This is a genomic window from Rhodococcus koreensis (assembly GCF_017068375.1).
In the GTDB taxonomy this organism is placed as follows: domain Bacteria; phylum Actinomycetota; class Actinomycetes; order Mycobacteriales; family Mycobacteriaceae; genus Rhodococcus_F; species Rhodococcus_F koreensis.
This window is the reverse complement of sequence record NZ_CP070609.1, coordinates 6,830,873-6,887,625: the sequence shown is the minus strand read 5'-3', so window position 1 is coordinate 6,887,625 and position 56,753 is coordinate 6,830,873. Positions and strand designations below refer to the sequence as shown.

54 protein-coding genes and 1 pseudogene (2 of these 55 running past the window's edge) are annotated in these 56,753 nt (G+C 68.2%); 24 read left to right on the top strand and 31 right to left on the bottom strand.

Annotated features, from left to right (window positions below; translation table 11 throughout):
* Both JWS14_RS31265 and JWS14_RS31260 read left to right on the top strand, forming a co-directional pair.
* Positions 1-771, top strand: the 3' end of a protein-coding gene (locus tag JWS14_RS31265) for a thiamine pyrophosphate-binding protein (RefSeq protein WP_095861194.1). Its footprint begins 831 nt before the window's first position; only the last 771 of its 1,602 coding nucleotides appear in the window; its start codon lies off the left edge, out of view; it ends in the stop codon at positions 769-771.
* A gap of 77 nt (positions 772-848) precedes the next feature.
* Positions 849-1,484, top strand: a complete 636-nt coding sequence (locus JWS14_RS31260; protein WP_072941028.1) for a TetR/AcrR family transcriptional regulator — start codon at positions 849-851, stop codon at positions 1,482-1,484.
* Between the two features lie 507 nt (positions 1,485-1,991).
* On the opposite strand, the gene JWS14_RS31255 is transcribed toward JWS14_RS31260, so the two are convergent.
* Both JWS14_RS31255 and JWS14_RS31250 read right to left on the bottom strand, forming a co-directional pair.
* Positions 1,992-3,473 (bottom strand): cytosine permease, encoded by a 1,482-nt coding sequence (locus JWS14_RS31255; protein ID WP_095861428.1) that lies wholly within the window; start codon positions 3,471-3,473, stop codon positions 1,992-1,994.
* Positions 3,473-3,634 (bottom strand): hypothetical protein, encoded by a 162-nt coding sequence (locus JWS14_RS31250; protein ID WP_179377545.1) that lies wholly within the window; start codon positions 3,632-3,634, stop codon positions 3,473-3,475. Before JWS14_RS31250 ends, JWS14_RS31255 begins: the two co-directional genes overlap by 1 nt.
* A 129-nt stretch (positions 3,635-3,763) precedes the next feature.
* On the opposite strand from JWS14_RS31250, the gene JWS14_RS31245 reads away from it, so the two are divergent.
* The gene (locus JWS14_RS31245) at positions 3,764-5,164 is read left to right on the top strand and encodes a flavin monoamine oxidase family protein (RefSeq protein WP_095861195.1); all 1,401 of its coding nucleotides are present in this window, start codon (positions 3,764-3,766) and stop codon (positions 5,162-5,164) included.
* A 102-nt stretch (positions 5,165-5,266) separates the two neighbouring features.
* Here the strand turns inward: JWS14_RS31245 and JWS14_RS31240 are convergent.
* From JWS14_RS31240 to egtA, 5 genes and pseudogenes are all read right to left on the bottom strand, one after another.
* Positions 5,267-6,330, bottom strand: a pseudogene (locus JWS14_RS31240) (PQQ-dependent sugar dehydrogenase); the annotation flags it as partial.
* Positions 6,331-6,382: 52 nt separating this feature from the next.
* Positions 6,383-7,357 (bottom strand): L-histidine N(alpha)-methyltransferase, encoded by a 975-nt coding sequence (gene egtD, locus JWS14_RS31235; RefSeq protein WP_095861196.1) that lies wholly within the window; start codon positions 7,355-7,357, stop codon positions 6,383-6,385.
* Positions 7,354-8,100, bottom strand: coding sequence for an ergothioneine biosynthesis protein EgtC (gene egtC / locus JWS14_RS31230; protein WP_095861197.1), 747 nt, complete (start codon positions 8,098-8,100; stop codon positions 7,354-7,356). The genes egtD and egtC overlap by 4 nt, the downstream gene beginning before the upstream one ends.
* Before the next feature lies 1 nt (position 8,101).
* The gene (gene egtB / locus JWS14_RS31225) at positions 8,102-9,406 is read right to left on the bottom strand and encodes an ergothioneine biosynthesis protein EgtB (protein ID WP_095861198.1); all 1,305 of its coding nucleotides are present in this window, start codon (positions 9,404-9,406) and stop codon (positions 8,102-8,104) included.
* On the bottom strand, positions 9,406-10,620 hold the full coding sequence (egtA, locus tag JWS14_RS31220; RefSeq protein WP_095861199.1) for an ergothioneine biosynthesis glutamate--cysteine ligase EgtA: 1,215 nt from the start codon (positions 10,618-10,620) through the stop codon (positions 9,406-9,408). The genes egtB and egtA overlap by 1 nt, the downstream gene beginning before the upstream one ends.
* Positions 10,621-10,765: 145 nt before the next feature.
* On the opposite strand from egtA, the gene JWS14_RS31215 reads away from it, so the two are divergent.
* Entirely contained in the window at positions 10,766-11,941 is a 1,176-nt protein-coding gene (locus JWS14_RS31215; RefSeq protein ID WP_095861200.1) for an aminotransferase class V-fold PLP-dependent enzyme, read from the top strand.
* A 148-nt stretch (positions 11,942-12,089) separates the two neighbouring features.
* Positions 12,090-13,562, top strand: a complete 1,473-nt coding sequence (locus tag JWS14_RS31210) for an FAD-dependent oxidoreductase (protein WP_095861201.1) — start codon at positions 12,090-12,092, stop codon at positions 13,560-13,562.
* Between the two features lie 22 nt (positions 13,563-13,584).
* Here the strand turns inward: JWS14_RS31210 and JWS14_RS31205 are convergent, their stop codons facing one another.
* Positions 13,585-14,787, bottom strand: coding sequence for a helix-turn-helix domain-containing protein (locus tag JWS14_RS31205; protein ID WP_072941046.1), 1,203 nt, complete (start codon positions 14,785-14,787; stop codon positions 13,585-13,587).
* A 290-nt stretch (positions 14,788-15,077) separates the two neighbouring features.
* Between JWS14_RS31205 and JWS14_RS31200 the strand changes: the two genes are divergently transcribed.
* Positions 15,078-15,704, top strand: a complete 627-nt coding sequence (locus tag JWS14_RS31200) for a 50S ribosomal protein L25/general stress protein Ctc (protein WP_072941051.1) — start codon at positions 15,078-15,080, stop codon at positions 15,702-15,704.
* 107 nt (positions 15,705-15,811) lie between these two features.
* The gene (gene pth, locus JWS14_RS31195; protein ID WP_087560038.1) at positions 15,812-16,384 is read left to right on the top strand and encodes an aminoacyl-tRNA hydrolase; all 573 of its coding nucleotides are present in this window, start codon (positions 15,812-15,814) and stop codon (positions 16,382-16,384) included.
* A gap of 66 nt (positions 16,385-16,450) precedes the next feature.
* Here pth and JWS14_RS31190 read toward each other — a convergent pair whose 3' ends face one another.
* Positions 16,451-18,082 (bottom strand): fatty acyl-AMP ligase, encoded by a 1,632-nt coding sequence (locus tag JWS14_RS31190; RefSeq protein ID WP_095861202.1) that lies wholly within the window; start codon positions 18,080-18,082, stop codon positions 16,451-16,453.
* A 226-nt stretch (positions 18,083-18,308) separates the two neighbouring features.
* Here JWS14_RS31190 and JWS14_RS31185 point away from each other — a divergent pair, with 226 nt between their 5' ends.
* Positions 18,309-20,012, top strand: coding sequence for a peptide chain release factor 3 (locus JWS14_RS31185; protein WP_095861203.1), 1,704 nt, complete (start codon positions 18,309-18,311; stop codon positions 20,010-20,012).
* Between the two features lie 55 nt (positions 20,013-20,067).
* Here JWS14_RS31185 and JWS14_RS31180 read toward each other — a convergent pair whose 3' ends face one another.
* Together JWS14_RS31180 and JWS14_RS31175 are read right to left on the bottom strand one after the other, a co-directional pair.
* Positions 20,068-20,973 carry a 5-dehydro-4-deoxyglucarate dehydratase gene (locus tag JWS14_RS31180; RefSeq protein WP_095861204.1) on the bottom strand — a complete coding sequence of 302 codons (906 nt, stop codon included), beginning with the start codon at positions 20,971-20,973 and terminating at the stop codon, positions 20,068-20,070.
* Positions 20,974-21,027: 54 nt separating this feature from the next.
* Entirely contained in the window at positions 21,028-22,107 is a 1,080-nt protein-coding gene (locus tag JWS14_RS31175) for an ABC transporter ATP-binding protein (protein WP_072941216.1), read from the bottom strand.
* Positions 22,108-22,292: 185 nt separating this feature from the next.
* Here JWS14_RS31175 and JWS14_RS31170 point away from each other — a divergent pair, with 185 nt between their 5' ends.
* A complete protein-coding gene (locus JWS14_RS31170; RefSeq protein WP_072941063.1) occupies positions 22,293-23,117 on the top strand; it encodes an NAD-dependent epimerase/dehydratase family protein in 825 nt (274 codons plus the stop codon).
* Between the two features lie 40 nt (positions 23,118-23,157).
* Here the strand turns inward: JWS14_RS31170 and JWS14_RS31165 are convergent, their stop codons facing one another.
* Complete coding sequence (locus tag JWS14_RS31165; RefSeq protein ID WP_095861205.1) at positions 23,158-24,339, bottom strand: hypothetical protein; 1,182 nt, start codon at positions 24,337-24,339, stop codon at positions 23,158-23,160.
* Between the two features lie 57 nt (positions 24,340-24,396).
* On the opposite strand from JWS14_RS31165, the gene JWS14_RS31160 reads away from it, so the two are divergent.
* The 7 genes from JWS14_RS31160 (at position 24,397) to JWS14_RS31130 (ending at position 31,662) form a co-directional block, all read left to right on the top strand.
* Positions 24,397-25,482 (top strand): hypothetical protein, encoded by a 1,086-nt coding sequence (locus tag JWS14_RS31160; RefSeq protein ID WP_072941067.1) that lies wholly within the window; start codon positions 24,397-24,399, stop codon positions 25,480-25,482.
* A 267-nt stretch (positions 25,483-25,749) separates the two neighbouring features.
* On the top strand, positions 25,750-26,709 hold the full coding sequence (locus JWS14_RS31155) for a carbohydrate ABC transporter permease (protein WP_072941069.1): 960 nt from the start codon (positions 25,750-25,752) through the stop codon (positions 26,707-26,709).
* Positions 26,710-26,714: 5 nt separating this feature from the next.
* Positions 26,715-27,596, top strand: a complete 882-nt coding sequence (locus JWS14_RS31150) for a carbohydrate ABC transporter permease (RefSeq protein WP_072941071.1) — start codon at positions 26,715-26,717, stop codon at positions 27,594-27,596.
* 26 nt (positions 27,597-27,622) lie between these two features.
* Entirely contained in the window at positions 27,623-28,945 is a 1,323-nt protein-coding gene (locus tag JWS14_RS31145) for an ABC transporter substrate-binding protein (RefSeq protein ID WP_072941074.1), read from the top strand.
* Positions 28,946-28,972: 27 nt separating this feature from the next.
* A complete protein-coding gene (locus JWS14_RS31140; protein WP_072941077.1) occupies positions 28,973-30,133 on the top strand; it encodes an enolase C-terminal domain-like protein in 1,161 nt (386 codons plus the stop codon).
* Positions 30,134-30,205: 72 nt separating this feature from the next.
* Positions 30,206-31,003 carry an IclR family transcriptional regulator gene (locus JWS14_RS31135; protein ID WP_072941079.1) on the top strand — a complete coding sequence of 266 codons (798 nt, stop codon included), beginning with the start codon at positions 30,206-30,208 and terminating at the stop codon, positions 31,001-31,003.
* Between the two features lie 155 nt (positions 31,004-31,158).
* Positions 31,159-31,662: a metal-sensitive transcriptional regulator gene (locus JWS14_RS31130; RefSeq protein WP_072941081.1), complete on the top strand. Its 504-nt coding sequence runs from the start codon at positions 31,159-31,161 to the stop codon at positions 31,660-31,662.
* Between the two features lie 19 nt (positions 31,663-31,681).
* Here the strand turns inward: JWS14_RS31130 and JWS14_RS31125 are convergent, their stop codons facing one another.
* From JWS14_RS31125 to JWS14_RS31110, 4 genes are all read right to left on the bottom strand, one after another.
* Positions 31,682-32,359: a pyridoxine/pyridoxamine 5'-phosphate oxidase gene (locus tag JWS14_RS31125; RefSeq protein WP_095861430.1), complete on the bottom strand. Its 678-nt coding sequence runs from the start codon at positions 32,357-32,359 to the stop codon at positions 31,682-31,684.
* A 38-nt stretch (positions 32,360-32,397) separates the two neighbouring features.
* Entirely contained in the window at positions 32,398-32,817 is a 420-nt protein-coding gene (locus tag JWS14_RS31120; protein WP_174705485.1) for a VOC family protein, read from the bottom strand.
* 40 nt (positions 32,818-32,857) lie between these two features.
* A complete protein-coding gene (locus JWS14_RS31115) occupies positions 32,858-33,334 on the bottom strand; it encodes a nuclear transport factor 2 family protein (protein WP_015889488.1) in 477 nt (158 codons plus the stop codon).
* 381 nt (positions 33,335-33,715) lie between these two features.
* Positions 33,716-34,276 carry a PadR family transcriptional regulator gene (locus JWS14_RS31110; protein WP_095861206.1) on the bottom strand — a complete coding sequence of 187 codons (561 nt, stop codon included), beginning with the start codon at positions 34,274-34,276 and terminating at the stop codon, positions 33,716-33,718.
* Between the two features lie 52 nt (positions 34,277-34,328).
* On the opposite strand from JWS14_RS31110, the gene JWS14_RS31105 reads away from it, so the two are divergent.
* A complete protein-coding gene (locus JWS14_RS31105) occupies positions 34,329-35,507 on the top strand; it encodes an FAD-dependent oxidoreductase (protein ID WP_095861207.1) in 1,179 nt (392 codons plus the stop codon).
* A 13-nt stretch (positions 35,508-35,520) separates the two neighbouring features.
* On the opposite strand, the gene JWS14_RS31100 is transcribed toward JWS14_RS31105, so the two are convergent.
* The 9 genes from JWS14_RS31100 to JWS14_RS31060 form a co-directional block, all read right to left on the bottom strand.
* Positions 35,521-37,305, bottom strand: coding sequence for an ABC-F family ATP-binding cassette domain-containing protein (locus JWS14_RS31100; protein ID WP_072941089.1), 1,785 nt, complete (start codon positions 37,303-37,305; stop codon positions 35,521-35,523).
* Positions 37,305-38,240 carry a 4-(cytidine 5'-diphospho)-2-C-methyl-D-erythritol kinase gene (locus JWS14_RS31095; protein WP_072941090.1) on the bottom strand — a complete coding sequence of 312 codons (936 nt, stop codon included), beginning with the start codon at positions 38,238-38,240 and terminating at the stop codon, positions 37,305-37,307. The genes JWS14_RS31100 and JWS14_RS31095 overlap by 1 nt, the downstream gene beginning before the upstream one ends.
* Before the next feature lie 73 nt (positions 38,241-38,313).
* Positions 38,314-38,967 carry an urease accessory protein UreD gene (locus JWS14_RS31090; RefSeq protein ID WP_095861208.1) on the bottom strand — a complete coding sequence of 218 codons (654 nt, stop codon included), beginning with the start codon at positions 38,965-38,967 and terminating at the stop codon, positions 38,314-38,316.
* Positions 38,967-39,656, bottom strand: coding sequence for an urease accessory protein UreG (gene ureG / locus JWS14_RS31085; RefSeq protein WP_072941093.1), 690 nt, complete (start codon positions 39,654-39,656; stop codon positions 38,967-38,969). Before ureG ends, JWS14_RS31090 begins: the two co-directional genes overlap by 1 nt.
* 31 nt (positions 39,657-39,687) lie before the next feature.
* Entirely contained in the window at positions 39,688-40,320 is a 633-nt protein-coding gene (locus JWS14_RS31080; protein ID WP_095861209.1) for an urease accessory protein UreF, read from the bottom strand.
* Positions 40,320-42,041, bottom strand: a complete 1,722-nt coding sequence (locus JWS14_RS31075; RefSeq protein WP_072941096.1) for an urease subunit alpha — start codon at positions 42,039-42,041, stop codon at positions 40,320-40,322. The genes JWS14_RS31080 and JWS14_RS31075 overlap by 1 nt, the downstream gene beginning before the upstream one ends.
* Complete coding sequence (locus JWS14_RS31070; protein ID WP_072941223.1) at positions 42,038-42,352, bottom strand: urease subunit beta; 315 nt, start codon at positions 42,350-42,352, stop codon at positions 42,038-42,040. The genes JWS14_RS31075 and JWS14_RS31070 overlap by 4 nt, the downstream gene beginning before the upstream one ends.
* 8 nt (positions 42,353-42,360) lie before the next feature.
* Positions 42,361-42,663, bottom strand: a complete 303-nt coding sequence (locus JWS14_RS31065; protein ID WP_005255454.1) for an urease subunit gamma — start codon at positions 42,661-42,663, stop codon at positions 42,361-42,363.
* A 196-nt stretch (positions 42,664-42,859) separates the two neighbouring features.
* Positions 42,860-43,702, bottom strand: a complete 843-nt coding sequence (locus JWS14_RS31060) for a YdcF family protein (RefSeq protein ID WP_095861431.1) — start codon at positions 43,700-43,702, stop codon at positions 42,860-42,862.
* 228 nt (positions 43,703-43,930) lie between these two features.
* Between JWS14_RS31060 and JWS14_RS31055 the strand changes: the two genes are divergently transcribed.
* The gene (locus JWS14_RS31055; RefSeq protein WP_072941098.1) at positions 43,931-44,899 is read left to right on the top strand and encodes a helix-turn-helix transcriptional regulator; all 969 of its coding nucleotides are present in this window, start codon (positions 43,931-43,933) and stop codon (positions 44,897-44,899) included.
* A 107-nt stretch (positions 44,900-45,006) separates the two neighbouring features.
* A complete protein-coding gene (locus JWS14_RS31050; protein WP_095861210.1) occupies positions 45,007-45,441 on the top strand; it encodes a hypothetical protein in 435 nt (144 codons plus the stop codon).
* 99 nt (positions 45,442-45,540) lie between these two features.
* Here JWS14_RS31050 and JWS14_RS31045 read toward each other — a convergent pair whose 3' ends face one another.
* The 4 genes from JWS14_RS31045 to JWS14_RS31030 all read right to left on the bottom strand — a co-directional run bounded on the left by JWS14_RS31045 (position 45,541) and on the right by JWS14_RS31030 (position 49,160).
* The gene (locus JWS14_RS31045; protein WP_005255446.1) at positions 45,541-45,744 is read right to left on the bottom strand and encodes a cold-shock protein; all 204 of its coding nucleotides are present in this window, start codon (positions 45,742-45,744) and stop codon (positions 45,541-45,543) included.
* 249 nt (positions 45,745-45,993) lie between these two features.
* Complete coding sequence (gene rsmA, locus JWS14_RS31040; protein ID WP_095861211.1) at positions 45,994-46,884, bottom strand: 16S rRNA (adenine(1518)-N(6)/adenine(1519)-N(6))-dimethyltransferase RsmA; 891 nt, start codon at positions 46,882-46,884, stop codon at positions 45,994-45,996.
* A 10-nt stretch (positions 46,885-46,894) separates the two neighbouring features.
* Positions 46,895-48,022 (bottom strand): resuscitation-promoting factor, encoded by a 1,128-nt coding sequence (locus tag JWS14_RS31035; RefSeq protein ID WP_072941103.1) that lies wholly within the window; start codon positions 48,020-48,022, stop codon positions 46,895-46,897.
* 22 nt (positions 48,023-48,044) lie between these two features.
* The gene (locus JWS14_RS31030) at positions 48,045-49,160 is read right to left on the bottom strand and encodes a resuscitation-promoting factor (RefSeq protein WP_095861212.1); all 1,116 of its coding nucleotides are present in this window, start codon (positions 49,158-49,160) and stop codon (positions 48,045-48,047) included.
* A gap of 240 nt (positions 49,161-49,400) precedes the next feature.
* On the opposite strand from JWS14_RS31030, the gene JWS14_RS31025 reads away from it, so the two are divergent.
* Entirely contained in the window at positions 49,401-50,870 is a 1,470-nt protein-coding gene (locus JWS14_RS31025; RefSeq protein WP_373560133.1) for an amino acid ABC transporter substrate-binding protein/permease, read from the top strand.
* A complete protein-coding gene (locus JWS14_RS31020; RefSeq protein ID WP_072941110.1) occupies positions 50,867-51,637 on the top strand; it encodes an amino acid ABC transporter ATP-binding protein in 771 nt (256 codons plus the stop codon). Before JWS14_RS31025 ends, JWS14_RS31020 begins: the two co-directional genes overlap by 4 nt.
* Positions 51,638-51,687: 50 nt before the next feature.
* Here JWS14_RS31020 and JWS14_RS31015 read toward each other — a convergent pair whose 3' ends face one another.
* Together JWS14_RS31015 and JWS14_RS31010 are read right to left on the bottom strand one after the other, a co-directional pair.
* Positions 51,688-52,128 (bottom strand): DoxX family protein, encoded by a 441-nt coding sequence (locus tag JWS14_RS31015; protein WP_072941112.1) that lies wholly within the window; start codon positions 52,126-52,128, stop codon positions 51,688-51,690.
* A gap of 138 nt (positions 52,129-52,266) precedes the next feature.
* Positions 52,267-53,109: a TatD family hydrolase gene (locus tag JWS14_RS31010; protein ID WP_072941115.1), complete on the bottom strand. Its 843-nt coding sequence runs from the start codon at positions 53,107-53,109 to the stop codon at positions 52,267-52,269.
* Positions 53,110-53,184: 75 nt separating this feature from the next.
* On the opposite strand from JWS14_RS31010, the gene JWS14_RS31005 reads away from it, so the two are divergent.
* The 3 genes in view from JWS14_RS31005 to JWS14_RS30995 are tightly spaced (at most 53 nt apart) and all read left to right on the top strand, a layout consistent with a single transcriptional unit that may run on beyond the window.
* Positions 53,185-54,039 carry an SDR family oxidoreductase gene (locus JWS14_RS31005; RefSeq protein ID WP_095861214.1) on the top strand — a complete coding sequence of 285 codons (855 nt, stop codon included), beginning with the start codon at positions 53,185-53,187 and terminating at the stop codon, positions 54,037-54,039.
* 53 nt (positions 54,040-54,092) lie between these two features.
* Positions 54,093-55,652, top strand: coding sequence for a methionine--tRNA ligase (gene metG / locus JWS14_RS31000; protein WP_072941121.1), 1,560 nt, complete (start codon positions 54,093-54,095; stop codon positions 55,650-55,652).
* Between the two features lie 46 nt (positions 55,653-55,698).
* On the top strand, positions 55,699-56,753 hold the 5' portion of the coding sequence (locus JWS14_RS30995) for a DUF2786 domain-containing protein (protein ID WP_072941123.1). Its footprint extends 181 nt past the window's final position; only the first 1,055 of its 1,236 coding nucleotides appear in the window; its start codon is at positions 55,699-55,701; its stop codon lies beyond the right edge, outside the window.

The following is a 56,753-nucleotide window of genomic DNA, read 5'->3' as shown; positions in this document are numbered from 1 at the left end:
TCCGACTTCTGGTACGGCCCGGTCGAGCTGGACCACAAGCTGATTCGCATCGACGTCGATCCGACGTCGATGACCACGAACGCCGATCCCGCCGTCCGCCTGCTGGGCGATGCCGGGACGACGGTGTCGCAACTGCTCGACGTCACGAAGATGCGCGAGGATTCCGGCGCCCACGAGCGGGCCGCGTCGCTCCGACGCGGGTTGCGGGCCGACGCCGCCGCCGAGGGGGCCCCGTGGCTGGAGATGATGGCCGCCATCGCACCGGTCGTCGACGACTCCACGGTGATCGCCGGGGACAGCACGATGGCCTGCTACTACGGTGCGCTGTCAAACCTCACCGTGCACCGTCCCGGCGGATTCCTGTACCCGACGGGACAGGGAACGCTGGGATACGGTCTGCCCGCGGCGATCGGCGCGTCCGTCGCCGACCCGGACGCACGGGTCCTGGCGATCCTCGGTGACGGCGGGGTGATGTTCACGCTTCCCGAACTCGCGACGGCGGCGCAGCTCCGATTGCCGCTGCCCATCGTGGTCGTCGACAACGGCGGCTACGGGGAGATCCGCAACGAGATGGCAGACCGCGGCGACACCGTCCACTCGGTCGCGCTCGGCGGCATCGATTTCCCCGCCGTGGCGCGGGCGATGGGATGTCACGGACGAGCCGTCGAGTCTCCCGCGGCGCTGACGGACGCGATCACGGCGGCGTTCGACGCGGATCGCCCGACTCTCCTGCACATCCGCGAGAACAGCAGGGCGACGCAGCAGGTGTGACGGCTACGCTGGTTCGGCCGAACTCTCGACTACGGTCTCTGTAGACGAGACGTCACATCCTAGGAGTTGAGAGCGCGATGCCACGCCCGAGCGTTGAAGCGGAACGTCGAGAACAGATCCTTCAAGCGACGTGTGAAGCCATCGCCGAACTCGGCTTCCGCGCCGTCCGGATCGCCGACGTCGCGTCACGGGCCGGGGTGAGCAACGGGACCATCCACTACTACTTCGATTCCAAGGATGCGCTGCTGCATGCGGCGTTCCAGTTCAACTTCGAGCACTCGCTGGAACGTCGGCGATGGATCATGGAGAAGAGCGACGTTCCGCTCGTGCGGCTCCACCGGCTCGTGGAGTCGTACCTTCCCGCCGGGCCGGAGACGATCACGGCCTGGCGGGTGTGGGTGGAACTGTGGGCGTCCGCACTCGGCAACGTCGAACTCCAGGAACTCAACGACACCGTGTACGGGGAGTGGCGCGGGGTGGTCCGGGAGACCGTCGAGGCCGGCGTCGAACAGGGCGCTCTGCGGGTGAAGGATCCCGGGGCCGCCACCGACATGCTCCTCGGTCTCCTCGACGGCCTCGCGATCCAGGTGCTCACCGGTTCCACCCTGATGACCCCGACGCGGATGCGGGCCGTGTGCGACGACTTCATCGACGCCATCACCGTCGACAAGCACCGGGTCGCGTCGACCGCCGGCAAACGCACCGCGAAGTGACCGTCAGAGCGCCGATGCGACGGTGAGCCCCTCCAGCACAGCCTCTTCCACGGTGCGGACCGCTCGGTGAGTGTGTGCTGCAGAGTCCCGAAGCGCAGTTCGCGGCCGGTCTCCGGGTGCTGGATGCACGAGATCGCGCAGCCGCTCTGGAAGTGCCCCATGGACGCCGGCGCGCTGCAGTCTCCGGGCAGCGTCGCCGTACCCCTGTAGGACCGCGTCGATCTCTCCCCGTCATCGCTCTCGGCATCACGTGGAAGCGTTCGCTCGGCACGGCAGACGGCGCCAGCGCGACCGGGGTGGACCCATCCTGCGACTCCAAGATCTCCCGGCCGGGATGGAAGATCTACCCGACGACGACGCACTCGTGGCGGTGACAGACGTCGGCGATGCGCCGGTATCCCGGGATTCAGTCGTGTCGGCCACCTTCCCCTGTTGCACGAGAACTGCGTCACGTTCCCGATGCGAAGCGGGGAAACAGGTGGGGAAAGAGCTGTGACGTCATATCTTTCACCTTTCGACGCCGGCGGCGACCCGCGGTAGAGGGTCGTAGCCGCCGAGTCCGAGCGGCTGCACGAACGTCTTGGTCAACACGGCATGGAGCGTGCCGGCGACAAGGAACGCCGGAATCGAGGCGGTGGTGTACGGAAAGATCGAGGACGGAATGTAGGTGACCGGATTGAGCAGCAGAGCGTACGTCGCCGCACCGGCAGCCACGGACGCGAACGCGAAGGCGTTGACACCGCCCCAGTAGCCGTAGCAGGAGCGCTCACTGGGCAGGTACAGGTCGCGGATCCGGAGGACGCCTCTGCGCAGCAGGAAGAAGTCCACGATCTGGACGGCGCACAGTGGCGCGACGAGGATCGCACCCCAGGACAGGAATCGACCGTAGTTGTCGTAGACGGCCGACGGGAAGAACACGAGGATCGCCGCGGGCCCGAGGATGAACGCCACGAGCACGGGCCACGGTGTGCCACGGAGAAGCTTCCCGCCACCGCCCTTGAGGGCGACCATGGACGCGTATCCCTGGGAGAGGATGGCCGTGACATTGGCGAAGCCGATGACGATCAGGGCCAGGACACCGAGCACGACTCCCGCGAGGGGAATCATCCACTCCGTCGGATCCTCGATGTTCAGGGCCAGCGCGGCGAAGACACCGACGACGGCCGCGGCCACCGACGCGGCGAAGAGTCCGAGCCAGTTCGGCCAGAACGCCGCACGCGGACCACGGGTGAGCCGCGCGAGGTTCCCGACGTTCGGCCACCACGCGAACCCGCCGGCGATGTTCAGCTCGATCGCGACCATGAAACTGGTGTGCGGATCGCTCTCCGGATCGAGCGGGGGCAGACTGGCCAGTTCGGACCAGGATCGCTTGGTGAACACCATGACGAGGATCCCGACGATGATGAGGACCAGCACGGGTGCGATCACCCGGCACACGGACTCCACCGAGACCGGTCCCCGGGCGAGGACGAGCCAGGACAGGGCCACCGCGACCAGTGCCAGCAGGCTCACGGCCGCACCCGTCTGGGAGATCTCGACCCCGAAGACGTTGTCGATGACGTTCACCAGGCCGTGCCCGAACATGATGGCCAGAACTGCAGACCACGCCGCCGCGAAGAGCGTGGACATCACGACCATCACGATTCGGGCGCCGTTGCTGCCGAACACGCTTCTCAGCCCGACGAACTGCTCGATGCCGTATTTCGCCGACGGCAGGCACGGCGCTAGTGAGACGAGGAAGACGCTGATCGCGTAGCCGATGACGATGCTCGCGATCGCCTGTACTGCGCCGACGTAGTACGCGACGGCCGCGCCCTGCAGAAACGCCCAGGTGGCCACGGCCAAGCCGATGTTGACCGCCGAGTAGTCCCAGAAGCCCCAGATCCGCTCCGACGGCACCAACGGTAGTTCGTTCAGCGTGGCGTCCGTGCCGCTGGCGCCTGCACTGCCCACTGTCGTGGTGCGGTCCTCCCGCTGCCCGTCCAGCATCAGTACCCCCACCACAGCATGACGGTGATCGTGGCGACGATCCCGACGATCGCCGCCACGACGTCCCGCCACGGAAGGTCGGGCAGGATCATCCCGCCTGCGTCGGGGGATTCCAGGAGGAGCAGTCGCCTCTCGAGTTCCTGTTCGAATGCGTCGTCCACGCGATCCCCATTTCTGATTGGCGGGCCAGTTATCAATAGTCTGTGGCACGGGTCACATCGTGTCAACCCTCGAATTCTTGCGCAGGAAACCAGGATTGAGTATTGACTGGCGAGCCAATCAAGAACAGGATGCTGGTCATGACGAACACGAAGGATCACCCGACTGCCCTACCGGCCCGCGTTCGGACCGTCGTGGTCGGCGCGGGGTACGCAGGCCTGTCCGCCGCACTCTCGCTGCACGACGACGGCATCGACACCCTGATTCTCGAGGGATCCGATCGAGTCGGCGGAAGGGTGTGCTCCGAACGGAGGAAGGACGGTGTCGTCGTCGACCACGGCGGGCAATGGGTCGGCCCCACGCAAAAGCATCTGCTCGCCCTCGCCGAACGCTTCGACTGCCCGACCTTCCCGACGTACAACATGGGCGAACACATCGAACTGTGGCCCGACGGTGTGCAGCGGCGGTACACCGGCGCCGGTCCCGACAGCGGTCCCGGAATGGCCGACTACCTGGCTGCCGCCGATCGCATCGACGAACTCGCGAGAACCGTCGACCTCGACGACCCCACGGCCACTCCGGGCATCGAGAGGTGGGACAGCGAAACGGTCCACTCCTACTTCGAGCGGACCGTCGCGAACGAGGACGCCCGTCGGCGACTCGCGCTCGCCGTCGAGGGTGTGTGGTCGATCGAGCCGCGCGATCTGTCGGTGTTCCATCTGATGTTCTACGTCGCATCGGCCGGCGGATTCGACCAACTGATGGAAACCGAAGGGTGCGCGCAGGAGCGCCGATTCCGGGACGGAGCACAGTCGACGGCGCTGGCCGTCGCAAATCATCTCGGCGACCGGGTTCACGTGAATACGGCTGTGCGCCAAGTCGAGCACACCACCGACGGCGTTCGGATCGAGACGACTCGGGGATCGATTCTCGCGGACAGCGTCGTCATGGCAGTGCCGCCCTCGGCCACCCAGCACGTCGCGTTCACTCCCCCGCTGCCGGTCGCGCGCACCCGCTGGGTCGATCGCAGCCCGATGGGCGACGTGGCGAAGGTGCACGCCGTCTTCGACACCCCGTTCTGGCGCGCCGAGGGACTGTCAGGCCAGGCCACCATCTACGGCAATCGCGCCGTCGGAGTCGTGTTCGACAACTCCCCCGAGGATGCCGGGCACGGTGTGCTCGTGTGCTTCGTCTACGGCGACCGCCAGCGGTCCTGGTCGGCGCTCTCCGACGACGACCGCCGGGCAGCGATCATCGCCACTCTCGTCGAACTCTTCGGCGACCGCGCCGCGTCGCCGATCGACTACACGGAGAAGATCTGGCCGCAAGACGTGTGGGCGCGAGGTGGATACGCGGCGAGCCCCACCCCCGGAACGTGGTTCGCCCACGGACGGGGCGGCTGGCGTGCTCCCACCGACCGCATCCACTGGGCGGGCTCCGAGACCGCGAGCATCTGGAACGGCTACATCGACGGCGCGATCTCCTCCGGGGCGCGTGCGGCCGAGGAGATCCGGAAGCAACTGTCCCGCTGAACGAACGGGACGCTCGTTCGATCTGACGCAACGAGCGTCCCGTTCGTCCGAGCAGGTGAGCGGCAAAGTGTGCGGCGGCACACCACGCCACTCACGTGGGGGTCAGCCTTGTGGGGTGGCTCGCAGCACCTGGTCGGTTGAACCGTTGTCCGTGGTGACGAGCAACGAGCCGTCGGCGGTCGGAGTAACGGACCGGAGGCGGCCGTACTGATTCTGCAGGCCGAACGTCTGAGCGGTCACCGTCTGCCCGTCCGCGGCCAGGCGCAGGAAGATCAGTTGCTGCGTCTTGAGTCCGCCCATGACGAGGGCGCCGTCCCACGGTCCCCATCCGGGACCGGTCACGAACGCGGCGCTTCCGGTCGCCAGGGTGCTGCTGCCCGAACTCCACGCCGCGGCAACGGCTCCGGGCACCCGCACCGGGTCCGTCATCGGCACGGACTCGTCGTAGATGCCGGGAATCCGGTCCGGCTTGTACCCGTAGTTGCCGCCCGCGACCAGGAAGTTCACCTCGTCGTCCCGGCTCGTCCCCTGATCCACGGCGTAGACGCGGCCCGTTCCGGGCTGCTGCGCGAGACCCTGCGCATTCCGGTGGCCGAGGGTGTACACGGGGCTCGCCGGGTCCGGATTTCCGGCAGCGGGGGTGCCGTCGGCATTGATGTGGAGTGTCTTGCCGCCCAGCGAGTTCGGGTCCTGCGACACGGCGGGCTGCGCCGTGTCGCCGGTGCCGACGAACAGGGTGCCGTCGGCGGCCACCAGGATCCGGCAACCGCCGTGGCGTCCCTCGTTGACGGGGATCCCGGTCAGGATTGCTTCGCCGCAGGTCAGCGCCGTCCAGCCGGCGTCGACGGTCCACGACTGGGGATGTCGGTGACACCGCCGCCCTGGAAGCCCTGGCAGGTGTATAGGGTGCGGGACTGCGCGAAGTTGCTCTCGAGTGCGATCCCCATCAGCCCTGTCTCGGACTGTGCGTAGAGGTCTGAGAGATCGGCGGCGACCTGTCCGGTGCTTCCATCGGCACGCCGGACGAAGAACCCGCCCGACCGCTGTCCAGTGAGAACCGCGCGGTCCGGAGCCTGCACTGCGTCTCACGGATGGTCGAGCCCGTCGAGGACCAGCGTGACCGTCAGAGCCGGAAGGGTGTCTACCGTTGGAATTCCCGGGCCATCGCGCTACGCGGCAACGATAAAGCGCGCCGACGCCCCCAGTTGATCTTGTCGGTCACCTCCGCGCGGCGCACACCAGCGCGAAGCGCTCGTCCGGGTCGGTCCAGGTGCGGTCGACGCCGAATCCCGCCTCCGCCAACTCCCGTCGGACGCCGTCGAGAGTGAACTTGGCGGAGATCTCCGTCCGCAGCTGCTCCCCCGCGGCGAACTCGACGTCAAGATCCAGCTCGGCGATGCGAATCGACATGGCTCGCTCGGCCTCGAGCCGCATCTCGATCCACTCGTTGCCGGCGTCCCACAACGCGACGTGCCGGAACTCGTCCACCGGGAAATCCGCGTCGAGCTGCGAGTTGAGTACCTGCAGCACATTGCGGTTGAACTGTGCCGTCACTCCGGCGGCGTCGTCGTAAGCGGGGACGAGAACGGCGGGATCGACGACCAGCCCGACACCGAGGAGGAGGTGCTCCCTGGGTTCGAGGACGTCAGCGATCCCGGAGAGGAACTCCGCACGCTCGGCGGGCACCATGTTTCCGAGGGTGCCCCCGAGGAACGCGATCGTGCGGCGACCACCGCGCGGAAGGTGGTGCAGCGACTCGGTGAAGTCGCTGACGACGCCGCGCACGGTGAGGTTCGGGAACTCCGTGCCGATCTGCTCCGCCGCCCCCTCGAGCGCGGACACCGACACGTCCTGCGGCACATATGTATGGAGGCTTCCGTGCCGGGTGCCGGCGCCGAGCAGGAGCCGTGTCTTCTCCGACGACCCGGATCCGAGTTCCACGAGGATCTCCGGCGCCGCGACCTCGGCGATCTCCCCCGAATACCGCCTGAGCAGTTCCCGTTCCGTCCGCGTCGGGAAGTATTCGGGCAACGTGGTGATCTGCTCGAACAGCTCGCTTCCGCGGGCGTCGTAGAAGTATTTGGGCGGCAGCCACTTCGGGTTCGACGTGAGCCCGACGGTGGCGTCCTTGCGCAGAGCGGCCCTGAGCTGCTCGGGCTGCAGGTACACCTCGAGTGTCGGTGTGGTGGTCATCGTGCTCCCATCTCGAGCGGGGTGACGATCAGGTGTCCGGGGCGTGCGCTGACGAAGCGACGGTCCGGAATCGATTGCCATGCGGGGTTGTCGTCGTAGGGTTCGGACATCACGATGGCCCGTTCGTCGTCGACGAGCACCGACAGCGAATGATGCCAGGTGGTGGCCCACAGTTCCGTGCCGTTGCCCAGCAGCAGATTCAGTCGGGAGTTCGGCGCGGCGGCGACGACGGACTGGACGAGCGAACTCATCGCCTTCTCGGGGTCCTGCTCGCCGAGCGCCCGGCGCAGCAGCAGCCACAACGCGGCCGAATCGGTCGGCGCCTCGAGTTGCAGCAGATCGCTCGCGGGGAGTTCCGCGGCGAGCCCGGCGAGCGACTCGGGCCACCCACGCACCACACCGTTGTGGCTGAACGCCCAGGTGTCGTCGGAGAACGGTGCGCAGGCCGTGTGCTGCACGGGCATCCCGACCGTCGCCGACCGGGCGGCGGCCACCACGGCGCGGGAGCGGATGTTCGGCAACGCCTCTCGCACGACCGGATCCGACCACAGCGGCGCGGCACTGCGGTAGCGGGAGAAGCCGTCCGCACCCCACCACCCGACGCCGAACCCGTCGGCGTTGATGGTTCCGCCGCCCCTCATGTCGCGTGGCGCGTAGGACTGATGCACCAACGAGTTCTCGCCGCGACTGACGAGGTCGGCCACTGATCGTTCCGGTCCCAGATAGCCCAGGTGTCGGCACATCTCAGTAGTCGTCTCCCGGAAGGTCCCGGGCACAGCGGAATCCGGAGAAGATCTGCCTGCGGATCGGGTGGTCCCAGTTGCGGAACGTCCCACGGCACGCCACCGGATCGGTACCGAACGAACCGCCGCGCAGCACGCGGTAGTCGCCGCCGAAGAACACCTCCGAGTATTCGCGGTACGGGAACGCCGAGAAACCGGGATAGGGCCCGAAGGGCGACGACGTCCACTCCCACACGTCGCCGATCAACTGATGGACGCCGAGCGGGGACGCCCCCGACGGGTATGCCCCGACCACCGCGGGACCGAGGTGGCGCTGCCCGAGGTTGGCGAGCGAGGAGTCGGGTTCGGCGTCACCCCAGGGGAATCGGCGCGACCGGCCGGTGAACGGGTCCCACCGCGCCGCCTTCTCCCATTCGGCTTCCGTCGGCAGCCTCTTGCCGTCCCAGCGCGCGAACGCCTCGGCTTCGAAGAAGCAGACGTGCACCACCGGTTCCTGGGGATGAATCGGCTCGCTGACCCCGAACCTACGGCGCCACCACGTTCCGCAGCCGTCGTTCTCCCAGAACTGGGGTGCTTCCAGCCCCGCGTCGAGGCGATGCGCCCATCCCCGCTCGCTCCACAACTCGGGGCGCGCGTAACCACCGTCGTCCATGAACTCGAGGTAGCGGCCGTTGGTGACGGGGACGGCGTCGATCACGAACGCCGGAACATGCACCGGGTGCGCGGACCTCTCGTTGTCGAGCGCCCACGGATCGTCCGACGTTCCCATCGTGAATTCGCCGGAGGGAACGACCACTTCGTCCTCGCCGATCGCCCCGCCGACACGCGGCGCGCTCTCCGCGGCCAACACCGCTGCACCGGAACGCAACTGGTGGGTGGCGAGCATCGTTTCGGCATGCTGCTGCTCGTGCTGCGCGATCATGCCGAACGCGAATCCGTTCTCCTCGAGCGGCCGGCCCCGGAACGTGCTGCGGTCGAGCACGTCCCACGCCTTGTCTCGAACACTGCGTAGGTATTGCCTGGCCTCGTCCGGGTTCAGCAGCGGCAGCGACGGCCGGGAGTTCCTCGAATGTTTGAATGCGTCGTACAACTCGTCGATGTCGCGGCGGACCGGTTCCCGGCCCCCGACATCCCGCACGAGCCACAACTCTTCCTGATTGCCGATGTGCGCGAGATCCCACACGAGCGGGCTCATCAACGGGGAATGCTGTGCGACGAGGTCATCGCCGTCCACGCAGTCCGTCAACCCGGCGGTGCGCTCTCGCGCCCGTGTCAACACCGTCTCGATCTTCTCGCGAGTACCCATCAGCGTTCCTCGCTCGGGGCCTGGCCCCGGCAACATCGTTCGGCGGCGGCATCGAGCAGTCTGACGAATTCGGGATCGGGCGAGTATGCCGCCGCAAGCGATAGCAGAGCTGTTGCCGCAGCACGTAGTTCGAGATCGGCCAGGCCGAACTCGGCCGCGTCCCGCCAGCGTTCGGCGGTGGGCAGCGCCGCGTCGAGCGCCTCGGCCATGGCACCCGGACCCGACAGCAGCGCGTCGATCGCCGCGATGGGAACCCGCCACTGGTCGCCCGGTTGCGCATCGAGATAGCGCACTTCGAGATGACCGGCCGCACGAACGGGCGGAAACAGGGTGGTGAGGTGATAATCGAGGTCGGCGGGCGTCGGACGTCCGATCACGTCGTCCAACGCGCCCTCGACCCAGTCCGCGAAAGTTGCACCGTCGGGCGCCGTCCAGTCCGTTCCGTCGTTGCGGATGCACAGCAACGGCACGTCCAGCACCCACCCCGCATAGTCCGCGATGTGCGGGGTTCCGATGGTGCGCGGCGAATCGAGTTCGAGCCACGTACGCATTCGCTGCGACGCCCACTGCCCGTCGGGTACCCCGTAGAGCCGCGGCGAACACGCGAAGGCCGCGATCAATGCGGGCCCGATGGCATGGAGCAGGTGCCACCGCCTCTCCACCGCAACCGGATCGGCCCCGGCGTCCACGCTGATCTGCGTTGCGGCGGTGTTGCACATCATCAGCTTCCCGAAGGGCCCGATGCCGGTGAAGCGGGATTCCATGGCGCAGTACCGCGGCGATTGGAGGAGACGTTGCGCGGGCCGGCGGGTGTCCGCGGCCTCGGACGACATGAGGATCGATCGGGTCGACAGCAGGTCCGCGAGAACCGCCTGATCGGCGGCGAGATAGTCGCACAATTCGCGTGCGGAGTAATAGGGGGCGCTGGACAGTTCGATCTGTCCGCCGGGTTCGACCGTGACGGCGCTGCCACCGGGAAGGGGCTGAGCAGGAGAAGAGGGAACGATGGTTCTGGGGGTGTGCGGCCCGAGAGCTTCGGCGAGAGCGGCGAGGTCGGGGCGCACGTATTCCGGCAGTTGCGCGGTCAGCCACTCCAATTCCGCGCCGATCAGCTGCGGTGGCCCCAGTTTGAAACACACACCACCGAGGTACGCCTCCGCCGCCGGCCGCGACGTGAAACACGTTGCCTCGACGGACTGAACTGCTGTAGCCATTCGACCCTCCCCTTCGGGCGCCGCCTGAACGTCGTTATCGACATTAGAGCGCCTCGGCCGCCGATGCACGCCCCAACGGCATACTTCTCGAGAACCTGCACATGTACGTTCGAGTGCATTCACTGCGAAAAGGGAGGTATCGGACATGCTCGACCTCGAGCAGGCGCGACGGGACACCCCGGGCTGCCTCGACAAGGTGTTCCTGGACAGCGCGGGCTCCTCCCTTCCGCCGACGCCGGTCCTGGACGCCGTGTTCGCGCACCTGCGCCGGGAGGCCGACGTGGGCGGCTACGTCGCGGCCGCCGAACGGGCCGACGATCTCGCGGCCGTGAAGTCGTCCCTCGGCCGGCTGATCGGGGCGAGCGCCGACAGCATCGCCCTGGTGGACAGTGCCACCACCGCCTGGAACGATTTTTTCCATGCCGTCCCGCTCCGGGCCGGTGACCGCGTGCTGATCTCGGAGGTCGAGTACGCCAGCAACGCCATCGCCGTTCTGCAGCGGGCCCGGTCCGTCGGCGCGACGGTCGACGTGATCCCCAGCGACCCCGCAGGCCAGATCGACGTCGCCGCCCTGGAGACGCTCCTCGACGACCGGGTCCGTCTCGTGTCCCTCGTGCACGTGCCCACCAACGGCGGCCTGGTCAACCCCGTCCGCGAGGTGACGGAGCTGGCACATTCGCACGGCGCGCTGGTACTACTCGACGCGTGCCAGTCCGTCGGCCAGATCGCCCTCGACGTGAGCGAACTGGGCGTCGACGCCCTCTCCGCCACGGGACGCAAGTGGCTGCGCGCGCCGCGGGGCACCGGCTTCCTGTACGTGCGGCCGGAGCTGGCCGCGACGCTCGAACCGGCCGCGCTCGACCTGCACAGCGCGGAGTGGACCGCGGCGGACGCGTACCGCCTCGCGACCGATGCCAGCCGGTTCGAGTTCTGGGAGTGCGACGTCGCCGCCCGCCTCGGACTCGGGGTGGCCGCCGACTATCTCCTCACCCTCGGGATGGACGAGGTGGAGGCGGCGGTGGCGGCCGGGGCCGAGCACCTCCGGTCGGGGCTCGCGGCGATCCCCCGCGTCACCGTGCGGGACCTCGGCGCCCGCCGGTGTGGAATCGTCTCGTTCACCGTCGACGGGTTCGACCCCGGCGACGTCCGGAAGCAGCTGGCCGCCCGCGACGTCACCGTCACCGCCAGCCTGCGCGGGTCGACGCTGCTGGACATGAGCGCCCGCGGGCTGGACGCCGTGGTGCGGGCGTCGCCGCACTATTTCTGCTCCCCGGACGATCTCGACCGGTTCCTCGCCGAGGTCCGGACCCTCGCGAAGTAGCCCCGTCGGGCGGCCGGGCCCACGCCCGTGTCCGAGCGCGACGTCCCACTCATCGGGAGATCCACCGAATCGGGTTTTGTAACAGGTTACCGTTTGGGGGTAACCCACGTCACACTACGCCTGTGACCGCCCGAGAGGACTTCCACCCATGGTCGACGCCACACCGATCCGCCCCCGGTCCGCAGCAACGGTCACCGAGTGGGACTACGAGGCCGACGTCGTGATCGCGGGTTACGGCATCGCCGGTGTGTCCGCCGCCATCGAGGCGGCGCGGGCCGGCGCCGACGTCCTGGTCCTCGAGCGCACCAGCGGATGGGGCGGTGCCGCCGCACTCGCCGGCGGCTTCATCTACCTCGGCGGCGGGACGCCGCTGCAGAAGGCGTGTGGATTCGACGACTCCGTCGAGAACATGAAGACGTTCATGATGGCGGCGCTCGGCCCGGGCGCCGACGAGGAGAAGATCACCGACTACTGCGAGGGCAGCGTCGCGCACTACAACTGGCTCGTCGACTGCGGGGTCCCGTTCAAGGAGAGCTTCTGGGGCGAACCCGGCTGGGAGCCCCCGTTCGACGACGGGCTCATGTACTCCGGCGGCGAGAACGCGGCGCCGTTCAACGAGATCGCCACCCCCGCGCCGCGCGGGCACGTTCCGCAGATGGACGGCAAGCGGACCGGCGAGAAGGGCGGCGGCTACATGCTCATGAAGCCGCTCGTCGAGACAGCCGAAAAGCTCGGGGTCCGAGCCGAATACGACATGCGCGTCCAGACGCTCGTCGCCGACGACACCGGACGCGTCGTCGGGATCGTCGCCAAACAGTACGGCAAGGAGGTGGCCGTGCGGGCGCGTCGCGGCGTCGTCCTCGCGACCGGCAGCTTCGCGTACAACGACAAGATGATCGAGGCCCACGCGCCGCGGCTCATCGGCCGCCCCGGCGCCGCCATCGAGGAGCACGACGGGCGCTCGATCCTCATGGCGCAGGCCCTCGGCGCCGACCTCGCCCACATGGACGCCACCGAGGTCGCGTTCCTCTGCGACCCCCAATTGGTCGTCCGCGGCATCCTCGTCAACGGCCGGGGGCAGCGCTACGTCCCGGAGGACACGTACTCCGGTCGCATCGGCCAGATGACCCTGTTCCACCAGGACAACCAGGCGTTCCTCATTATCGACGAGGCGTCCTACGAGGAAGGCGCGGCCGCCACCACGGCAACGCCGTTCCTGCGCGCCCAGCCGAAGTGGGCGGCGGAGACCGTCGAGGAACTCGAATCCGACATGGGCCTGCCCGCAGGCGCACTCCAGTCGACCGTCGAGGTGTACAACAAGCACGCCGCCGAAGGGTCGGACCCGTTGCTGCACAAGAAGTCCGAGTGGGTGAAGCCGATCGGCTCCCCCGTCGCCGCCCTCGACCTGCGCGGGTTCACGCTCGGATTCACCCTCGGCGGCCTGCGGACGACCGTGAACTCCGAGGTCCTGCACGTCTCCGGCGAACCCATTCCCGGCCTCTTCGCAGCAGGACGGTGCACGTCCGGGGTGTGCGCAGGCGGCTACGCCAGCGGCACATCCCTCGGCGACGGCAGCTTCTACGGCCGCCGCGCCGGCATCAGTGCGGCGAAGCAGGCCTGACCGGACCTACCCTGACCGGTGTCTACCCGACGCGCCGGACCGTCACACCGGCCGCGAATCGATACGGCTGGGTGCTCAGGACCGCGCCGAGGCTCTTGCGCAGACGCGAGACCTCGGCGCGGACCGCCACCACGTGGTCGCGGTCGCCGAACAACGCTTCGCTGAGCGAGGCGGCGTCGACGCCCGCCGTTCCCGCCGCCGACAACACCCGCAGGATCTGAGCGTGTCGCGGCGAGAGCGCCCGCGTCCAGTTGACGTCGCCCCGGACCGTCACGTGCGGCGCATCGCCGAGGTCGAGTTCCAGTTCGATGGCAGCCCCGTCGACGCGCCGGCGCACCAGCCAGCCGTCGCCGAGCGGTTCCGGCACACACAGCCCGAGCCCCGGGACGAGCAGCGGCTTGTCGAGGCTCGGCGGCGCGACCCGCTCCGGCGCCGCGATGCCACTCGCCTCCGCGACCCACCCGTGCTTGTCGACGACCAGCGCCGGACCTCCCGCCGACGCGAGCAACGGTGCCGCCCGGCCGCGCAGCCTGTCCAGTTGGGCCGTGTGCTCACGCCACAATGTCGCCTCGGCCAGACGCACCGCGGTGCGGACCAGCGCGACGGTGGTCGGATGGACGGACATCGCCGACCCGCTGATGTCGACCACGCCGAGGATCTCGCCGGTGCGCGGGTCGTGCACCGGCGACCCGGTGCAGGACCAGCCGTGATGCGTAGGCGCGTAGTGTTCGGCCGAGAAGAGTTGCACCGCAGCATCTTCGATCAGGGCGGTGCCGATCGCGTTGGTACCGACGGCCTGTTCGGCCCAGCGCGCACCCTCCGTGAACCCGAGCGCGTCGGCCGCTTTCCGGACCCCGCGGGATCCCTCCCGCCACAACAGGACACCGTCGGCATCGGCGATGACGACGATGAAATTCGCGTCCTCCGCGACCTGCGTCAACGTGCTGCGCAACTCCGGAAGCACGGTGCGCAGCGCCGTGCGGGTGCGCCGCGCCTCGATCTCGGAGAAGTCGGCGGGCTCCACGTCGGCGCAATGGTCCGGGCTCACACCGCCCGCCTGCAGACGGGACCACGACCGCGCCACCACGCCCCGCGGAAGCGCCGGCGGCCGCTGCCCGGAGAGCACGGCGTCGTGCACCCGGCTGAGCAGCCGCGCATGTCGCGGCAGATCCACACCGGTTGCCACTGCGGTCAGCCGGTCGGCGGTCGGACGTTCAGCGCTCACAACGCCGAGGCTACCCCCGGCGTTGTGAGCCACACCACTACCTGCCGCCGGACCGGCGCGGTCGCACCACCCGCCCGGCGGCACCCGATTAGCAGGTCAGCGGCCCATCCGGTAGAGTTCCATAAGTTGTCTCGGCGAGGGTGAACCAGAAGTTCCAATTGGCTGGCTCACCGTGATCGACGCGGCTACGGCTCTGCTCGAGCGTTTCGCTCCTGGCCGTCGCGCGTTCGTCCCTCGCCGACTCGAACCGCCCGCCAGTTACCACCGTGAGTTGTAGGAGCCGTTTCACCATGTCTGACGAAAATCGCCTCGTAGCCGCCGTGCGCACCGAGTTCGGCAAGGGCGCCGCCCGCCGCGCACGCCGCGACGGCCAGGTCCCCGCAGTCCTGTACGGCCACGGCGAGGATCCCCGCCACCTGAACGTGCCCTCCCGCGACTTCGCCGCGATCCTGCGCGCGCACGGCACCAACGCCATCCTGACCCTCGACATCGAGGGCAAGGAGCAGGTCGCGCTCACCAAGTCGGTCGTGGTTCACCCGATCCGCAACTACATCGAGCACGCCGACCTCCTCGTCATCAAGAAGGGCGAGAAGGTCACCGTCGACGTCCCCGTCGTCGTCACCGGTGAGGCCGCTTCCGGCACCCTGGTCGCGCAGGACGCCGCCACGATCTCCCTCGAAGCGGACGCGCTGCACATCCCCGAGCAGATCGAGGTTTCGGTCGAGGGCCTCGAGGTCGGCACCCAGATCCTCGCCAACCAGCTCGAGCTGCCCAAGGGTTCGACCCTGCAGGCCGACGAGGAACTGCTCATCGTGAACGTCGTCGCAGCCCCGACCGCTGCCGACCTCGAAGAGGAGACCGGCGAAGCCGCAGCCGAGACCGCCGCGGCTCCGGCCGAAGAGGGCGCCGAGAGCTGATCCTCTCGCAACCGCACTGATGTCGGCGGCGCGTCGTCCCGGATTGTCCCGGGGTGACGCGCCGTTGTCGTCTGACACGACCCCTCACGCACGGAAGGACCCTGTCGGTGAGTGAAGACACCGCCCTGGTGGTGGGTCTGGGCAATCCCGGACCGCAGTACGAGAAGACCCGGCACAACGTCGGCTTCATGGTGGCCGGCGTGCTGTCCGCGCGCATGGGTGGCAAGTTCAGCGCGCACAAGAAGAGCGGCGCCGAAATCGTCCAGGGACGGCTCGAAGGCCGTCCGACGATCCTCGCCAAGCCGCGGTCGTTCATGAACCTGTCCGGTTCCGCTGTCGCCGGGCTGGCCCGGTTCTTCTCCGTCGACCCGGGCAACATCGTCGTCATCCACGACGAACTCGACCTCGACTTCGGGACCATCCGCCTCAAGCAGGGCGGCGGCGAGGGTGGGCACAACGGACTGCGGTCCATCTCGCAGTCGCTCGGCACCAAGGACTATCTGCGCACCCGCGTCGGGATCGGCCGCCCCCCCGGACGGATGGATCCGGCGTCGTACGTGCTGAAGCCGTTCTCGTCGGTGGAACGCAAGGAACTAGACCTCGTCTGCGAGGAATCCGCCGACGCCGTCGAACTGGTCCTGCGCGTGGGGCTCGAGGCCGCGCAGAACCGCCTGCATTAGGCGCTTCGCGCCCGTGCGCCAATCTGGTTGTCCCAGCTACCAAAAAGGCGCACGGGCGCGGAGCGCCTACCCCACCAGGTACGCGGACGTGGCGCGGCGGAGTTTGCCCGACGACGTCTTGGGGATGCTGCCGGGACCGAGGACGGCGACGGTGCGGGGTCGCACACCGACCTCGGAGAACACGGCGTGCACGACCTCGTGCTCGATGCGCTTGACCGTCTCGGGGTCCTGGTAGTCGTTGGTCTCGACCGCGACGGCGAAGCTTTCCCGCTTCTGCCCGGCGTCGAGGCGGACGGCCACCGCATTGCCGGGACGCACTCCGGCGACGGTGCCCGCGGCCCGTTCGATGTCGGTCGGGTAGATGTTGCGGCCGCCCATGATGATGACGTCCTTGACGCGACCGCACACGACGACGAGGCCCTCTTCGGTGAAGTAGCCGACGTCGCCGGTGTTCAGCCAGCCGTCCGCGTCCTGCGCGGGCTTGTGCCCGTCGAGGGTGATGTACCCGGGGGTGACCGCCTTTCCGCGGACCTCGATGATGCCGACACCGCGGGTCGGGAGCAGTTCCCCCTCGCTGTCGACGACGCGTCCCTCGAGGTTCGGCACCATCTTCCCGAGGGTGGCGAGGGCGCGCGCGTTCGGCTTGTTCGACGGGACGGCACGCTGCATCGCCTCGAGGAGATCCGGGTCCACACGGTCGAGGACCTGGCCCTGGTCCGGATCCGGGATGGAAACCGCGAGGGTGGTCTCGGCCATGCCGTAGACGGGGGCGAGTGCGGACGGGTTCAGCCCGAACCGGGCGCCGGCCTCGGCGAGCTTGTTCATCGTTTCGGGGTCGACGGGTTCGGCGCCGTTCCACATGTATCGGACGGTGCTGAGGTCGACGGTGCCGTCTTCCGCCTGCTTGAGGCGGCGGGCGAGCAGCGAGTACGCGAAGTTGGGGGCGGCCGTGACGGTGCCCTTGTACTTGCCCATCAGTTCCGCCCACAGCAGCGGCGTGCGGAGGAAGTCCATCGGGGTGATGCTCACGACCTCCGCACCGACCTGCATCGGCACGCTGAGGAACCCGACCATGCCCATGTCGTGGAACAGCGGCAGCCAGCTGATCATCACGTCGTCCTCGATGGAGAACTTGATGCGGTCGATCATGGCGTAGGCGTTGGTGTAGAAGTTCTCGTGCGTGATCTGCACGGCCTTGGGCGAACCGGTGGAACCCGACGTGAGTTGCTGCAGGGCGATGTCGCTCTCGAACGTCTCGACCGGGTCGATGGGCGTGCCCTCGTTCAGCTCGGCCACCGTCACGACGGTGATGCCGCGTTCCTCGAGCAGCGGCTTGGCGGCGTCGAACGGCGCACCGAGGATGACGGCCTTGGCCTCGATCATGGTGATGACGGTTTCGGTGTCCTTGGCCCACACGGCCAGGTCGGTTCGCGGGGTCGGCTGATGCAGCATGGTGACGGACGCGCCGCGCATCCAGGTGCCCTGGCAGGAGGGTGCGATGTCGACGGGCTGACCGGCGAGGATGCCGATGGCGTCGCCGTGGCCGATGCCTGTCTCGGCCAGCGCGCCCGCCATGCGGCGCGCCGCCTTGTGGATCTCGCCCCACGGCTGTCGCAGTGGCGCGTCGGGCTCACCCGTGTTGAGACCACGGGTGCTGCTCGCCGCGGTCGCGTACATCTCGTCGGTGAACTTGCTCACTGTCTTCCTCCTGCACATACGGGTGTCCGAACGCAGAAACGGTGAACTCCGGAGCGCCCCGACGACTCACCCATATAAATCCCCCACCGGCCTCCGATCGTTACTTCTCCCTGGATGTGCGCCCATGGATGTGACTGTGCTGCGAGTGGGTCCTCGGCACCCGAGTAACCTGGTATGCGGCCACACGGCCTTCCTGCACGCATTCCGTCCCCCGAGAGGTTCTTCGTTGACTACCCCGTCCGACTCGGCCGACACCATTCCAGCCGAGGCGGCGCCTGCCGCCGCGTCCGGCTCATCGGAGGGGAAATCCGAGAAGGGTGTCCGGGCCGAGGCGTCGCGTCGCCGCACGTTCGCCGTGATCTCGCATCCCGACGCCGGTAAGTCGACGCTGACGGAGGCGCTCGCGCTGCACGCGAAGGTCATCTCCGAGGCGGGCGCCGTCCACGGCAAAGCGGGCCGCAAGTCGACGGTGTCCGACTGGATGGAGATGGAGAAGGCCCGCGGCATCTCGGTCAGCTCCACCGCCCTGCAGTTCAACTACCGCTCCACCGAGGCGTCGGCGGACGAACCCGTCGACAACGTGATCAACCTGGTGGACACCCCCGGCCACTCCGACTTCTCCGAGGACACGTACCGCGTCCTGACCGCGGTCGACGCCGCCGTCATGCTGATCGACGCCGCGAAGGGTCTCGAACCGCAGACGCTGAAGCTGTTCCAGGTGTGCCGTCACCGCGGAATCCCGGTGATCACCGTCATCAACAAGTGGGACCGGCCCGGCCAGACGCCGCTGGAGCTTCTCGACGAGATCCAGGAACGCATCGGGCTCACCCCCACTCCCCTGTATTGGCCCGTCGGGATCGCCGGCGATTTCCGGGGCCTGCTCCGCCGCGGCGAGGACGGTGCCCCGCGGGAGTACATCCGGTTCACGCGCACCGCCGGCGGCGCGAAGATCGCCCCCGAAGAGGTCATGGACGCCGACGCCGCCCTCGCGAAGGAGGGCTCCGAGTGGGAGACCGCCGCGGAGGAGAGCGAGTTGCTGTCGGCCACCGGTCAGGACCACGACCAGGAGCTGTTCCTCGGCGGTCAGACGTCGCCGGTGATCTTCGCGTCGGCGATGCTCAACTTCGGTGTCCGCCAGATCCTCGACACGCTCGTCGAGCTGGCGCCGCCGCCGCGCGCCCGGGAGGACGTCGACGGCACCCCCCGCGACGTCGCCGACCCGTTCAGCGCAGTCGTCTTCAAGGTCCAGGCCGGCATGGACACCGCGCACCGCGACCGGCTGGCGTTCATGCGCATCGTGTCGGGGGTGTTCGAGCGCGGCATGGTGGTCACCCACGCCCAGACCGGTAAGCCGTTCACGACGAAGTACGCCCAGACCGTCTTCGGCCGTGAGCGTTCGACCGTCGAATCGGCGTACCCCGGCGACGTGGTGGGACTCGTCAACGCCACCGCACTCGCCCCCGGCCATACCCTGTTCTTCGAGAAGAAGGTGGAGTACCCGCCGATCCCGTCGTTCGCGCCGGAGCACTTCTCCATCCTGCGGGCCGAGAGCGCGGGCAAGTACAAGCAGTTCCGGCGGGCCGTGGATCAGCTCGATTCCGAAGGTGTCGTGCAGATCCTCCGCAACGACCTCCGCGGCGACGCCTCGCCCGTCATGGCCGCCGTCGGCCCCATGCAGTTCGAGGTGGTCGCGGCGCGGATGAAGGCCGAGTTCAACGTCGAGGCCCGGATGGAACCGCTGGGCTACGCGTTGGCGCGGCGCACCGACGCCGAGTCGGCCGACGAGCTGAACCGTCAGCGCGGTGTCGAGGTGTTCACCCGCTCGGACGGGGTGATGCTGGCCCTCGTCAGCGACAAGTGGCGGTTGCAGTACATCCAGAAGGAGCTGCCCGACCTCACGCTCGAGCCCCTCGTGGCCGCCGCCGACTAGTGCAGACGCTCTTCGGTCATCGGCGGGTCCTCCGACCCACCGATGACCGAAGACGCTACTGCGCCAGCACCTTCCGGCCCGCTGCCAGAATCTGCTCCAATGCGTACCGGTGCTCGGCACTGGCGTCGACGAGCGGCGCCCGCACCGAACCGGCGTCGAGGCCGGTGAACGTCACGCCCGCCTTCACGAGTGCGACCGCGTATCCGGGAGTGGTGTCACGGAGCCGGACCAGCGGATGGAAGAACTCGCGGTTGAGCGAGTCGACCAGTTCGGTGTCGTCCTCCTCGAGTGCCCGGTAGTAGGCGAGCGACACGTCCGGGGCGAAGGCGAACGTCGCCGACGAGTAGAGGGTGACGCCGATGCTCCGGTAGGCCTGCTGCGAGACCTCGGCCGTCGGGAGGCCGTTGAAGAATTGAAACTCTTTGTTGCCGAGAGAATCCCGCAGCGTGCGCACGATTCGCGACGTCAGGTCGAGGTCGCCGACGCCGTCCTTGAACCCGACGACCTTCGGCAGTCGCGCGACCGCGAGAGCGCTCTGCTCGGTGAACTGGCCGTTCGCGCGGTGGTACACGATGACCGGGAGGTCGCTCGACTCCGACACCTGCCTGACGTACTCCACGAGGCCGTCGGCCGGCGCTCCGACGAGGTAGGGCGGCAGAAGCAGGATGCCGTCGGCGCCCGCGTCCGCGGCGGCGGCCACGAACTCTTTCGCGACGGGCAGCGGCCCTCCGGCGCCGGCGAAGACGGGGACCCGGCCGCCGGTGACCGCGACCACCGTTTCCACGACGGTCCGGAACTCGGCCGCGGACAGTGCGTGGAATTCGCCGGTGCCGCACGCGGCGAACACTCCGCCCGGTCCGGCCGCGACACCGGATTCGATGTGCTGTGCCAGTGCGGGCAGATCGACGTCGCCGTTGTCGTCGAACGGGGTGACAGGAAAGAAGAGAACTCCGTCGAGCATGGTCTTACTCCTTGATCGATGTGGTCGGGTGCCCGTCGGAGAACCGGGTCGCCGCTAGTCGACGAGCCGTTCACCGCTGACGGTGGAGAACAGATGTGTGCGCTCGGCCGCGTACGACAGCGTGATCACCTCTCCGCGCTTGGGCGGGATGCGACCGTCGGCGCGAACGACGATGGGCTGCCTGCGACCGTGAATGTCCGCCTGGCCGTATACATATGCGTCGGCGCCGAGTTCCTCGACGACGTCGATGGTGACGTCGAGCCCGCTGCCCGTGGTGATCGCGAGATCCTCGGGACGCACACCGAGCGTGACCGAGTGCTCCCCGATCCCGGCAATCGCGGCACGCGGAACGGGGACCACGGAGCCGCCGAAGCTGACACCTCCGTCGACGAGGGGAAGTTCGAGCAGGTTCATCGCGGGCGAGCCGATGAACCCGGCGACGAACACGTTGTTCGGGTGCTCGTACATGCGGCGGGGAGTGTCGCACTGCTGGAGAACTCCGTCTTTCAGGACGGCGACGCGGTCACCCATCGTCATGGCCTCGACCTGATCGTGCGTCACGTAGACGGTGGTGGTGGCGAGCCGGCGCTGCAGCGCCGAGATCTGTGCGCGGGTCTGCACGCGGAGCTTGGCGTCGAGGTTGGACAGCGGCTCGTCCATCAGGAACACCTGCGGTTTGCGAACGATGGCGCGCCCCATGGCCACTCGCTGCCGCTGGCCACCGGAGAGGGCCTTGGGCTTGCGGTCGAGGAATTTGGTGAGGTCGAGGATCCTGGCGGCGTCCTGGACGCGCCGCTTGATCTCCGCCTTGTCCTCGCCGGCGATCCGGAGACCGAAGCCCATGTTCTCCCCCACCGTCATGTGGGGGTAGAGGGCGTAGTTCTGGAAGACCATGGCGATGTCACGGTCCTTCGGCTGGAACTCGGTGACGTCGTTGCCGCCGATCGCGATCGTGCCCTTGTCCACGTCTTCGAGTCCGGCGAGCATGCGCAGGGACGTCGACTTCCCGCAGCCGGACGGTCCGACGAGGACGAGGAATTCGCCGTCGTCGATGTGGAGGTCCAGGTGGTCGACCGCGGCCTTGTCGCCGCCGGGGAACAACTTGGTGACGCCGTGGAATGCGACTGTTGCCATGATGGTGGGAGGTCCCTTCACCGGCAGGAACGTGCCGGACGATCCGAGTGGGAGTGTGAAGTAGACGCCGATCCCCATATGTTGTTCACATACGTGAATCTATGCCAAGGTAGTGACTTCGTTTCGAAGTATGTACTACCGTGATGTGCATTACAAGACTTACTCCCAGAGAGGTACGAGAAGACATGACCGACACCGCCTCGCGTCTGCTGATCACCGGCGCCGCAGGAAACATGGGCAAGATGCTGCGGCCGTTGCTCCGCAAGCCCGGCCGCACCCTCCGCCTGTTCGACATCGCCGACATCACCGACATCGACCCCGAACACGAGGAGTACGTACAGGGTTCGGTCACCGACCGCGCCGCCGTGGCCGCCGCGGTCGACGGTGTCGACGCCGTGCTCCACCTGGGCGGACTCAGCACCGAGGACTCGTGGGAGAACATTCTGTCCGTCAACGTCGACGGCACCCAGGCGGTGTTCGAGGCCGCCGTCGCGCACGGCGTGACGCGCGTGATCGCAGCGTCGAGCAACCACGCCGTGGGCTTCTGGACGCACGCGGAGGCCGGCGGTGACCCGCTGCCCGGCGACGTTCCGCCGCGCCCGGACGGGTTCTACGGCTGGAGCAAGGCAGCGGTCGAGGCACTGGGCCGGCTCTACCACGACCGTTTCGGCATCGACGTCGTCAACCTGCGCATCGGCTCGAGCTTCGACCGCCCGCCCAACTACCGCGGGCTCGCGTCCTGGATGTCGCCGGCCGACACCGCTCGCCTGATCGAGGCCGCACTATCAGACTCCGCCAAGGGATTTCACACCGTGTGGGGCATCTCGCGGAACACGCGCAGCTGGTGGTCCGCAGCGGAGGGCGCCGCCATCGGGTACGAACCCCGGGACGACGCGGAGGTGTTCGCGGACGAGTTCCTCGCCGACCACGAGTGGTCCTTCGACGACCCGATCCTCCAGCGGGTCGGCGGAGCGTTCTGCGACCACCCGCTCGGACAGCGGATGCGGTGACATCCCGAGGTGGGCGCCGTGGGCGCCCACCTCGACTGCGTCAGACCGAGAAGTCGCGGATGATACGGCCCAACGCGGCGAGCTGCACCGCGTTGACCAACCCGAGGTGATACAGGTGCAGCTCGTTGGCGCCGGCCGCGACCGTGGCTGCGACGTGGCCGCTCACGTCGTCCAGGTTCTTCGGCGGCAACACCGACACGTAGGCCCCGACGTCGACGGCATCACCGACGAGCGCCCGGGTCTGCGTGGTGACGGCGACGGTCTCCGCGGTTCCCGGCCAGGCCGAGACGAGCACGGCGTCGACGTCTTCCGCAGCGGCGGACGTCAGCGCCGGCGAAGGCCCGGTCTTCCAGGGGTTCGGATGACCGTGCAGCGTGACGCGGGCCGACGGAATCTCGGCCCGCACGGCGCCGAGCACCGCACCCCGGAGGGCATCGGCCTGCGCATGGCGCACGGACAGCACCGCCTCGGCCTCCGCCTCGTCGAGGACATCGGTGATCGCGGCGTCCGGGGCGAGGGTGCCCGTGGTCAGCGCATCCACGCCGGCACGCAGTTTGGCCGTCAGCTTGTCCGGATCGACGCCCCGATCCGCCCACAGTGCCCGTTCCCGTTCGGTGCAGCTGATCGACATCAGCGTGTCGCCGATTCCCGGATAGGCGCCATCGGTCTTCTCGTGCGGGCCGACGTGCGCGATACCCAGCTGTCCGCACGCTTCGATCGACACACCGTGGAGGGCGACGCCGTGCACCGCCTCCGCCGCGAGGGTTCGGGCGTACCGGACGATGTCCGGGTGCCCGGGCGCGAGCGCGTAGGGGTAGCGGTCCCCGAAGCAGTTGACGACGGTGGCGCCCGGATGCGCATGCCCCAGAACGGTGCTGTGGGACAGCACGATCCATGCGTTCACCTCGATGCCGGCGTCGATCAGGATTCGAGCCGCATCCGCGAACGCATCCTCGGAACCGGCCCAGGTCGCCACCCTGGCCGTGACGGTGTGGCCGTCCCACGCGGCGGTCCGGATGGGGCGGTACAGCGCAGCGTGGTGGGCGTCGACCACCTTGTGGGCCGGATGCAGGGGCGTTGCGGCGCGGGTCGAGTGGTAGCTGGCGGCGAGCGAGATCTCGGCGACCCCGAGGGCGCGCGCACGGTCGACGAAGTGCGGATCACCGAGCACGTCCCACGGATAGGCGTGCGCGACGATGCGATCGACGGTTCTTTCGGACATGTGAAAACCCCTCGGCAGTTCGACAACAGGATTCGGTAGACAAGACGGAGTTCACACATGGGAACACACCTTTCGCCCCACTGTCCACGATCGACCCCCGCCGATCGACGCCGCGACGCCGTTCGCGACGCCCTCGGCGTGCCCGGCGAACAGGCGGCGGCCACCCCCGACGTGCGGTACGGCAGGTCGTGGACCCGAGACGGCGTCGCCGGTCGCGAACTCACGTGGGCGGCCGGTGACGACGGTCCGGACACCGCGGCCTGGCTCCTGCGCCCCGACCGGCACGCCGAGACCGCCGCACGTCCCGCGGTCCTGCTGATGCACGCCCACGACGGCGTCAAGTTCTACGGCAAGGAGAAGGTGGCCGATGGCCCCGACGGCGTCACACCGGCCGTCGCCGAACTCCGGACACGGGGGTACGACGGCCTGGCCGTCGCAACGGGGCTGGTGCAGGCGGGTTTCGTCGTACTCGTGCACGACGCCTTCCCCTGGGGCAGCAGGCGCGTGCCCTGGCCGGAACTGCCGGACCGCGCCAGGTCGGCGGGTTTCACCGCATGCCCACCCGGGCTCGACACCCCCGAGGTTCGCCTGCGCCGATACGAGGCGGCGGCCCGCGAGCACGAGAACGGCCTCGCCAAGGCAGCGACCCTGACCGGCACCTCGCTCGCCGCCAAGGTCGTCGCCGAGGACCTGCGGGCGCTGAACGTTCTCCTCGCGACCGACGGCGTGGATCCGAACAGGGTGGCCGCGGCGGGATTCTCGGGCGGCGGGGCTCGCGTCGCACACCTGCTGGCGTGTTCGACGCGCCTGCGAGCAGGGGTGATCACCGCGATGATGAGCACTTTTGCCGACGTCGCAGACGGCAGGGCAGACGACACGACGTGGCTGATGATCACTCCAGGCCTGCCGGCGGTCTGCGACTGGCCGGAGGTCGCCGCATGCGCTGCGCCGCGGCCGCTGCTGGTTCAGTTCGCGCGGGACGATTCGCACTTCGGCCCGCAGGGGATGCGGGACTCCGAGAGCCTGCTGCGACGCGCGTACGTCGGATCCGACGCGCTGACCACGCAGTGGTTCGCGGGCGGGCACCGGTTTTCGGCCGACATGCAGGCCGGGGCCGCCGACTGGATCCGGTGCAACGTCTAGCCGATCACGCTTGACAGGACCTTGTGACTGCCGTCATAGTGAGTTCGACAATTCACATAGAGAACGTGAGTTCACATACATGAACGATAGGACGCACCGCCACCGGAGGCCCGAGCACATCGGGCTCACCGGGAAGGCCGGAGGCCGCAGTCGTTCCCCATCTCCTTCCCCGCTGACGCGCCACCCTCGGTGATCTCGCGTCAGCAGCAATAGCCACAATCCCCTGACCCGCCGGCGCGACCGGCACCGAACCTCGGAGCGTGCACCATGGTCACCACCACCTCCCCCAGGCCAGGAGGGCGGACCGCGGCGGCGGCGCCGGCCTCTCCCGGTCGCATTCGCCGCAGACCCGCCTGGCGCAGAGCCGCCGCCCCCTACATCCTGATCGCGCCGGTGGTCCTCCTGCTGGCGGTCTTCATCTTCTACCCGGTCGGCAGCGTCTTCTACTACAGCCTGCAGTACTACAATCCGACGACGCCGTGGGACAACGGTTTCGCCGGCCTCGACAACTTCCGGCTGATGTTCGCCGACTCCCTCTTCTGGACCAGCCTGGTCACCACCGCGAAATGGGTGGGATTTCAGGTCGTGTTCCAGCTGATCCTCGGCCTCGGGCTGGCCCTGCTGGTCAACGAGGTGTTCCGGGGCCGCGGCCTGGCCCGCGCCCTGGTGTTCTCCCCCTGGGCGGTCTCCGGCGTCCTCACCACCGGCATCTGGCTGCTGATCTACAACCCGTCCACGGGCCTGTTCAAACTTCTCGGGAACATGGGCATCGGAGACGGCACCGCCGCTCCCATCGCCGATCCGGACACCGCGTTCTGGGCGACGGGCGTCGCGGAACTGTGGCGCGGTGTTCCGTTCTTCGCCATTCTCATCCTGGCCGAGCTGCAGAGCGCCCCCAAGGACCTGTACGAGGCGGCCAACGTGGACGGCGCCAACCGCTGGCAGCGGTTCCGCTTCGTCACCCTCCCGCACCTGAAGGCCGTCATCATCTTGTCGACGCTGCTGCGCGGTGTGTGGGAGTTCAACAACGTCGATCTGCTCTACACCCTCACGGCGGGCGGCCCCGCCGACGTCACCACGACGCTCCCGCTGTACGTCTCACAGCTCGCGACCACCGCCCAGGACTTCGGATACGGCTCGGCACTCACCACGGTCGCATTCGTGATCCTGCTGTTCTGCTCGATCCTCTACTTGCGCCTGAGCAAGTTCAACAGTGAGAAGGTCTGACCGCCGTGACCACCACCACCGATCGCCCCACCGTTGCGCTGCCCGAGCCGGACACCACCGGGAAGCTGCGGGTGCGCACGAAGAAGCCGCGCCTGTTCAGCGTCGGACTGCCGCTCGCCCTGTACCTGCTGTTCACACTCGTGCCGTTCTACTGGATGATCGTGTTCGCGTTCCGGCCCGCCGGATCGAACTCGATGCTCCCCTGGCCCATCACGTTCGAGCACTTCGACACCGTGTGGAACACCCTCGGCTTCAGCTTCTTCTTCAAGAACAGCCTCATCGTTGCCGCATTGTCGCTCGTCCTGACCACCTTCGTCGCGCTGGCCACCGGATACGCGTTGGCCCGCTTCAAGTTCCGCGCCAAGATCCCGTTGGTGATGGCCCTGCTCTGCAGCCAGTTCGTCCCCGGCGCCATGCTGCTCATCCCGCTGTTCCAGGTGTTCCGCGAGATGAACCTCGTCAACAACCTGACGGGACTCATCGTCGCCGACACCGTGTTCCAGCTTCCGCTGGCCGCCATGCTCATGGCAGGTTTCATCGCGCAGATCCCGGTCGAACTCGAGGAAGCCGCGATGGTCGACGGCTGCTCACGCCTGCGCGCGTTCCGCATCATCATGCTGCCGCTGCTACGCCCCGGCCTGATCGCCGTCGGATCGTTCGCCTTCATCGGCAGCTGGAACAACTTCCTGTTCGGCCTGATGTTCATCAGCAGCCAGGAGAAGTTCACGCTGCCGGTCGGCCTCAGCTACACCATCGGCTCCTACAACGTCGACTTCGGAGTTCTCGCCGCGGGCGGTCTCATCGCCGCGGTGCCGGTGGTCGCCGTCTTCGCCGTCATCCAGAAATACCTCGTCCAGGGCCTGAGCGCCGGCGCAGTCAAGGGCTGATCATGACTTTCGAAAAGAGGATCCACATGAACCGGCGAACGCTCCTGCGCTCCACCCTGGTCGGGGCGGCGGCCACGCTCGTGCTCGCCTCCTGCAGTTCCGAGACCTCGCTGCCCGACGGCGCCCTCGGCGATCCGAACAACGCCCAGCTCACGTTCTGGGACAACAACGCCGGACCGGACCGCACTCCGCTGTACGAGGAGCTGATCCGCCGGTTCGAGGCGGCGAATCCCGGCATCGACATCCAATACGTGGGCCTTCCGTCGGACAGCGCCCAGCAGAAGTACCAGACCGCGCTCGCCGGCGGCTCGGCACCGGATCTCGGCATCGTCTCCACCGCCTACCTCGCCCCGCTCGTCGCCCAGGACGCGGTCATCTCACTCGACGACTTCATGGCGGCGTCACCGCAGCGCGACGAGTACGACGCCGGAATTCTCGAGTCGGCACGCGAATCCGGTGGTGGCGAGCATCTGTTCGGTCTCCCGTACACCAGCAACAACGCCACCCTCTGGTATCGCGCCGACTGGTTCGCCGAGGCCGGGATCGAACCGCCGGACACCTACGACGAGTTCTTCGAGGCCGCGAAGGATCTGACCGACAAGGACGACGGCCGTTACGGATTCACCATTCGCGGCGGCGCCGGATCGATCTACCCACTGCTGCAGTACATGTTCGCCAGCACCGGAATCGAGAGCTTCTTCGAGGACGGCGAGTCGACGCTGAACCGTCCCGAGATGGTCGACGCCATCGAACGCTTCGCAGCGCTCTACGACGTCGCCACCCCGACCGCCGACGTCAACAACGGCTTCCCGCAGATGGTCGCGAGCTTCGGCGGCGGATCCGTGGCGATGATGCAGCACAACCTCGGCTCGCTGAGCAACCACCAGAAGGCGCTCGGCGACAAGGCCGGCGCCGTGGCCCTGCCGCGTAACGAGGACGGAAAGCGCACCGTCATGACCGACCCGTTCCCGTCGTACACCGTGTTCAAGAGCAGCAAGCACCAGGCCGCGGCGTGGAAGTTCCTCGAGTTCATGACGTCCCAGGAATCGCAGGCGTACTGGAACGAGCGGGTCGGGCAGATCCCGGTCAACAAGGCCGCCCGCTCCGCGCCGGAATTCGCGAGCATGCCGTCGGTGCAGGCCGCGCTCGCGGCACTGGACGACCCGAAAACCGTGCTGGTGACGCCGCCGGACTACCTGCCGGACTTCGGCAAGATCGTTCAGGTGCAGATGCTCGGCCAGTGGCAGAAGGTGCTCATCGGGCAGCTCAGTGCGCAGGATTTCGCCGACGACTTCGCCGAGAAACTCGACCGCTCCATGGCCAAGTACGTCGCCCGCCAGGGCAAATAAGACATTTCGAAGAGGAAGCGAATCATCATGTCCAGCGTGATCACAGAAGTCGCCGTGCAGGTTTTCAAGACGGAGGCACGGACCTCGGTCGACTCGTACGGTCATCGCCATCCCGGCCCGTCCGTGCCGACGACCGGGGCGCTGCTGCGGATCACCGACTCCGACGGCGTCAGCGGGTACGTCCTGGGCAAGCCGAACTACCTTCGTCAGGACCAGGTGGAGCAGCATTTCCGGCCCGTCCTCATCGGTTCCGACCCGCTGGCACGGGAGGCGGCGGACAAGAAGTGGGCGATCCGGCAGCGCACGCGGGCGGTCGAGCTTCCCGAACACACCTGCAGCTACCTGGACCAGGCGCTGTGGGACCTCGCGGGCAACAAGTTCGACACACCCGTGTGGAAACTGCTCGGCGGCGCGCGCACCGAGGTCAAGGCGTATGCCAGCACCATGTGCGGTGACGACATCGACGGCGGCCTCGCCACCCCGGAGGACTACGCGAACTTCGCCGTCGAGCTGAAAAGGCGTGGCTACCAGGGCATCAAACTGCACACCTGGATGCCGCCGCTGCCGGGCGCCCCCAGCCTGAGCCGGGACATCGACGCGTGCGCCGCGGTCCGCGACGCCGTCGGCGAGGACTTCTCGCTGATGCTCGACGGGTACCACTGGTACTCACGCACCGACGCCCTGAGACTCGGGCGCGAACTGGACCGGCTGAAGTTCGATTGGTTCGAGGAGCCGATGGACGAGTTCTCGCTGCGCTCGTACAAGTGGCTCGCCGACCAGATCGACACCCCGGTGATCGGACCCGAGACCACACCGGGCAGGCACCGGTCCCGTGCCGACTGGATCGCGAACGACGCGTGCGACATCCTGCGCGTCGGCGCCATGAACGGCGGTGGCATCACCCCGGCCCTGAAGACGATGCACATGGCCGAGGGCTTCGGCCTCGACTGCGAGATCCACGGCAACGGCGCCCCCAATCTCGCGCTCGTCGGCGCCGCCAACAACGTCCAGTGGTACGAGCGCGGTCTTCTGCACCCGCACGTCGACTACGACTGGGTGCCGCCGCACCTGAAGTCCATCGTCGACCCCGTCGACGAGAACGGCATGGTGGCGATGCCACAGCGGCCGGGTCTCGGCGAGGACATCGATCTCGAGTACATCGCGGCCAACCTCGTCGCGGAGTACTGAGTGCGACCCCTCGCCGGTACCGGGCACGGGTCAGTAGGTGATATCGCGTTCAGAATGAGAGATAGTGTCTTCATGGTGACAGAAGACACGCGTGGGGCGGCCCCGGAATCCCAGCCGGTCAAATCCGCCGAACGCACCATCCACATCCTCGAGACGCTCGCCGCGTCGCCGACCCGCATGAGCCTCGGCGAGCTGCAGGAAGCATGCAAATATCCGCGCTCGAGTCTGCACGCCCTCCTGCGCACGCTCAAGGATCTGCGGTGGATCGAGGCGGACGAGTCCGGTTCCCGCTACGGCATCGGCACCCACGCGCTGCTCACCGGCACGTCGTATCTCGACAAGGATTCGGTCGTGTCGAGGGCGGCGGCGGTGCTCGAGGCGCTCCGGTCGGAAGTCAGCCACACCGTGCACTTCGCGCGACGCGACGAGGAAAGCGTCATCTACCTCGCCAGCCGCGGATCGAAGGTCGAGGTTCGGCGGATGCACCGCGTCGGCCGCAAACTGCCGTGCCACGTCACCGCACTCGGGCAGGCCCTTCTCGCCGAACTCACCACCGGCGAGGTACGGGAGTTGCTTCCCGCGAAACTCGAGCGGTTCACCGACAACACCATCGTCGACCTCGACGACCTCGTCACCGAACTCGGCGAGGTCCGCAACCGGGGGTGGGCCCTCGAACGGGAACAGGGCACGGTCGGCGTGGTGTGCATCGCCACCGTGGTGCCCTACCGGATCCCCGCCACCGACGCCCTCAGTGTGTCCATGCCCGCCGAGGTCGCGTCGTACCCGGGTGAGCTGGAGCGGATCGCCGGCGTGCTGACGAGGCACGCGTCGGCATGGGCCAGGGAATTGCGGACGGAGGGGGTCCGCTGACACAGCGTTGCCGAGAGTCCGGGCGGCGACGGGGCCGTGTCGTGAGCCGTCGAGGTGCGCGGCCCGCCGGACGCTGCTGGTAGCTTTCAGACCGAATCGAGCACACTGACGGGCTTTGCGCGGTACCCGTTTGGCCACGAGCAGGAAGCGAAACGATGGAGAACGGCATTTCCACGAACGGATCGGGCAGCAACGGCTCCGCGGGGAGCCCGGCGACGGGGTCCCCTTTCGCCGAACCGGGCACGGGCGGACTGACCGGCAGCAGCAACGGCAACGGCAAGTCCACGACCAGCTCCGCCGAGACGTTCACCTTCCCGCTGCCGACGCGCAGTTCGGGTTCGCACAGCACCGAGGAACCGGCCGCGGCCTCCGACACGACGGCGCCGCCCGAATCTCGTGGACGCACCGTCATGCGACGCAACGCGATGGGAGTGGCAGCCGTGCGAGTCGCGGGCCGTCTTGCACACACCGAACTGCTCGAGGAGCACCTCGCGTCGGCGAGCAGCCACTCCGCCGATCCCACCGTGGACGCCGACGAACTGCTGGCGCTGCTCGGCGAGTACCTCGTCGCGGCCGGGTTCGAACGCCCCGAGATCCACGCGAAGCTGAACGGCCAGTCGATCGTCGTCGACCTGCGTTCGCCCTCGACCGCGCGCTGACTCCTGCCGCCGGGCGCGGTCAGGGCCACAGCACCTCACGGATCCACCGGTCCGACTCCCGGCGGTACAGCCGGCGCACGTGTCTGCGTCCGGCGTCCGCCTGCCAGAATTCGACGCTGTCGGGGACGATGCACCATGCCCGCCAGGTCGCCGACACGAAGTCGGGGTCGGCCTCGAAGCGGGCCACCGCCGCCGCGACCGCGCGTTCGTATTCGGCGGGATCGTCCAGCACCTCGCTCTGCCTGCTGGCGGCCGCCACGGCGCGTGCGGTGACCGACCGTTCGCGGAAGTCGCGTGCGGACAGCGCCGGCTCCCCCTCGATCACGGTGCCACGCACCCGCACCTGCCTGCCCTGCTCGCGCCAGTAGAATGACAGTGCGGCAACGGGATTCGCGGCCAGGTCATGTCCCTTCGGTGAGCGGGTGTCCCCCGAGAACCAGAAGCCCTGCTCCGTGACGTCCTTGAGGAGCAGGAAACGTGCGTCCGGATTTCCGTCGGCGTCGACGGTCGACAGCGCAGCGGCATGCGGTTCCGGCACGCCGGCTTCTGCGGCCTGCTCGATCCAGTCGAGGAACAGCGCCGTCGGTGAGTCCGGCAGCGTGTCGACGGGCGCAGGCGTCGCGCCGCTGAGTGCGGGCAGTGCGCGGATCCATGCGCGGGTGTCCGGAAACGACGAGCGGTCGGGTGCAGTCGGCATGTTCGGCATGTGCCGACAGTAGCCGCGGCCCGGATCGTTCAGTCGGACACGGCCGGATCGGCAGGCCCCACCAGCATCCAGCGATGCCCGAATGGGTCGATGAGGGTGGCGTTGCGGTGTCCGTGACCCTCCGAGATCCAGCGTTCCACGGTGCCGCCGGCGTCGCGGGCACCCACCAGGACGGCGTCGGGGTCGTCGACGGACAACATCAGGCTCACGGACGTCGACCCGGACTCCGGCGCGGTCAGACCCATCTCGGGGAACTCCTCGGCGAGATAGATCATGCCGGTCGGCAACCGTAGTTCCGCATGACCGACCCGGCCGTCGTCCATGACGATCGGCTCACCCACCACCTGGGCGCCGAACACCTTGGAATACCACTCGATCGCCTCGACACCGCGCCGCACCGTCAGGTACGGCAGCGCGCCGGGAACGGGGACTTCGGGCAACGTCGTCACCTCCCAGTGTCCGTGATGCGTCGAGTCCCAGTGTGCCCCCTCAGGCGGACGCCGGAGGTTGCAACATCGCCCACTTGTTGGAAGTGAGCCGGAAACTCGGGAAATCGGACAGCGCCGCAACCGATTCCCAGGTGCGTTCGTACCCGGTGTGCGTGATCCGCCAGTTGCCGTCGGCGCACCGAAGGTAACGATCGTGGTAGTAGGCGGACCCGCGCAGCAGCATGCCGTCCTCGGGAATCAGCGTGGTGTCTGCGAGAAACCACACGCCGACCGCGGTGTCACCGGTGACGGTGATTTCGGGTTGGCCGCACTGATGCTCGGTGATGACGTGTGTCCCGAGGGTGTTCTCGAGGAAGGACACGAACGAGTCACGGGAGTCGAACGTGAGGTATTCGCTGTACGTCGCGGTGACGTCCGGGACCATCGTGTCGGCGAACTCCACCCACGACTTCGTGTCGAGTGCACGTGAGTAACGGTGCTTGAGCTGCTCGATCTGTTTGATCGCTTCGAGATCCATGACCCCCGCCTCCTGTGCAGCGACATGCAAACCCTGGACTGCAGATTAGTCCGAGAATCTGCAGGTTCGCGTTGGATTCCCCCGTTTTGCCCGGATCATGCATATTCAGGCCGTGATCCGGGACACGAAAAGGTTACGAAATGACTGCATGGCCTGCGCTCCAGCACACACTCCACCCTACCTTAGGCCAGCCTCACCTGATAGTGATGCGATCCTCCGGGCATGCCCGGAGCCGTGACGCTCGAATCCCATTGCTGCACAGCGTTTTCAGTGAACGTTGCCGCCGCGGGCCGCACGGGGCGAGCCGCCCGCACCGAACGTCGGACACGATTGCTGTGACCCCGAATCTACAGATACCTCGGCCCGCGCTAGCGTGACGCGCTACCAGCGCAGGTCGCCGCCCGCGACGTCGTCGGCCAGCGACCGGACGTAGTCGAGTTCGGCGGCCACCACCGCCCGGCGGTACTCGTCCTCGACGAGGAACAGTCGCGGAAGAACCGCCCCGGACTCGGCGAGGCCGGCATCGAGCCCGGCCAGTTGCCGTTCGAGCGAGGCGATCCGCGAACGCAGGGCGCCGAGCGCGTCGCCGGCGTCGAGACTCGGCAGGAATGCCAGCGCGGCAGGGAATTCCGGGAATTCGCGCGCCGGTTCCGCAACCATCTCGCGCAGCCAGCGCGTCAGCGTCGTCGCACCCGGTGCGGTGAGCCGGTACGTCGTGCGCTCGGGTCGATTCTCGGCCCGTTCCGTCGCCTCGACCTCGATCAATCCGTCGCGCAGCAGGCGCTCGATCGTCTGGTACACGCTGTTGCGCTGAGCGACGTTGACGACCTCGTCCTTGTGTCGCTCCTTGATCAGTTGCTGCATGCGGTAGGCGTGCATCGGCTCTTCCGACAGCATCGACAACACGGCCATCGCCAGCACGGATCTACGCGGTGAGGACATTTGCCGAGCATATCGGTCGACCGTAATTAGTCATTTTATGTATAGTCTTTATATGACTAAACAGGTTGTGATCATCGGAGGAGGCATCGCCGGCCCGGTCACGGCGATGGCCATGCAGAAGGCCGGACTCGATCCCGTGGTGTACGAAGCGCGCGGTCACGGCGCCGACGGTGTCGGCGCGTTCCTGACCCTGGCCACCAACGGCCTGGAGGCACTGCACCTGCTGGACCTCGATCACCAGGTCACCGCGCTCGGAATGGGCACCCGCAGGATGCGAATCGTCAGCGGAACCGGGAAACGCCTGGCCGAGTTCGACAACGGTGGACTCACCTCCTTCGGCACGCCGTCTCGGACGCTGCGCCGCGCCGACCTCTACCGCACCCTGCGCGACGAAGCACTCCGGCGCGGCATCCGCATCGAGTACGGCAAACAACTCCGGGACGCCCGCCAGGGCGACGATCGGGTGCACGCCGATTTCGCGGACGGCACGTCCGCGGACGGCGATCTGCTGGTGGGCGCCGACGGGCTGTGGTCGCGCACCCGGTCCCACCTCGACCCGCAGGCGCCCACACCCCGATACCTCAGCCTCCTCAACACCGGAGGATTCGCGACCGGCCTCGCCCTGGACGGTGAACCCGGCGCGGCCCATTTCGTCTTCGGCAAGCGGTGCTTCTTCGGCTATCTGATCCATCCGGACGGCGACGTCTGGTGGTTCGCCAATCCCGGGCGCCGCACGGAACCGTCGGCAGGCGAACTCGCCTCGATCACGCCGGAGCAGCAGCGCGCCGAACTGACCGAGTTGTTCTCGCGCGACGCCGGGCCCGCGCTGCAGATCGTCGAGGCCACCGAGCACATCATCGGCAGCTGGAGCACCTACGACCTTCCGACCGTGCCGACGTGGCGCAACGAGCGGATGGTGATCATCGGGGACGCGGCGCACGCCACGTCACCGTCGTCCGGGCAGGGCGCCTCCATGGCGATCGAGGACGCCGTCGTGCTCGCGCGATGCCTGCGCGAGTACCGGGACACCGCCGTCGCCCTGGCCGCGTACGAGACCGCACGGCGCGCCCGGGTCGAGCGAATCGGCGCCCAGGGCAAGCGAAACGGCAGCGGCAAGGCACCCGGTCCGGTCGGGCGCGCGATCCGCGACCTCACCCTGCCGACGGTCATGCGGATGATCGGCCGCCGCGACAGCCTGCGCTGGATGTACGACTACCGACTCGAGTGGTGACCGGCCGGAGTCGCTAATCCAGCTCGGCGGCCAGCTCCATCCACTGTTCCTCGGTGGATTCCTTCTCCGCGACGACCTGCTTGAGCTCCGTGTCGAGCTTCTGCAGCTTGTCCGGATCGGTGGCGGCCTCCGCCAGCTTCTCGTGCAGCTTGCGTTCCCGGTCGTCCAGCTTCGCCACGGCCCGCTCGAGACGCGACAGTTCCTTGCGGGCGGCGCGTTCGGCGGCCCCGTCCCGCACCTGCTTGGGCGCGGACGCACCGGTCGCCGTCGACGCCACTGACGGTGCGCCGGTGTCGACCATCTTCGCTCGCCGACGCAGGTAGTCCTCGATCCCCCCGGGCAGGTTGGTCAGCTTGCCGTCGCCGAACAACGCCCAGGTGGAGTCACAGATGCGTTCGATCAGGTACCGGTCGTGGCTGATGACGACCATCGTTCCCGCCCAGCCGTCGAGAATGTCCTCGAGTTGCTGCAGCGTGTCGATGTCGAGGTCGTTGGTCGGCTCGTCGAGCAACAACACGTTCGGCTCCGACATCAGCACACGCGTCAGCTGCAGCCGGCGACGTTCGCCACCGGACAGGTCACCGACCGGTGTGCGTTGCCGGGCGGGGGTGAAGCCCAGCCGTTCGGCGAGCTGCCCGGCCGATACCTCCTTGTCGCCCAACGTGATCCGCTCGGCCACGTCCTTGACGGCCTCGAGCACCCGCATGTTCGTCGGCAGGTCGTCGAGTTCCTGACGGAGCCAGCCGATGTGCACCGTCTGCCCCTGGATGCGTTTGCCCGACGCCGGCGCGATCTCCCCGGCGAGCGTGCGCAGGAGCGTCGTCTTGCCGGAGCCGTTGACGCCGACCAGACCGACGCGCTCGCCCGGCGCCAGCCGCCACGTGAGGTCGTCGACGAGTACCCGGCCGTCCGGCGTCTCCAGGCGCGCATCCTCGAGTTCGATGACAACCTTGCCGAGCCTGCGCTGCGCGAACGATGCCAGCGCCACGTTGTCGCGGGGCGGCGGGACATCCGCGATCAACGCCTCGGCGGCCTCGATCCGGTACTTGGGCTTGGACGTGCGGGCGGGCGCGCCGCGCCGCAGCCAGGCCAGTTCCTTGCGGGCGAGGTTGCGGCGGCGTTCCTCGGAGGCGTCGGCCTGCCGGGAGCGCTCCGCCCGGGCGAAGATCCAGTCGTTGTAGCCGCCCTCGTAGCTTTCGACCCTGCCGCCCACCACTTCCCACGTGCGGTTGGCCACCGTGTCGAGGAACCACCGGTCGTGGGTCACGACCACCAGCGCGCTGCGCCGGCCGACGAGATGTTCCGCCAGCCACTGCACACCCTCGACGTCGAGGTGGTTGGTCGGCTCGTCGAGCACCAGCAGGTCGAGGTCCTGGACGAGCGCGGCCGCCAGCGCGACGCGTCGCCGCTCGCCACCCGACAGTCCGTCGACCGACACCTCGAGCCCGAGGTTGTCGATGCCGATCCCGGCCAGGATCGACCGGATGCGGGCGTCGCCCGCCCACTCGTGGTCGGCAACCCCGAGCGGTCCGAGCACCACGTCGCCGACGCTGGACCCGGGCGGCAGGACACCGCGCTGGGTCACGACCGCCATGCGCAGGCCGCCGACCCGGCTGACACGTCCCGAATCGGGCGCCTCCACCCCGGCGAGCACCTCGAGCATGGTGGTCTTGCCACCGCCATTGAGGCCGACGACGCCGATGCGTTCGCCTTCCTGCAGTCCGAGGGATACCGAATCGAGCAGCGGCTTGATGCCGAAGGACTTCGATACCTGCTCGAGATTGATCAGATTCGCCATCAGTGCGATCCCTCCGCCGCGTCGTTGATTATTCGGGCGCCCGGTACGGGTCCGCTGGCGACTCGCACCGTGCGACACACCCCCGCACCTGCGAGTTCTGCGCTGACACGGACCGCGGCATCCGCTTCAGCACATAGAAAGGCACAGGTCGGGCCGGACCCGGAGACGATCCCGGCCAGGGCGCCCGCCGCGACCCCGGCTCGCAGCGTCCGCCGCAGTCCCGGATTCAGCGACAGCGCGGCCGACTGCAGGTCGTTGCCCAGCAACGGAGCCAACGTGGCAGCGTCGCCCGTCGTGAGGGCGTGCATCAGGTCTTCGGGTCCGCCGAGTCGTGGCGGATTCCCGTCGGCACGCAGCCGGTCCAGCTCCCGGAACACGGTCGGGGTGCTCAAGCCGCCCTTCGCGAGCGCGAGCACCCAGTGGAACGTGCTGCGGGAGAGCACCGGCAGCAGTCGCTCGCCGCGTCCCGTCCCGACCGCGGTGCCGCCGTGGAGGGAGAACGGCACGTCACTGCCGAGTTTCGCGGCGAACCCGTCGAGTTCCTCCCGCGACAGGTCGAGTTGCCACAGCGCGTTCAGACCGACCAGCGTCGCCGCGGCGTCGGCGCTGCCGCCGGCCATCCCGCCTGCCACCGGGATGCCCTTGTCGATGGCGATCTCGACGTCCGGACGCCGCCCCGCCTCGGCGGCGAGCATCTCGGCGGCCTGCCACACGAGGTTGCCGCTGTCGGTGGGCACGACGCGGGCGTCCTCACCGCGGACCTTCACCGACAGCGTCTCCGCCGGGACCACGGACACCGTGTCCCCGAGCGAGAGCGCCTGGAACACCGTCTTCAGCTCGTGATAGCCGTCGTCACGCAGGTCCCCGACAGCCAGATGCAGATTGACCTTGGACGGGGCCCTGACGACGACGGGGCGAGGAACGACGGAAAGCACAAGGGTAGAGCTTAGGCGCTCCCGGTACGGGTGCGGAAATGCGCACCATCACGCACTTTGCCACTCACGTGCGTCACAGGTGCGGGCCGAGCCGGGTGGTGAGGCTGCCGCCGCGGGCGAGGGGCAGACGCGTCCGCGCCGACCGGATGTCACCCGTGACTTCAGCCGGCCGGTCGTCCGGGTACCGCAGTTCACTGGTGACGGCCGCCGGACCGTCCAGCACGTCGTGCGAGACGGTGCCGACACCGAGTTCCAGCTGGTGCCGGAGCAGTGGCAGGTCGCCGAGATCGGCGTCGGTGACCCCTACCCAGCGTCCCGCGCTCTCCCCCGCCCGCCCGATCTGCACCCGTTCACGCAGCAGCACCGTCGCCGACTCGGCGAGGGTCACCGTCGTCTCGACGCGATGCTCCGCGCCGCCCGCGATCACGGTGGGTTCCAGTGCGCAGTCGAGGACCGCGTCGTCCCCGACCTCCACCGACCACCGCGCCGTGGACAGCACCCGACCGCGGCCGGGCAGCGCCAGGGACGCCGCGACGCTGCGCAGCGTCAGCCGGGCACCCGGCAGCACCCGGACGGTGATGTCCCAGTGGTCGCCGCCTAGCGGGGTCGCGGCGGTGCCGATCACGTGGACCGTGTCGCGGCCGGTGATCCGGGCCGCCAGTCCCCCGGCCGCGGAGATCCGCGCACTGCGGTCGGGGGACGCGACGATCGTCAGTTCGGTGCGCACTACGGGTGCACGGCGGCGAGCGTGCGCACCTGCTCCCGCACCCATGCCAGCGCCGGTCCGGACGACGGGTCCTCCGTCAGCGAGATCAGCACGGTGGGCCTGCCCTCGCGAACCTGCTCGGCATCGCGGCGCATCACCCCGAGATCGGCTCCGACCATCGGAGCGAGGTCGGTCTTGTTGATCACGAGCAGATCCGAGAACGTCACACCGGGGCCACCCTTGCGGGGAACCTTGTCGCCACCGGCGACGTCGACGACGAAGATCTGCACGTCGATCAGGCCCGAGGAGAACGTCGCGGTGAGGTTGTCGCCGCCGGACTCCACCAGGATCAGATCGAGCGGCGGGTTGGCCGCGATCAGGTCGTCGATCGCGTCGAGGTTGGCGGTGATGTCGTCGCGGATGGCCGTGTGGGGGCAGCCACCGGTCTGCACGGCGGCGATCCGCTCGTCCGGCAGCACGGCGTGGCGGCGCAGGAAGTCCGCGTCCTCGGTGGTGTAGATGTCGTTGGTCAGCACGGCCAGCGACAACTCCTCGCGCAGTTGCCGGCAGAGCGCGGCGACGAGCGCCGTCTTGCCCGATCCGACGGGCCCGCCGATCCCGATCCGGACCGGTTCCCCCGCCACCCGGACCCGCCGGGGACGGTCGTGCTGATGGTCGTGCGGTTCACCGTCGATGAAATGTGGTGGCATGGTTGATTTCTCCTTACTGGGTACAGCGGTGTCACGACACGAACAGGGGGCGGTCCCGCAGAACGTGCCGTTCGGCGACGACGTCCAGGAACGGGTCGGACACGCTCGCCAGCCCGGTGCCGCACCGGTCTGCGATGTCGTCGCACAGGTCGGCCAGCGCGAACGTGCACGCGGCGACCTGCGCGGGGTCGAGAGCGAGTAGACGCTGCGCGGCGATCGCGCACCCGGTCATGGTGGTGTACACGAAGACCAGCGCCGCCTCCCGTGGTTCGACCGCGGTGACGGATCCGACCACTCCGGACACCACGGGCAGGTGCGGACGCGTCCCGACCGGCGACCAGTCGTGCTCCGGCCACGTGGTGCGGGCCAGCCGCAGCAGACCTCTCCCCTGCGCCCGCGACGACGACCGCGCCGCCGGGGACGGGGTTCGCGCATCCATCTCGGCGTCGGCGTGTCCGGCGGTGAGCCGGCCGGCGCACACCGCCGCGGTGATCGATCCCCCGACGAGCCCGGCGGTCCGGATCCGGCGACGCAGGAACGCCTCCATCGTGGCGACGTCGCGGACGACACCGCTGGCGACGGCCTCCTCGATGCCACCCGAATGCACGTGACCGCCCGTGGGCAGCCGCGAGTCGGCGAGCGACATCAGGTGAGCGAGGCGCATCAGAACAGAAAGTATCGCTGGGCCATCGGCAGTTCCGCCGCCGGCTGTTCTTCCCACACCTCGCCGTCGATGCGGACGGTGAACGTGTCGGGGTCCACCTCGATCCGCGGCTGTGCGTCGTTGCGCGGCATGTCGGCCTTGCCCCGCGACCGCACGTTCGCGACCGGCACCAGTCGCCGGTTCAGGTCCAGCCGATCCGCCAGTCCGTCCTCGAGGGCGTGCGGTGCGACGAAGTGCACGGATGTGGCGGCCGCCACCTTGGGGGCCGCCCCGAACATCGGACGGGGCAGCACCGGTTGCGGAGTCGGTATGGACGCGTTGGCATCTCCCATCGCGGCCCAGGCGATCATCCCGCCCTTGATCACCGCGTGCGGCCGGACCCCGAAGAACGCCGGATCCCACAGCACCAGATCGGCGAGTTTGCCCACCTCGACCGACCCGATCTCGTCCTCCAGCCCGTGTGCGACGGCGGGGCAGATCGTGTACTTGGCGACGTAGCGCTGGACGCGCTGATTGTCGGCGCCGTTGTCGCCGGACAGGAAACCCCGCCTGCGTTTCATCACGTGCGCGGTCTGCCAGGTGCGCAGCACCACCTCGCCGATCCGTCCCATCGCCTGCGAGTCGCTGCCGATCATGGAGATGGCGCCCAGGTCGTGCAGCAGGTCCTCCGCGGCAATGGTGGACGGCCGGATGCGGCTCTCCGCGAACGCCAGGTCCTCCGGGATCTTCGGGCTCAGGTGATGGCACACCATGAGCATGTCGAGGTGCTCGTCGAGGGTGTTCACGGTGTGCGGCCGGGTCGGATTGGTCGAACTGGGCAGGACGTTCGGGTGCGCGGCCACCGTGATGATGTCTGGTGCGTGGCCGCCGCCGGCGCCCTCCGTGTGATAGGCGTGGATCGCACGTCCGGCGATCGCCGCGATCGTGTCCTCGACGAAACCGGCCTCGTTCAACGTGTCCGAGTGCAGCGCGACCTGCACCCCCGCGGCGTCCGCGACGGTGAGGCACGCGTCGATCGCCGCCGGTGTCGAACCCCAGTCCTCGTGCAGCTTGAACCCGGAGACACCGCCGCGCAACTGCTCCCACATCGACTCGGAGTTGACCGTGTTGCCCTTGCCGAGCAGGGCGATGTTCATCGGCCAGCCGTCGAGTGCCTCCAGCATCCGGGCGGTGTGCCACGAACCGGGGGTCACGGTGGTGGCCTTGCTGCCCTCGGCGGGTCCGGTGCCGCCGCCGATCATCGTCGTGATGCCGCCGCCCAGCGCCTCGTCCATGATCTGCGGGCAGATGAAGTGCACGTGGCAGTCGATACCGCCTGCGGTGAGGATCTTGCCGTTCCCGGCGATGATCTCGGTGGACGGGCCCACCACGAGATCGGGGTGCACGCCCGACATCGTGTCGGGGTTGCCCGCCTTGCCGAGCGCGACGATGCGTCCGTCCCGAATGCCGACGTCCGCCTTGATGATTCCCCAGTGGTCGACGACCACCACGCCGGTGATCACCGTGTCGGGCGCGCCCTCGGCGCGGGTGGCGCGACCCTGGCCCATGGACTCGCGCAACACTTTTCCGCCACCGAACACCGCTTCGTCACCGGCCAGCCCCGGTCCGCCGCTGCGGTCCTCGGTGATCTCGATCAGAAGGTCGGTGTCGGCGAGCCGGATGCGGTCGCCGGTCGTGGGACCGAACAGCTCCGCGTACCGTGCGCGGCTGAGATCGGTCATGACGCGTCCAGCTTTCCGGGAGGAGTGAGGCTCAGCCCGTGCACTTCCCGGGTCCCGCGCAGCGGCACGAGTGAAACCGTCTGCGCGATACCAGGTTCGAAACGCACCGCGGTGCCCGCGGGAATGTCCAGCCGCAGCCCGTGGGCGGCGGAACGGTCGAACTGCAGCGCGTGATTGGCCTGCGGAAAGTGAACGTGGCTACCGACCTGCACCGGCCGGTCACCGGTGTTGACCACCGCGAGTTCCGTGCGGGGAGAACCCTCGTTGAGCTCGATCACGCCCTCGGCGCAGAAGACTTCACCTGGAATCACGGTCACCCCTACGCGATCGGATCATGGACGGTGACGAGCTTCGTGCCGTCCGGAAACGTGGCCTCCACCTGCACGTCGTGCAGCATCTCCGGGACGCCCTCCATCACGTCGGCGCGGGTGAGCACCTCCCGGCCGGACACCATCAGCTCCGCCACCGACCGGCCGTCGCGGGCCCCTTCGAGGATGTGATCCGTGATGAGGGCCACGGCCTCCGGGTGGTTCAGCACGAGTCCGCGTTGCCGGCGCCTACGCGCGAGTTCCGCGGCGTAGCTCAGGAGCAGACGCTCCTGCTCGTGGGGCGACAAGCGCATGTGTCCTCCTGCGGTCGGTGCGTCGCAATACTGCCACGAACTGCACCCCGCCACCGCCCACGCCCCGGAACTGCCGCCGTCCTCACCCCGCCGTTCTCACCCCGGAAACACTCGTGACACGAACCCGTCACAGCGCCGCCCTGACCGTCTCCCCATGACCGCCTCACCCGCCGCCCGACAGCGACGCGCAGTCGCGTCAATAGCTGGCGGGGATGCCGAACACCCTGATCGCGTCGCGGTACATGCCCAGTTGCTGGTCCTTGGTCAGGGGCATGAATTCGGCGATCAGCTGACCCGCGCTGGTGATCGCGCTCATCGCCCCGACCACCGGCAGTCCGGCGACGTTGAAATCGACCGTTGCCCTGCGGATGTGGTTGGCCGACGTCACGAGGATCGCGCCGCCCGCACCGAGCGAGCGGGCGAGCGGAACCGAGTTGAGCGCGTTACCGACCGTCGATCCGGCACGATGCTCGGGGTGGATGCGCTGTGCAGGCACACCGTGCGCCTGCAACCAACCCTGCATCGCGGCCGCCTCCGTCACGCCGTTCTGCGGGTTGCCGCCGGTGACGATGATCGGCGACATCGGCGAGACCCACGACTGGACCATGGCGGCCTGCAGGCGGTTGACCAATTCCGGCCGCATCGTGCCGTCTGGGAGCAGACCGAACCCGAGGACGATGATCGCGGTGGACGGACCCTGAATTGCCGGAAGTGGGTTCGGGGGCGTGAACGAGGCGATTCTGATCGCGTTCAGCAACCCGTCGACGCCGGCGCGCATAACGCCGTCCGCCGCGCCCAGCCGGGCGAGCGCGGCCTCACGGGTAATCAGATCGCCCGCGGCGTCGGCGTAGATGGCCTGCAACGCCAGCGCGTTCGTGTCGCCGGGCTCTCCGGCGACGGCGCCGCCGATGTCCGCGAGGGCACCGCGGGTGTCCCCCGCGGCGAATCTGCCCTGCGCGCTGTTGAAGAGGTCCGCCGCCGAGGCGGACGCGGTGGCGGTGGTCGAGACCGCCAGCGCCACGCAGAAGGCGGTGGTCATGACTGCGGCGAGCAGCGCCCTGACCGCCGAAGTGATGGGTCGAGCACGGAAGTGCGTCACGCTAAGACCTTTCCGTCGGATTTTTCACGAAGTACTCATGCGATGGTCCGTGGAGCGTCGGCGCCAGTGTAGTGACACTCGTGGGGCTGGTGGGAAAATCGTTACTTACCGTTATCTCCCGCCGATAGAGGACAGAAGATGTCCTCTATCGATGGCATCCTGAGGTGCATGCGGGAAACTTCGGCACGACTCCTCCGGCTGCTCTCCCTGCTCCAGACCCGAAAGGACTGGTCCGGGGCAGAACTCGCCGACCGGCTCGGCATCACTCCGCGCACCGTCCGGCGAGATGTGGAGAAACTCCGCGACCTCGGCTACCCGGTCGACGCGACGGTCGGGGTCGGCGGCGGGTACCAACTCGGCGCCGGCGCGGAAATGCCGCCCCTGCTGCTCGACGACGAGGAAGTACTGGCCGTCGCGCTCGGCCTCCAATCCGGCGCCACCGGCTCCGTGGTCGGCATCGGCGAGGCGTCGATGCGAGCACTCACCAAACTCCGGCAGGTGATGCCGTCCCGCCTGCGGCACCGCCTCGAGGCGCTGCAGGTCGACGTCGTCCACCGCGAGCCCGCGAAGAGCGCCGTCGACGCGCAGGTCCTGTCGGCCGTCGCGTCGGTCTGCCACAACCACGAGCGACTCCGGTTCGACTACCGCACCCACGACGGCACCGAGAGCCGCCGCGAAGTGGAGCCGTACCGGCTCGTGCGCTCCGGACTGCGCTGGTACCTCGTCGCCTGGGACCTCACCCGCGCCGACTGGCGGTCGTTCCGGGTGGACCGCCTGACACCCAAGATCCCGACGGGACCACGGTTCACGCCCCGCGAACTGCCGCCCGGCGGCGCTGCCGAGTTCGTCGCACGCGGAATCAACCGCGCCGTCACCCGGATCCGCGCACGAGTGCTGCTGCACGCGTCGATCGACGAGATGGCGGTCCTCGTGCACGAAGACTGGGGAACTCTCGAAGAGATGCCCGACGGCCAGTGCGCGGTCGCGCTCGGCGGCGATTCGGTGCCGTCGATAGCCAACTGGCTCAGCGCATTCGGCGTCGACTTCACCGTCCTCGACCCACCTGAGCTGCGCGAAGAGTGCCGACGGGTGGGTGAGCGTCACCGCCTCTTCGCCGACCGCTACGGTAACGCCTGACCGAGACGCCGTTCAGCCGTCACCGCGGACCGAAAATCCCGTGGAACCGAACGGTCCTGCGCGGCGTCCAACCAGGTGACGACAACGAAAGGCCGGGGTAGTCGGGGATGCAGCACACGATTGTCGAGGAGGGTCGCGCGCGGGCGCCTGCGGGGACGGGAACAGTCGGGAAGGTGCTGGTCGGGGGCCACCTGGCGCTCGGGGGCGCCACCGTGGTGATCATGGCGTTCTCGTTGGCGTTCGTCTGCACACTGGACAACGGAGCGCAGCCGTGGACGTGGCCAGGCAGGTATTCGGCGGCCTGGTTCGTCGCCGCCGCCATCGTCTCCACCACGCTGTGGGCGCTCTTCGTGACGGGAACGGTGATCTTCTCGTCGAGGCCCCGGCGGGCACTCGGAACGGCCACGTTCTTCGTCGCCGCGGCCCTCGGAGCCGCTGCGGTGATCGGACTGTTCGGGCCGTCGGAGAGTTCGGCGCTGCAACTCTGGCTGGTCTGCGCCATGAATCTCGGGTACCAGGCCGCGCACCTCAGATCGGCCTAGCAGCGACGGCGTGTGGAGACGAGACAAGGCCCCACTCCGTGACGAGTGGGGCCTTGCTCGAACGTCATGTCCCGGCGAACCGGGAAGTCATGGCCGTTCTCAGATCAGGGTGACGCCGGTGGCCTGCGGGCCCTTGTTGCCCTGGCCGATCTCGAACGAAACACGCTGATTCTCCTCGAGCGTGCGGAAGCCGCCGCTCTGGATCTCCGAGTAATGGACGAACACGTCAGCGCTGCCGTCCTCGGGGGCGATGAAGCCGAACCCCTTCTCGGAGTTGAACCACTTCACGATGCCCTCTGCCATGTAAATCTCCTCTAACACAGTAACTTCTTCAGGCAACCGGCTCGGTTACCTGGGTCATTGAACACGACCGTCTATGACAATTCCTGTGGAGGACGTCCAAACGCTCGCAACCATCGATTTGCGAGCGTGGGAAACACAAACACAAAACTTACGACCTCCAATAGTGAACCACACATCCGGTCGGTTGTCTCCCCCAGGGTGCGGTTCCCACCCGTGAGTACTTGTTAACCGCCCGCGGTTAACAAGTACTCACGGGTGGGTGGCGGCAAGACGCACGAAGGCCGCGGCGTCGAGAGTCTCGCCGCGGGCGGACGGTGGGATGCCTGCCTCGAGCAGTCGTCGCTCGGCCTCGACGGGTGATCCCGCCCAACCACCGAGAGCGGCTCGTAAAGTCTTGCGGCGCTGAGCGAAAGCCGCATCGATGACGGCGAACACGCGGCGGCGGTGTTCGTCGTCGATGGGCCACGGCGGTTCGGCGTACCGGTCGATGCGGACGAGACCCGACTCGACCTTCGGGACGGGCCAGAACACCGCCCGGCCGACCGCGCCGGCACGTCGAACGGCGCCGAAGAAATTGGCCTTCACACTGGGCACGCCGTAGATCTTGCTGCCCGGGGACGCCGCCAGGCGGTCGGCCACCTCGGCCTGCACCATCACCAGTGCGGTTCGCAGGCTGGGCAGTTCGGAGAACAGGTGCAGCAGCACGGGCACCGCGACGTTGTACGGCAGATTCGCGACGAGAGCCGTGGGCTGACCGGGGATCTCGGACGGCTTGACCCGCATCGCGTCCGCGCCGACCACGGTCAGCCGGTCCGCGAGTTCCGGGGCACGGTCGGCGACCGTGACCGGGAGTCGTGCGGCGAGGTTGGGGTCGATCTCGACGGCGATCACCTTGTCGACGACGTCGAGCAGCGCCAGCGTCAGCGAACCGAGCCCCGGGCCGACCTCGAGGACGGTGTCGTCACGTCCCACTCCGGCGGTCGCGACGATGCGCCGGACCGTGTTGGCGTCGTGCACGAAGTTCTGCCCCAGCTGCTTGGTGGGGCGCACACCGAACTCCTCGGCTAACGCACGCACCTCGGCGGGGCCGAGCAGTGCGGCCTGACCTCGAGCGACGGGGGGTACTTCGGCTTCGGACACCAGCCGAACTTTAACGCACGCCGAGCCTGCCCGAGCACGACGGCCACGCTCCCCAGCCCTGCGTCTTCTGCGTCTGCGACGCGACGGCGATCTGCTCCTCGCGGGTGGCGAGGTCGGCGCGCGGTGCGTACTTGAGGCCGCCCTGACGTTCCCATGTGTTCTGGTCGAACTGGACGCCGCCGAAGAATCCGTTGCCGGTGTTGATGGCCCAGTTGCCGGTGGCCTCGCATTGCGCGAGGGCGTCCCAGACTGAACCGTTCTCGACGGGCGGCACCTCGGTGCCCGGCTTCGCGCCGACGCGGATCACCTTCGGCTGAGCCGGCGTCGTGACCGTCGCGGACACCTGGTTGCGTCCGACTTCCTCGCCGTTGACGGTGTTGACCGCGAACGTGACGTCCTGGACGCCGGGCAGTCCCGGACTCTCGACGACGGTGCGACTCTTGTTCATCGTCGGGTCCTCGATCCGCTGCTCCGCCGGAGCCAGCGGCACCGTCTCGACCTTCGTCTCGGTGCGGTCGCGAGTGACGGTGACGTCCATCCCCTCGGTCAGCGGAGTGCCCGCGGCCGGGACGACGGTGTCGGCCTGCTCGAGCGGCGCACCGTGCGCGGCAAGGAAGTCCCCGACCGTCGGCGCGGCCATGCGCACGTCGGCGACCGGAAGCGCACCATCGGCGAGCTTGACGACGAGCGGGTTGAGCACGTCGAGTGCGGCGCCGTCGAGCGGAAGTCGCTGCGAACGGGACGCGGACACGTGCACGTCCTCGCCGAGATCGAACTGCTTCAGCGCATCCTCGACGGTGAGCGCGGTCGTCCACACCGTCTTGGGCTGCCCGTCCACCGTCAGCGACACCTCACGCGCGCGGCGCAGAACCACGGTGTCCCCGTCGGACAGAGTCGCGTCGCGTTCCGGCGCCACCGCGTCGCGGTCGGTGACCGAATACCCCGCGTCGGCCAGGGCGGCGTCGACGCTCGTGGTCATGGTGCTCAGCGAGATCGTCTCGCCGTCCACGTCGAGGGTGACGTTCTTGTGCCGGACCACGGCCATCACTCCGCCGGCGATCAGCGTGGCGAGAAGCAGGGCCACCACGGTGTACAGCAGCGGCGAGCGAGCCGAGTTGATCTTCGCGAAGGGTGACATCGGGTTCCTTTACTTCAGATCGTCAGCGGAGTCCGAGCTTGCTGGTGCAGGCGGGCCATGCGCCCCAGCCCTGCGCCGCCTGGACCTTCTCGGCGACGGAGATCTGCTGTTCGCGGGAGGCGAGGTCGGCGCGGGCGGCGTACTGGCTTCCGCCGAACGCCTCCCAGGTGCTCTGGGTGAACTGCAGTCCGCCGAAGAATCCGTTGCCGGTGTTGATGGCCCAGTTGCCGGTGGCCTCGCAGTGCGCGATCGAATCCCAGGTGGAGGCGTTGGAGATGGCGAGTTCCTTCACACCGACCTTGACGAGCGCGGGTGCGGGCTCGCGGAGCACCTGCGAGCTGAGTTCCTGGCGTCCGGCCTCGACACCGTTGACCGTCTTCACGGAGGCAGTGACGGTGCGCTCGCCGGGAACTCCGGGGTTCTCGACGACGGTCTTGCCCTTGTCGAGCGAGGGATCGTCGACGCGGTTCTCGGGCGGCGCGATGGGCAGCGTCTCGGTGCGGGTCTCGGTGCGGTCGCGGGTCACGTGGATCTCGGCACCTTCGACGACGGGGGCGTCGGCCGGGGGGACGACGGTGTCGGCCTGCTCGAGCGGGGCGCCGTTGGCGGCGAGGAGTTCGCCGACGGTGGGGGCGGCGAGGCGGACGTCGGTGAGCGGGGCGCCGCCGTCGGCGACCTTGACGAGCTTGGCGTTGACGACCTCGAGCGAGGTGCCCTCGAGCGGCAGACGCTCGGAGCGGGACGCCGAGACGTGGACGTCGTCGGCGAGTTCGAACTGCTTCAGCGCGTCGTCGACGGTGAGCGCGGTGGTCCACACGGTCTTGGGCTGCCCGTCGACGGTGAGGTCGATCTCGCGCGCCCGCCGCAACACCACCGTGTCGCCGTCGGAGATCGACGCGTCGGCCGCGGGAGCGACCGCGTCACGCTCACTGACGGTGTATCCGGCGTCGTCGAGCGCGCCGCTGACGTCGGACGCCATCGTGCCGAGCGAGATGGTCTCGCCGTCGACGTCGAGCGTGACGGTCTTGTGCCGTGCCACTGCCAACGCACCGCCCAGGACGAGCGTCGCGAGCAGTGCCGCGACAACTACGTAGAGAAGGGGCGATTTGGCGTTGTTGATTCTGGCTAGAGGCGACACATGAATTCCCAAGGCTGGCGGACGTTTGATCACGGTACGGTAACGAATCGGCGATGGTCTGGCAACTTTGCCGCTACGACCTGCGTCCTAGATCACGAAAAGGTTGAGATCGGGGACAGTTTTCGCTTTACCGGGATCAATCGCTTCTGGTCCGGACCACCCTCGAAACGCAGTATCTTGCGACTTGCACCAAGAAGCCCGGAAGCGACCGGGCATTACTGACAAGAAAGCTGGGGTTCCGTGCGCAGCAGATCCGATCGACTTCTGAGACTCGTCAGACGTCCGAGAGTGCCCTCGGTGATCGCCGCGCTGACGCTGCTCGTCACACTCGTCGCGCCCGGCATCGCCGTCGCGCAGCAGCCCGCTCCGGGCAACGACTACACCATCGCCACCGACATCACGTTCGCCCCGTTCGAGTTCCAGGACGAGAGCGGCAAACTCGTCGGCATCGACATGGACCTTCTCGCCGCCATCGCCGAGGACCAGGGATTCACCTACCGGGTCAACGCCGTCGGATTCGACGCCGCACTGCAGGCGGTCACGGGCGGTCAGGCCAACGGCATGATCGCCGGCATGTCGATCACCGACGCCCGCAAGGCGACGTTCGACTTCTCCGACCCGTACTTCGAGTCGGGTGTGCAGATGGGCGTGCTCGAGTCCAACGACTCGATCACGTCGTACGAGGACCTGCGCGGCAAGTCCGTCGCCGTCAAGAACGGCACCGAAGGCGCCACGTACGCGGAGTCCATCAAGGACCAGTACGGGTTCACCACCAAGTACTTCGCCGACTCGTCGAGCATGTTCGACGAGGTCCGCACGGGTAACTCGGTCGCCGTGTTCGAGGACTACCCCGTCCTCGCCTACGGCATCAAGCAGGGCAACGGGTTCAAGACCGTCACCGACAAGGTCCCCGGCGCCAGCTACGGGTTCGCCGTCGCGAAGGGCCAGAACGCGCAGCTCCTCCAGGAGTTCAACACCGGTCTCGCCAACGTGAAGGCGAGCGGCAAGTACGACGAGATCCTCGACACCTACCTCAACGCCGACGCCTCCGACGACGACAACTCGATCCTCGGCCTGATCAAGAGCACCTACCCGCTGCTACTCGAGGGTCTGTGGCTGACGATCGTCCTGACCGTGGTCTCGATCGCCATCGCGCTCGTGCTCGGCGCGATCTTCGGCCTGTTCCGGGTATCGACCAACATCGTCCTGCGCGGCATCGGCACCACCTACGTGGACGTGTTCCGCGGCACTCCGCTGCTGGTGCAGGCCTTCTTCATCTACTTCGGCATCCCGGCGGCGCTGGACTTCCAGATGTCGGCGTTCACCGCGGGCATCATCACACTGAGCCTCAACGCAGGCGCCTACATGGCCGAGATCGTGCGCGGCGGCATCCTGTCCGTCGACAAGGGCCAGATGGAAGCGTCCCGGAGCCTCGGCATCAGCTACCTGAAGTCGATGCGGAAAGTCGTGATGCCGCAGGCCGTGCGGACGATGATCCCGTCCTACATCAACCAGTTCGTGATCACGCTGAAGGACACGTCGATCCTGTCCGTGATCGGGCTCGCCGAGCTCACTCAGACCGGGCGGATCATCATCGCCCGCAACTTCCAGTCCTTCAACATGTGGCTGATCATCGGCGCGATGTATTTCATCATCATCATGGCGCTGACGAAGCTGTCGAACCGGCTCGAGAAGAGGATCAACAGATGACCGAGACACCGGTGACGGACAACAAGGCCGAGGCCGCCGACCCGAAGATCCGGGTGAAGGGCCTGAAGAAGTCGTTCGGCGACAACGAGGTGCTCAAGGGCATCGACGTCGACATCGCGAGCGGCGAGGTGGTGTGCGTGATCGGGCCGTCGGGATCCGGCAAGAGCACGTTCCTGCGCTGCCTCAACCGGCTCGAGGACATCACCGGCGGCAACGTCGTCGTCGACGGCTTCGACGTGAGCAATCCCAAGATCGACATCGACCGGGTGCGCCAACACATCGGGATGGTGTTCCAGCACTTCAACCTGTTCCCGCACATGACGGCGATCGAGAACGTGATGCTCGCGCCCGTGCAGACCAAGCGGGCCTCCAAGGAGGAGGCGCGGGCGACGGCCGTGCGGTTGCTCGAGCAGGTCGGGCTGGCGGAGAAGGCGGACGCGAAGCCGGCGAACCTGTCCGGCGGGCAGAAGCAGCGCGTCGCGATCGCACGGGCCCTGGCGATGAGCCCGGACATCATGCTGTTCGACGAGGCCACCAGCGCGCTGGACCCCGAGATGGTGGGCGAGGTGCTGCAGGTTCTGCGCGACCTCGCGAAGGGCGGCATGACGATGGTCGTGGTCACCCACGAGATGGGCTTCGCCCGCGAGGTGTCCGACCGGGTGATCTTCATGGCCGACGGGTACGTGGTGGAGGAGGGAACTCCGGAGCAGATCTTCGGCGACCCGCAGCAGTCCCGTACCCAGGACTTCCTGAACAAGGTCCTCTGACATGTGAGTGGCGAAGCGTGCCGGGGCACACTTCGCCACTCACATGGGGGTCAGACGGTGGCGGGTTCCTTCGCAGCCCACGGCAGCTTGTCGCCGAGCAGTCCGTCGACACCGAAGCGGCCCGATCCGACGACGGCGAGCAGCAGCGACCCGACGCCGAGCGCCAGGACCAGTTCGTAGCCGCCCTCGCTCGCGAAGATGCCCTTGTCGATGTGCACGAGGAAGAACGCGCCGACCATGTCGAGGAACAGCAGGATCCCGAAGACCGGGACTGCGGCGCCGACGATGAGCGCGATGCCGCCGATCAGCTCGATCCACGTCGCGAGGAACGCCGAGATGCCCGGAAGCGGAACTCCCATGGCCTCGAAGCCGGCGGTCTGGGCGTCGAGGCCGTTGGTGAACGCCTTCTGCCAGCCGTGAGCGAGGAAGATGACGCCGATGCCCAGGCGGGCGACGAGAATTCCCAGGTTCCGAACTGCGGGGTTGTTCATGGATGCGCCTTTCATCGAGGTGTCCCCGCGCGACCGGGACGACCATTGGTTGAACAGGCAACGATCCTAAGTTCTCTAGGTTGAAACTTCAACTTAAGGCCTGCGGCCCTGTGCGCGCCCGACGAGTCCAGGGACTCGCTACCCACTCACGGGCCGGAGGCCGTACACGCGCTCGGCGGTCGCGGTGGACGCCTTCGCGAGGTCGTCCGGGTCCTCGCCGCGGATCTCGGCGAGCGCCCGGACCGTGTACGGCAGGCAGTACGGCTCGTTGGGAGCGCCCCGGAACGGGTGCGGGGTGAGGAACGGCGCATCCGTCTCGACGATCAGCTGATCCGACGGCACCAGCGGTGCCGCCTCCCGCAGGGCCTTCGCGTTCTTGAAGCTGACGGTGCCGGAGAAGCTGAGGACGTAACCGGCGTCGACGCACTCGCGCGCCATCTCGGCGTCCGAGGAGAAGCAGTGGAAGATCACCGTCTCCGGGGCTCCCTCCTCGCGCAGCACCTGCAGCAGCGCCTGGTCGGCCTCCCGGTTGTGGATCATCAGCGTCTTGCCGAGCCGCTTCGCGAGGTCGATGTGCCAGCGGAAGCCGTCGGTCTGCTCGGGGACGGTGGCGCAGCCGTCGAGTTTCCCCGGCCAGTAGAAGTCGAGCCCCGTCTCCCCTACCGCGACCACCCGGGGATCACCGGCGAGCCGCTCGATCTCCGCCCTGGTCACGTCGTCGAGCACGTTCGCCCGGGTCGGGTGGATGGCGACGGCCGCGTAGACGCGGGGATCCCAGTGGGCGGCGTCGACGGCGAACTGCGCGGCCGCCAGGTCGTCGGCCACCGTGACCACCCGTTCGACCCCCACCGCGGCCGCCCGGTCGACGATCGCCGTGACACTCGCCGCGTCCGAGGCACCGCACGCGTCGAGGTGCGTGTGCGAGTCGACGAGCGGGAACAGCGGCGCAGGGGCTTCCGGGGCGGGACGGTCTTTGCTCATGCGGACATTGTCGACGCCGCCACCGCACGTGTCACATGCGGTACTTTTCACCCCGACGGGGAGGGAGCCGTGTCCATGACTTCGAGTTCGATGAACGGCCGCGTGATCGCGGTGACCGGCGGCGCGAGGGGAATCGGGAGGGAGATCGCCCGACAGCTGGCCGTCGCAGGCGCCCGGGTCGCGATCGGCGACGTCGACGGTGCCGCGGCCCGGCGCACGGCGGACGAACTCGGCCGGGCGGGCGGGACGGTCGAGGGCCTCGAACTGGACGTGACCGACACCGCGTCGTTCACGGCGTTCCTCGCGGCCGTCGAGGATCACTGGGGACCGCTCGACGTGCTCGTCAACAATGCGGGCGTCATGTGGGTCGGGAGCTTCGACGAGGAACCCGAGTCCGCGACGGACCGGCAGCTCGCGGTGAACCTGCACGGGGTCATCCGGGGAGTGCGTCTGGCGGCCCCGGCGATGCGCGAGCGGGGCCGCGGCCAGATCGTCACGGTGGCGTCGGCGGCGTCGAAGGTCGCACCGCCCGGCGAGTCGACGTACGCCGCCACCAAGCACGGGGTTCTCGGCTACCTGACCGGGGTCCGCGAGGAACTGCGCGGTTCGGGTGTGCAGATCTCGGTGATCATGCCCGGGGTCGTGGACACCGAACTCGCGGCCGGGACGGCGACGGGTGCGGCCAAACTGCTGAAGCCGGCCGACGTCGCGAAGGCGGTGGTCGCGGCGATCCGGCGTCCCCGGTTCGAAGTGACCATCCCCTGGTACGTCGGGCCGCTGGCCCGGCTGGTCACCGTGTTTCCCCAGTTCGCCCGCGACTTCGCGGTCCGGCGGATGGTTCCCGACCAGGTGCGGTCCACGGACAAGTCGGCTCGCGCGGCGTACGAGTCGCGCACCGTCACCGGCGAGGACGGCGCCGGCCCGGGCTAGATCCCGAATCTGCGCGTCACGAAACGTCGGCGCGCAGATAGAGTGGTCGCACCATGAATGCTGCTGATTCCACCGCCTCGCGGCCACCTTTCTATCTGACGACGGCGATCGCGTACCCGAACGGCGTCCCGCACATCGGCCACGCCTACGAGTACATCTCCTCCGACGCCCTCGCACGGTTCAAGCGTCTGGACGGGTTCGACGTCTTCTTCATGACGGGAACCGACGAGCACGGTCTGAAGATGCAGCAGACCGCGGCCAAGGAAGGCATCGACGTCCGCGAACTCGCCGCGCGGAACTCCGATGTGTTCGAGGCCATGGACAAGACGCTCAACATCTCCTTCGACCGGTTCATCCGCACGACGGATGCCGACCACGAAGAAGCCAGCAAGGCGATCTGGCAGAAGATGCTCGACAACGGCGACATCTACCTCGACACGTACTCGGGCTGGTACTCGGTCCGCGACGAGGCGTTCTACACCGAGGCCGAGACCACGCTGCAGGAGGACGGTTCGCGCTTGTCCACCGAGACGGGTACCCCGGTCGAGTGGACGGAGGAGTCCACGTATTTCTTCAAGCTGTCCGAGTACCAGGACAAGCTGCTGGCCCTCTACGACGAGAATCCCGACTTCATCGCGCCCGCGACGCGGCGCAACGAGATCGTCAGCTTCGTCAAGGGTGGTCTCAAGGACCTGTCGATCTCGCGGACGACGTTCGACTGGGGCGTTCCGGTGCCCGATCACCCCGAGCACGTGATGTACGTGTGGGTGGACGCCCTCACCAACTACCTCACCGGCGCCGGATACCCGGACACGGATTCCGAGCAGTTCGGCAAGTTCTGGCCGGCGAACCTGCACATCATCGGCAAGGACATCACCCGGTTCCACACCGTGTACTGGCCGGCATTCCTGATGTCGGCGGGAATCGAGTTGCCGAAGCGGGTCTTCGTGCACGGGTTCCTCTACAACAAGGGCGAGAAGATGTCGAAGTCGGTCGGCAACGTCGTCGACCCCGTCGCCATGGTGGAGCAGTACGGCCTCGACGCCGTGCGCTTCTTCCTGCTCCGCGAGATCTCCTACGGCCAGGACGGCAGCTACAGCCACGAGGCCATCGTCACCCGGATCAACGCCGACCTGGCGAACGAACTCGGCAACCTCGCCCAGCGTTCGCTGTCGATGGTCGCGAAGAACTGCGATGCGCAGGTTCCGACGCCCGGCGAGCTGACCGAGGACGACGCGGCGATGCTCGCGCAGGCGGATGCGCTGCTGGAGCGGGTGCGCGCCGAATACGACGTCCAGGCACTGCATCTCGCACTGGAGGCGATCTGGTCGGTTCTCGGCGAGACCAACCGGTACTTCTCCAAGCAGGAGCCCTGGGTGCTGCGGAAGACGGATCCGGAGCGGATGGCGACGGTGCTGTACGTGACGCTCGAGGTGGTCCGGATCGTGGGCGTCCTCGTGCAGCCGGTGATGCCGGACGCCGCGGAGAAGATCCTGGACCTGCTGGGTCAGAAGAGCGACGCGCGGCAGTTCAGCGACCTTCCGACGCGCGTCGTGGCGGGCACCCCGCTGCCTGCACCGTCGGGCGTGTTCCCCCGCTACGTGGAGGACTGATCAGCGCGGGTCCGTTCTTGTCGGACCCCGCAGGCACACTCTCCCCATGACGCCGAATAGAACATACATTCGATCTCATCACCGTGGATTCGGGAACGGAGCGCGCGTGTTCGACGACGAAGTGAGCCCACAGGCCGCCGCGGCAGTCCACACCCTGATGGGTGAGTTGTCGGGCGCGTACGAGCGTGGGTGGCAGCCCGCCGACGTCGTGCATCTGGCGCGGAGATCGAAGGAGCCGTCCGACGCGGCGCTGGCGGCGGCCCTGGTGCTGCACGAGGCGGAGCGCACCCGCGCCGCGCACCGGGCGCCGCGGGACTGGGTGGAGCAACTCCGCACCATCGGCGAGCAGTACCCGGGCGCGTCCCACCTGGCGGCGCGGGTTCCGGTCGACGGTCCCGACGTTCGGGCCCTGGCCGCCGGGCTGCTGTTCGAGGACCCGTACCACTCCGTCTACCAGCTGACCGACCTGTCGCTGTCGTGGACGAATCTGCCCGGCTGGACGGTGCTCACTCCTCCGCCGTCGACGTGGCCGGTCGTGCGGGTCGCCGACCCGTCCGCGGCGATGCCGGGCGAGGCCGAGGCCGACGCGAAGGTGCTCAACAGGATTCGCGGGCTGCTCGCCAAGGCCGAGGCCACCGATTTCGCGGAGGAGGCGGAGATCTTCACCGCGAAGGCGCAGGAGTTGATGACGCGCTACGCGATCAACGCGGCCCTCCTCCACACCCAGCACGGGGTGGGCAACACCGCGGTGCACAGTCGCCGGATCCACCTGGAGAATCCGTACGTCAAGGAGAAGGTGCACCTTCTCACGGAGATCGGCGACTCCAACCGGGTGCGCACCGTGTGGTTCAGCTCGCTCGCCATCGCGACCGTGGTCGGAACCCCCCTCGACCTCCAGCAGGTCGACATGCTCTTCACCTCCCTGCTGGTGCAGGCCACGCGCGCAATGCAATTCGCGGACGCCGACAGTCGCAGCGGTTCGCGCACGACGTCGTTCCGGAAGGGTTTCCTGGCGGGCTTCGCCAGCCGCATCGGGCAGCGGTTGCGCGACGCCGACAGCCGGGCCACGGCCGACGCCGCCGACGCGGCGTCGATTCCCGT

Excerpts from the sequence above, each read along its gene's own strand:
- JWS14_RS31260 (WP_072941028.1), top strand. The coding sequence starts at position 849 with ATGCCACGCCCGAGCGTTGAAGCGGAACGTCGAGAACAGATCCTTCAA.
- JWS14_RS31255 (WP_095861428.1), bottom strand. The coding sequence starts at position 3,473 with ATGCTGGACGGGCAGCGGGAGGACCGCACCACGACAGTGGGCAGTGCA.
- JWS14_RS31245 (WP_095861195.1), top strand. The coding sequence starts at position 3,764 with ATGCTGGTCATGACGAACACGAAGGATCACCCGACTGCCCTACCGGCC.
- egtD (WP_095861196.1), bottom strand. The coding sequence starts at position 7,357 with ATGACCACCACACCGACACTCGAGGTGTACCTGCAGCCCGAGCAGCTC.
- egtC (WP_095861197.1), bottom strand. The coding sequence starts at position 8,100 with ATGTGCCGACACCTGGGCTATCTGGGACCGGAACGATCAGTGGCCGAC.
- egtB (WP_095861198.1), bottom strand. The coding sequence starts at position 9,406 with ATGGGTACTCGCGAGAAGATCGAGACGGTGTTGACACGGGCGCGAGAG.
- egtA (WP_095861199.1), bottom strand. The coding sequence starts at position 10,620 with ATGGCTACAGCAGTTCAGTCCGTCGAGGCAACGTGTTTCACGTCGCGG.
- JWS14_RS31215 (WP_095861200.1), top strand. The coding sequence starts at position 10,766 with ATGCTCGACCTCGAGCAGGCGCGACGGGACACCCCGGGCTGCCTCGAC.
- JWS14_RS31210 (WP_095861201.1), top strand. The coding sequence starts at position 12,090 with ATGGTCGACGCCACACCGATCCGCCCCCGGTCCGCAGCAACGGTCACC.
- JWS14_RS31200 (WP_072941051.1), top strand. The coding sequence starts at position 15,078 with ATGTCTGACGAAAATCGCCTCGTAGCCGCCGTGCGCACCGAGTTCGGC.
- JWS14_RS31180 (WP_095861204.1), bottom strand. The coding sequence starts at position 20,973 with ATGCTCGACGGAGTTCTCTTCTTTCCTGTCACCCCGTTCGACGACAAC.
- JWS14_RS31175 (WP_072941216.1), bottom strand. The coding sequence starts at position 22,107 with ATGGCAACAGTCGCATTCCACGGCGTCACCAAGTTGTTCCCCGGCGGC.
- JWS14_RS31170 (WP_072941063.1), top strand. The coding sequence starts at position 22,293 with ATGACCGACACCGCCTCGCGTCTGCTGATCACCGGCGCCGCAGGAAAC.
- JWS14_RS31165 (WP_095861205.1), bottom strand. The coding sequence starts at position 24,339 with ATGTCCGAAAGAACCGTCGATCGCATCGTCGCGCACGCCTATCCGTGG.
- JWS14_RS31160 (WP_072941067.1), top strand. The coding sequence starts at position 24,397 with ATGGGAACACACCTTTCGCCCCACTGTCCACGATCGACCCCCGCCGAT.
- JWS14_RS31155 (WP_072941069.1), top strand. The coding sequence starts at position 25,750 with ATGGTCACCACCACCTCCCCCAGGCCAGGAGGGCGGACCGCGGCGGCG.
- JWS14_RS31145 (WP_072941074.1), top strand. The coding sequence starts at position 27,623 with ATGAACCGGCGAACGCTCCTGCGCTCCACCCTGGTCGGGGCGGCGGCC.
- JWS14_RS31140 (WP_072941077.1), top strand. The coding sequence starts at position 28,973 with ATGTCCAGCGTGATCACAGAAGTCGCCGTGCAGGTTTTCAAGACGGAG.
- JWS14_RS31135 (WP_072941079.1), top strand. The coding sequence starts at position 30,206 with ATGGTGACAGAAGACACGCGTGGGGCGGCCCCGGAATCCCAGCCGGTC.
- JWS14_RS31130 (WP_072941081.1), top strand. The coding sequence starts at position 31,159 with ATGGAGAACGGCATTTCCACGAACGGATCGGGCAGCAACGGCTCCGCG.
- JWS14_RS31125 (WP_095861430.1), bottom strand. The coding sequence starts at position 32,359 with ATGCCGACTGCACCCGACCGCTCGTCGTTTCCGGACACCCGCGCATGG.
- JWS14_RS31115 (WP_015889488.1), bottom strand. The coding sequence starts at position 33,334 with ATGGATCTCGAAGCGATCAAACAGATCGAGCAGCTCAAGCACCGTTAC.
- JWS14_RS31110 (WP_095861206.1), bottom strand. The coding sequence starts at position 34,276 with ATGTCCTCACCGCGTAGATCCGTGCTGGCGATGGCCGTGTTGTCGATG.
- JWS14_RS31105 (WP_095861207.1), top strand. The coding sequence starts at position 34,329 with ATGACTAAACAGGTTGTGATCATCGGAGGAGGCATCGCCGGCCCGGTC.
- JWS14_RS31100 (WP_072941089.1), bottom strand. The coding sequence starts at position 37,305 with ATGGCGAATCTGATCAATCTCGAGCAGGTATCGAAGTCCTTCGGCATC.
- ureG (WP_072941093.1), bottom strand. The coding sequence starts at position 39,656 with ATGCCACCACATTTCATCGACGGTGAACCGCACGACCATCAGCACGAC.
- JWS14_RS31080 (WP_095861209.1), bottom strand. The coding sequence starts at position 40,320 with ATGCGCCTCGCTCACCTGATGTCGCTCGCCGACTCGCGGCTGCCCACG.
- JWS14_RS31075 (WP_072941096.1), bottom strand. The coding sequence starts at position 42,041 with ATGACCGATCTCAGCCGCGCACGGTACGCGGAGCTGTTCGGTCCCACG.
- JWS14_RS31065 (WP_005255454.1), bottom strand. The coding sequence starts at position 42,663 with ATGCGCTTGTCGCCCCACGAGCAGGAGCGTCTGCTCCTGAGCTACGCC.
- JWS14_RS31060 (WP_095861431.1), bottom strand. The coding sequence starts at position 43,702 with ATGACCACCGCCTTCTGCGTGGCGCTGGCGGTCTCGACCACCGCCACC.
- JWS14_RS31055 (WP_072941098.1), top strand. The coding sequence starts at position 43,931 with ATGCGGGAAACTTCGGCACGACTCCTCCGGCTGCTCTCCCTGCTCCAG.
- JWS14_RS31050 (WP_095861210.1), top strand. The coding sequence starts at position 45,007 with ATGCAGCACACGATTGTCGAGGAGGGTCGCGCGCGGGCGCCTGCGGGG.
- JWS14_RS31045 (WP_005255446.1), bottom strand. The coding sequence starts at position 45,744 with ATGGCAGAGGGCATCGTGAAGTGGTTCAACTCCGAGAAGGGGTTCGGC.
- JWS14_RS31035 (WP_072941103.1), bottom strand. The coding sequence starts at position 48,022 with ATGTCACCCTTCGCGAAGATCAACTCGGCTCGCTCGCCGCTGCTGTAC.
- JWS14_RS31020 (WP_072941110.1), top strand. The coding sequence starts at position 50,867 with ATGACCGAGACACCGGTGACGGACAACAAGGCCGAGGCCGCCGACCCG.
- JWS14_RS31015 (WP_072941112.1), bottom strand. The coding sequence starts at position 52,128 with ATGAACAACCCCGCAGTTCGGAACCTGGGAATTCTCGTCGCCCGCCTG.
- JWS14_RS31010 (WP_072941115.1), bottom strand. The coding sequence starts at position 53,109 with ATGAGCAAAGACCGTCCCGCCCCGGAAGCCCCTGCGCCGCTGTTCCCG.
- JWS14_RS31005 (WP_095861214.1), top strand. The coding sequence starts at position 53,185 with ATGACTTCGAGTTCGATGAACGGCCGCGTGATCGCGGTGACCGGCGGC.
- metG (WP_072941121.1), top strand. The coding sequence starts at position 54,093 with ATGAATGCTGCTGATTCCACCGCCTCGCGGCCACCTTTCTATCTGACG.